At 57.0% G+C, this 57,030-nt stretch carries 62 protein-coding genes (2 of these 62 cut by a window edge); 10 read left to right on the plus strand and 52 right to left on the minus strand.

The features are described from left to right. Positions 1-253: the 5' portion of an NUDIX domain-containing protein gene (locus ACFSKT_RS08735; RefSeq protein WP_377722368.1), read on the minus strand. It extends 305 nt beyond the left edge of the window; 253 of the gene's 558 nt are visible here — the first part of the coding sequence; its start codon is at positions 251-253; its stop codon lies off the left edge, out of view. A gap of 169 nt (positions 254-422) precedes the next feature. On the opposite strand from ACFSKT_RS08735, the gene mciZ reads away from it, so the two are divergent. Beyond that, the gene (gene mciZ, locus ACFSKT_RS08740) at positions 423-563 is read left to right on the plus strand and encodes a Z-ring formation inhibitor MciZ (protein WP_377722369.1); all 141 of its coding nucleotides are present in this window, start codon (positions 423-425) and stop codon (positions 561-563) included. A 101-nt stretch (positions 564-664) separates the two neighbouring features. Here mciZ and ACFSKT_RS08745 read toward each other — a convergent pair whose 3' ends face one another. The 6 genes from ACFSKT_RS08745 to lpdA form a co-directional block, all read right to left on the minus strand. Beyond that, positions 665-1,798, minus strand: a complete 1,134-nt coding sequence (locus tag ACFSKT_RS08745; RefSeq protein ID WP_377722370.1) for a M20/M25/M40 family metallo-hydrolase — start codon at positions 1,796-1,798, stop codon at positions 665-667. 168 nt (positions 1,799-1,966) lie between these two features. Then, positions 1,967-2,689: a lipoyl(octanoyl) transferase LipB gene (gene lipB, locus ACFSKT_RS08750; protein WP_377722371.1), complete on the minus strand. Its 723-nt coding sequence runs from the start codon at positions 2,687-2,689 to the stop codon at positions 1,967-1,969. Between the two features lie 16 nt (positions 2,690-2,705). After that, complete coding sequence (locus ACFSKT_RS08755) at positions 2,706-4,070, minus strand: dihydrolipoamide acetyltransferase family protein (RefSeq protein WP_377722372.1); 1,365 nt, start codon at positions 4,068-4,070, stop codon at positions 2,706-2,708. A 125-nt stretch (positions 4,071-4,195) separates the two neighbouring features. Then, positions 4,196-5,179, minus strand: a complete 984-nt coding sequence (locus ACFSKT_RS08760) for an alpha-ketoacid dehydrogenase subunit beta (RefSeq protein ID WP_377722373.1) — start codon at positions 5,177-5,179, stop codon at positions 4,196-4,198. A gap of 1 nt (position 5,180) precedes the next feature. After that, on the minus strand, positions 5,181-6,212 hold the full coding sequence (locus ACFSKT_RS08765; RefSeq protein ID WP_377722374.1) for a thiamine pyrophosphate-dependent dehydrogenase E1 component subunit alpha: 1,032 nt from the start codon (positions 6,210-6,212) through the stop codon (positions 5,181-5,183). Between the two features lie 163 nt (positions 6,213-6,375). Next, positions 6,376-7,803 (minus strand): dihydrolipoyl dehydrogenase, encoded by a 1,428-nt coding sequence (gene lpdA, locus ACFSKT_RS08770; RefSeq protein WP_377722375.1) that lies wholly within the window; start codon positions 7,801-7,803, stop codon positions 6,376-6,378. 238 nt (positions 7,804-8,041) lie between these two features. On the opposite strand from lpdA, the gene ACFSKT_RS08775 reads away from it, so the two are divergent. Next, the gene (locus ACFSKT_RS08775; RefSeq protein ID WP_377722376.1) at positions 8,042-8,353 is read left to right on the plus strand and encodes a DUF2627 family protein; all 312 of its coding nucleotides are present in this window, start codon (positions 8,042-8,044) and stop codon (positions 8,351-8,353) included. Positions 8,354-8,476: 123 nt separating this feature from the next. Here ACFSKT_RS08775 and ACFSKT_RS08780 read toward each other — a convergent pair whose 3' ends face one another. From ACFSKT_RS08780 to ACFSKT_RS08920, 29 genes are all read right to left on the minus strand, one after another. Then, a complete protein-coding gene (locus tag ACFSKT_RS08780; protein ID WP_377722377.1) occupies positions 8,477-10,489 on the minus strand; it encodes a methyl-accepting chemotaxis protein in 2,013 nt (670 codons plus the stop codon). A gap of 79 nt (positions 10,490-10,568) precedes the next feature. Further along, positions 10,569-11,153, minus strand: coding sequence for an ATP-dependent Clp endopeptidase proteolytic subunit ClpP (gene clpP / locus ACFSKT_RS08785; protein ID WP_377722378.1), 585 nt, complete (start codon positions 11,151-11,153; stop codon positions 10,569-10,571). An 84-nt stretch (positions 11,154-11,237) separates the two neighbouring features. Continuing rightward, the gene (locus ACFSKT_RS08790) at positions 11,238-11,966 is read right to left on the minus strand and encodes an RNA polymerase sigma factor (RefSeq protein ID WP_377722379.1); all 729 of its coding nucleotides are present in this window, start codon (positions 11,964-11,966) and stop codon (positions 11,238-11,240) included. Between the two features lie 280 nt (positions 11,967-12,246). Continuing rightward, entirely contained in the window at positions 12,247-13,074 is an 828-nt protein-coding gene (gene spo0A, locus ACFSKT_RS08795; protein ID WP_377722380.1) for a sporulation transcription factor Spo0A, read from the minus strand. 230 nt (positions 13,075-13,304) lie between these two features. Then, complete coding sequence (gene spoIVB, locus ACFSKT_RS08800) at positions 13,305-14,630, minus strand: SpoIVB peptidase (RefSeq protein WP_377722381.1); 1,326 nt, start codon at positions 14,628-14,630, stop codon at positions 13,305-13,307. Between the two features lie 123 nt (positions 14,631-14,753). After that, the gene (recN, locus tag ACFSKT_RS08805) at positions 14,754-16,454 is read right to left on the minus strand and encodes a DNA repair protein RecN (RefSeq protein WP_377722382.1); all 1,701 of its coding nucleotides are present in this window, start codon (positions 16,452-16,454) and stop codon (positions 14,754-14,756) included. Positions 16,455-16,487: 33 nt separating this feature from the next. After that, positions 16,488-16,937 (minus strand): transcriptional regulator AhrC/ArgR, encoded by a 450-nt coding sequence (ahrC, locus tag ACFSKT_RS08810; RefSeq protein WP_377722383.1) that lies wholly within the window; start codon positions 16,935-16,937, stop codon positions 16,488-16,490. A 22-nt stretch (positions 16,938-16,959) separates the two neighbouring features. Continuing rightward, positions 16,960-17,427 (minus strand): hypothetical protein, encoded by a 468-nt coding sequence (locus ACFSKT_RS08815; protein WP_377722384.1) that lies wholly within the window; start codon positions 17,425-17,427, stop codon positions 16,960-16,962. A gap of 239 nt (positions 17,428-17,666) precedes the next feature. Next, on the minus strand, positions 17,667-18,485 hold the full coding sequence (locus tag ACFSKT_RS08820) for a TlyA family RNA methyltransferase (protein ID WP_377722385.1): 819 nt from the start codon (positions 18,483-18,485) through the stop codon (positions 17,667-17,669). Positions 18,486-18,500: 15 nt separating this feature from the next. Then, positions 18,501-20,405, minus strand: a complete 1,905-nt coding sequence (gene dxs / locus ACFSKT_RS08825; protein WP_377722386.1) for a 1-deoxy-D-xylulose-5-phosphate synthase — start codon at positions 20,403-20,405, stop codon at positions 18,501-18,503. Positions 20,406-20,510: 105 nt separating this feature from the next. Further along, complete coding sequence (locus tag ACFSKT_RS08830) at positions 20,511-21,422, minus strand: polyprenyl synthetase family protein (RefSeq protein ID WP_377722387.1); 912 nt, start codon at positions 21,420-21,422, stop codon at positions 20,511-20,513. 2 nt (positions 21,423-21,424) lie between these two features. Then, positions 21,425-21,670: an exodeoxyribonuclease VII small subunit gene (gene xseB / locus ACFSKT_RS08835; protein ID WP_148928348.1), complete on the minus strand. Its 246-nt coding sequence runs from the start codon at positions 21,668-21,670 to the stop codon at positions 21,425-21,427. Positions 21,671-21,674: 4 nt separating this feature from the next. Further along, positions 21,675-23,027 (minus strand): exodeoxyribonuclease VII large subunit, encoded by a 1,353-nt coding sequence (xseA, locus tag ACFSKT_RS08840; RefSeq protein ID WP_377722388.1) that lies wholly within the window; start codon positions 23,025-23,027, stop codon positions 21,675-21,677. Between the two features lie 7 nt (positions 23,028-23,034). Beyond that, entirely contained in the window at positions 23,035-23,895 is an 861-nt protein-coding gene (folD, locus tag ACFSKT_RS08845) for a bifunctional methylenetetrahydrofolate dehydrogenase/methenyltetrahydrofolate cyclohydrolase FolD (RefSeq protein WP_377722389.1), read from the minus strand. 73 nt (positions 23,896-23,968) lie between these two features. After that, positions 23,969-24,421, minus strand: a complete 453-nt coding sequence (nusB, locus tag ACFSKT_RS08850) for a transcription antitermination factor NusB (RefSeq protein WP_377722390.1) — start codon at positions 24,419-24,421, stop codon at positions 23,969-23,971. Between the two features lie 122 nt (positions 24,422-24,543). After that, complete coding sequence (locus ACFSKT_RS08855) at positions 24,544-24,774, minus strand: DUF2273 domain-containing protein (RefSeq protein WP_377722391.1); 231 nt, start codon at positions 24,772-24,774, stop codon at positions 24,544-24,546. A gap of 11 nt (positions 24,775-24,785) precedes the next feature. After that, positions 24,786-25,343 carry an alkaline shock response membrane anchor protein AmaP gene (amaP, locus tag ACFSKT_RS08860; RefSeq protein WP_377722392.1) on the minus strand — a complete coding sequence of 186 codons (558 nt, stop codon included), beginning with the start codon at positions 25,341-25,343 and terminating at the stop codon, positions 24,786-24,788. A gap of 103 nt (positions 25,344-25,446) precedes the next feature. Further along, positions 25,447-25,854, minus strand: a complete 408-nt coding sequence (locus tag ACFSKT_RS08865; protein ID WP_148928354.1) for an Asp23/Gls24 family envelope stress response protein — start codon at positions 25,852-25,854, stop codon at positions 25,447-25,449. Between the two features lie 246 nt (positions 25,855-26,100). Further along, the gene (gene accC / locus ACFSKT_RS08870; RefSeq protein WP_377722393.1) at positions 26,101-27,468 is read right to left on the minus strand and encodes an acetyl-CoA carboxylase biotin carboxylase subunit; all 1,368 of its coding nucleotides are present in this window, start codon (positions 27,466-27,468) and stop codon (positions 26,101-26,103) included. Positions 27,469-27,527: 59 nt separating this feature from the next. Next, complete coding sequence (gene accB / locus ACFSKT_RS08875; RefSeq protein WP_377722394.1) at positions 27,528-28,025, minus strand: acetyl-CoA carboxylase biotin carboxyl carrier protein; 498 nt, start codon at positions 28,023-28,025, stop codon at positions 27,528-27,530. 290 nt (positions 28,026-28,315) lie between these two features. Then, complete coding sequence (locus ACFSKT_RS08880; protein WP_377722395.1) at positions 28,316-28,975, minus strand: SpoIIIAH-like family protein; 660 nt, start codon at positions 28,973-28,975, stop codon at positions 28,316-28,318. Between the two features lie 45 nt (positions 28,976-29,020). Then, positions 29,021-29,674, minus strand: a complete 654-nt coding sequence (gene spoIIIAG / locus ACFSKT_RS08885) for a stage III sporulation protein AG (protein ID WP_377722396.1) — start codon at positions 29,672-29,674, stop codon at positions 29,021-29,023. Positions 29,675-29,715: 41 nt separating this feature from the next. Beyond that, positions 29,716-30,441: a stage III sporulation protein AF gene (gene spoIIIAF / locus ACFSKT_RS08890; RefSeq protein ID WP_377722397.1), complete on the minus strand. Its 726-nt coding sequence runs from the start codon at positions 30,439-30,441 to the stop codon at positions 29,716-29,718. 26 nt (positions 30,442-30,467) lie between these two features. After that, positions 30,468-31,697 (minus strand): stage III sporulation protein AE, encoded by a 1,230-nt coding sequence (spoIIIAE, locus tag ACFSKT_RS08895; protein WP_377722398.1) that lies wholly within the window; start codon positions 31,695-31,697, stop codon positions 30,468-30,470. Beyond that, positions 31,694-32,098 carry a stage III sporulation protein AD gene (spoIIIAD, locus tag ACFSKT_RS08900; protein ID WP_148928361.1) on the minus strand — a complete coding sequence of 135 codons (405 nt, stop codon included), beginning with the start codon at positions 32,096-32,098 and terminating at the stop codon, positions 31,694-31,696. Before spoIIIAD ends, spoIIIAE begins: the two co-directional genes overlap by 4 nt. Positions 32,099-32,129: 31 nt before the next feature. Next, complete coding sequence (spoIIIAC, locus tag ACFSKT_RS08905; RefSeq protein ID WP_110043494.1) at positions 32,130-32,333, minus strand: stage III sporulation protein AC; 204 nt, start codon at positions 32,331-32,333, stop codon at positions 32,130-32,132. A 15-nt stretch (positions 32,334-32,348) separates the two neighbouring features. Further along, positions 32,349-32,867, minus strand: coding sequence for a stage III sporulation protein SpoIIIAB (gene spoIIIAB, locus ACFSKT_RS08910; RefSeq protein WP_377722399.1), 519 nt, complete (start codon positions 32,865-32,867; stop codon positions 32,349-32,351). Next, entirely contained in the window at positions 32,860-33,867 is a 1,008-nt protein-coding gene (gene spoIIIAA, locus ACFSKT_RS08915; RefSeq protein WP_377722400.1) for a stage III sporulation protein AA, read from the minus strand. Before spoIIIAA ends, spoIIIAB begins: the two co-directional genes overlap by 8 nt. A gap of 152 nt (positions 33,868-34,019) precedes the next feature. After that, positions 34,020-34,286: a YqhV family protein gene (locus tag ACFSKT_RS08920; RefSeq protein ID WP_377722401.1), complete on the minus strand. Its 267-nt coding sequence runs from the start codon at positions 34,284-34,286 to the stop codon at positions 34,020-34,022. Between the two features lie 233 nt (positions 34,287-34,519). Between ACFSKT_RS08920 and comA the strand changes: the two genes are divergently transcribed. The 3 genes from comA to ACFSKT_RS08935 all read left to right on the plus strand — a co-directional run bounded on the left by comA (position 34,520) and on the right by ACFSKT_RS08935 (position 36,705). After that, on the plus strand, positions 34,520-35,386 hold the full coding sequence (gene comA / locus ACFSKT_RS08925) for a phosphosulfolactate synthase (protein WP_377722402.1): 867 nt from the start codon (positions 34,520-34,522) through the stop codon (positions 35,384-35,386). A 44-nt stretch (positions 35,387-35,430) separates the two neighbouring features. Next, positions 35,431-36,138 carry a 2-phosphosulfolactate phosphatase gene (locus ACFSKT_RS08930; RefSeq protein ID WP_377722403.1) on the plus strand — a complete coding sequence of 236 codons (708 nt, stop codon included), beginning with the start codon at positions 35,431-35,433 and terminating at the stop codon, positions 36,136-36,138. A gap of 105 nt (positions 36,139-36,243) precedes the next feature. Then, positions 36,244-36,705 (plus strand): DUF441 domain-containing protein, encoded by a 462-nt coding sequence (locus ACFSKT_RS08935; RefSeq protein ID WP_377722404.1) that lies wholly within the window; start codon positions 36,244-36,246, stop codon positions 36,703-36,705. A gap of 86 nt (positions 36,706-36,791) precedes the next feature. Here ACFSKT_RS08935 and ACFSKT_RS08940 read toward each other — a convergent pair whose 3' ends face one another. The 5 genes from ACFSKT_RS08940 to ACFSKT_RS08960 form a co-directional block, all read right to left on the minus strand. Then, positions 36,792-38,045, minus strand: a complete 1,254-nt coding sequence (locus ACFSKT_RS08940; RefSeq protein WP_377722405.1) for an aspartate kinase — start codon at positions 38,043-38,045, stop codon at positions 36,792-36,794. A 187-nt stretch (positions 38,046-38,232) separates the two neighbouring features. Continuing rightward, entirely contained in the window at positions 38,233-38,790 is a 558-nt protein-coding gene (gene efp, locus ACFSKT_RS08945; RefSeq protein WP_377722406.1) for an elongation factor P, read from the minus strand. A 34-nt stretch (positions 38,791-38,824) separates the two neighbouring features. Next, positions 38,825-39,898 (minus strand): M24 family metallopeptidase, encoded by a 1,074-nt coding sequence (locus ACFSKT_RS08950; protein WP_377722407.1) that lies wholly within the window; start codon positions 39,896-39,898, stop codon positions 38,825-38,827. A gap of 49 nt (positions 39,899-39,947) precedes the next feature. Further along, complete coding sequence (gene aroQ / locus ACFSKT_RS08955; RefSeq protein ID WP_377722408.1) at positions 39,948-40,400, minus strand: type II 3-dehydroquinate dehydratase; 453 nt, start codon at positions 40,398-40,400, stop codon at positions 39,948-39,950. A gap of 67 nt (positions 40,401-40,467) precedes the next feature. Continuing rightward, positions 40,468-40,992, minus strand: a complete 525-nt coding sequence (locus ACFSKT_RS08960) for a YqhR family membrane protein (protein WP_377722409.1) — start codon at positions 40,990-40,992, stop codon at positions 40,468-40,470. 161 nt (positions 40,993-41,153) lie between these two features. On the opposite strand from ACFSKT_RS08960, the gene ACFSKT_RS08965 reads away from it, so the two are divergent. Then, entirely contained in the window at positions 41,154-42,125 is a 972-nt protein-coding gene (locus tag ACFSKT_RS08965; protein ID WP_377722410.1) for a DUF1385 domain-containing protein, read from the plus strand. 36 nt (positions 42,126-42,161) lie between these two features. After that, complete coding sequence (locus ACFSKT_RS08970) at positions 42,162-42,452, plus strand: hypothetical protein (RefSeq protein WP_377722411.1); 291 nt, start codon at positions 42,162-42,164, stop codon at positions 42,450-42,452. Between the two features lie 6 nt (positions 42,453-42,458). On the opposite strand, the gene ACFSKT_RS08975 is transcribed toward ACFSKT_RS08970, so the two are convergent. Beyond that, the gene (locus ACFSKT_RS08975) at positions 42,459-43,394 is read right to left on the minus strand and encodes a patatin-like phospholipase family protein (protein ID WP_377722412.1); all 936 of its coding nucleotides are present in this window, start codon (positions 43,392-43,394) and stop codon (positions 42,459-42,461) included. Between the two features lie 173 nt (positions 43,395-43,567). Further along, entirely contained in the window at positions 43,568-43,990 is a 423-nt protein-coding gene (gene mntR, locus ACFSKT_RS08980; RefSeq protein ID WP_377722413.1) for a transcriptional regulator MntR, read from the minus strand. A gap of 244 nt (positions 43,991-44,234) precedes the next feature. Here mntR and splB point away from each other — a divergent pair, with 244 nt between their 5' ends. Continuing rightward, positions 44,235-45,305, plus strand: a complete 1,071-nt coding sequence (gene splB, locus ACFSKT_RS08985; RefSeq protein ID WP_377722414.1) for a spore photoproduct lyase — start codon at positions 44,235-44,237, stop codon at positions 45,303-45,305. Here splB and ACFSKT_RS08990 read toward each other — a convergent pair. From ACFSKT_RS08990 to ACFSKT_RS09025, 8 genes are all read right to left on the minus strand, one after another. Beyond that, complete coding sequence (locus tag ACFSKT_RS08990) at positions 45,302-46,015, minus strand: cytochrome c biogenesis CcdA family protein (protein WP_377722415.1); 714 nt, start codon at positions 46,013-46,015, stop codon at positions 45,302-45,304. The two genes, splB and ACFSKT_RS08990, sit on opposite strands and share 4 nt — an antisense overlap. A 22-nt stretch (positions 46,016-46,037) precedes the next feature. Beyond that, positions 46,038-46,838: a metal ABC transporter permease gene (locus ACFSKT_RS08995; RefSeq protein WP_377722416.1), complete on the minus strand. Its 801-nt coding sequence runs from the start codon at positions 46,836-46,838 to the stop codon at positions 46,038-46,040. Then, on the minus strand, positions 46,826-47,635 hold the full coding sequence (locus ACFSKT_RS09000) for a metal ABC transporter ATP-binding protein (RefSeq protein ID WP_377722417.1): 810 nt from the start codon (positions 47,633-47,635) through the stop codon (positions 46,826-46,828). Before ACFSKT_RS09000 ends, ACFSKT_RS08995 begins: the two co-directional genes overlap by 13 nt. 37 nt (positions 47,636-47,672) lie before the next feature. Next, positions 47,673-48,707 carry a metal ABC transporter solute-binding protein, Zn/Mn family gene (locus ACFSKT_RS09005; protein ID WP_377722418.1) on the minus strand — a complete coding sequence of 345 codons (1,035 nt, stop codon included), beginning with the start codon at positions 48,705-48,707 and terminating at the stop codon, positions 47,673-47,675. Between the two features lie 174 nt (positions 48,708-48,881). Continuing rightward, on the minus strand, positions 48,882-50,891 hold the full coding sequence (metG, locus tag ACFSKT_RS09010) for a methionine--tRNA ligase (protein ID WP_377722419.1): 2,010 nt from the start codon (positions 50,889-50,891) through the stop codon (positions 48,882-48,884). Positions 50,892-51,253: 362 nt separating this feature from the next. Then, positions 51,254-51,487, minus strand: coding sequence for a membrane protein insertion efficiency factor YidD (gene yidD, locus ACFSKT_RS09015; protein ID WP_377722420.1), 234 nt, complete (start codon positions 51,485-51,487; stop codon positions 51,254-51,256). Positions 51,488-51,644: 157 nt separating this feature from the next. Next, positions 51,645-53,606: a stalk domain-containing protein gene (locus ACFSKT_RS09020; protein ID WP_377776313.1), complete on the minus strand. Its 1,962-nt coding sequence runs from the start codon at positions 53,604-53,606 to the stop codon at positions 51,645-51,647. Positions 53,607-53,782: 176 nt separating this feature from the next. Beyond that, complete coding sequence (locus ACFSKT_RS09025; protein ID WP_377722422.1) at positions 53,783-54,001, minus strand: hypothetical protein; 219 nt, start codon at positions 53,999-54,001, stop codon at positions 53,783-53,785. A 117-nt stretch (positions 54,002-54,118) separates the two neighbouring features. Between ACFSKT_RS09025 and ACFSKT_RS09030 the strand changes: the two genes are divergently transcribed. Further along, on the plus strand, positions 54,119-54,676 hold the full coding sequence (locus tag ACFSKT_RS09030) for a PCYCGC motif-containing (lipo)protein (protein WP_377722423.1): 558 nt from the start codon (positions 54,119-54,121) through the stop codon (positions 54,674-54,676). 27 nt (positions 54,677-54,703) lie between these two features. Beyond that, positions 54,704-55,378: a YktB family protein gene (locus tag ACFSKT_RS09035; protein ID WP_377722424.1), complete on the plus strand. Its 675-nt coding sequence runs from the start codon at positions 54,704-54,706 to the stop codon at positions 55,376-55,378. Between the two features lie 123 nt (positions 55,379-55,501). Here ACFSKT_RS09035 and ACFSKT_RS09040 read toward each other — a convergent pair whose 3' ends face one another. Continuing rightward, on the minus strand, positions 55,502-57,030 hold the 3' portion of the coding sequence (locus ACFSKT_RS09040; protein ID WP_377722425.1) for an efflux RND transporter permease subunit. The gene runs 1,480 nt beyond the window's last position; 1,529 of the gene's 3,009 nt are visible here — the last part of the coding sequence; its start codon lies beyond the right edge, outside the window; its stop codon occupies positions 55,502-55,504.

Here is a 57,030-nt window from a genome sequence, read left to right on the forward strand (position 1 = left end):
CCGCATCCAGTTTGCCGGCCGGGATTTCGACCTGGAATTTCTCCATCGGCTTGCGGTATTGCTCCACGACCAGCATCTTATCGTCGAGGAGTGCCAGCACCGCGGCTGCGCCCGGATGCCGCACGATCTCCCGCGTCGCCGTGTTTCCGTCCGGCAGACGAACAGTATCCACCTGAAGCGAAATGATCTTTCCTTCGAATATCGGCTGCGTGCTTACTGTAGGCTCACGGAATTCTTCGGTATTCTTCAACATGTACAAGTTCCTCCTTTGATTAGGCCAATGCAGATAACAAGTCGTTCGATTAAACGACCGCTTGCCATGCATATCTTGTCCTGCCTGCGCATATTCTCCATTATATCAAAACAAAACTGCTTACAACGGGCCCATTTGGGATTAATACCATATTAAGGAGGGAATGAACATGAAACAATTTTCCGTCTCCAATCAACTGACCCTCGTCGGCAAGGCGTGGGAGATTCGCAGCCGGCTCCGCAGCTTGATCGCCGAAGGCCGCACGCTCGAGGAATATTTGGGGAAACACCAACCGGCAAGCACGCCATAACGATCCCTGTCGCTTCGTTACCTTGCGTATCGGACTGCCATCTCATTATATCGCTACAAAAAAAGAGCCGTACGTGGCGTCACGTACGGCTCTTGCCTGCTTTAGGCTTGCTTTTGCGCCGCCAGCTTAATAATTTCGAGCACGAGCTCGGTCGTTTTCACCAGATCCGCGACCTTGATCCGTTCTTTGGTCGTATGGATTTCCTCGTAGCCCACCGCGAGATTGACCGTCGGCACGCCGAGTCCGTTGAAAATATTCGCGTCGCTGCCGCCGCCGGAATGGAACAGTCTCGGCGTTCCGCCGATATTGCCAATCGCCGTCTTGGCGAGCTCCACGACCGGATCTCCCTCGCCGTATTGGTACGACGGATAGATCAGCTTGCTGACGAAATTCGCCTTCGCGCCGAACTCCGCCGCGACCGCTTCCGCCGCTTCCTTCATGGCCGCGACCTGCGCGTCCAGCTTCGGCTGCACGATGCTGCGCGCTTCCGCGTCGAGTTTCACGTAATCGCACACGATGTTCGTCGCGCCCCCGCCCTCGAACCGGCCGATATTCGCCGTCGTCTCGTGATCGATGCGACCGAGCGGCATGCGCGAGATCGCTTTGGCCGCCACTTGAATCGCGCTGATGCCCTTCTCCGGATTCACGCCGGCATGGGCCGACTTTCCGTAGAATTCGATCGTCACCTTCGCCTGGGACGGGGCCGCTACCGCGATGGAGCCGATCTCGCCATTGGAGTCGAGCGCGTAGCCGAATTTCGCTTCGATCTTCGACCGATCGAGCACGCTCGCGCCGACGAGGCCGGACTCTTCGCCGACCGTGATGATGAACTGAATCGGCCCGTGCGGGATTCCGTTCTCCTTCAACGCGCGGATCGCTTCGAACATCGCCGCTAGGCCGGCTTTATCGTCCGCGCCGAGGATCGTCGTGCCGTCGCTGCGAATATAGCCGTCCGCGTCCAGTTGCGGCTTGATGCCTTGGCCCGGCGTGACCGTATCCATATGGGACGTGAAGAAGATCGGCACGCCATTCTCCGCCCCGCTCGCGTTCAGCTTGCAAATCAAATTGCCCGCGCCGTGGCCCGTCTTCGCGGCCGCGTCATCCTCTTCGACGGTTAGCCCCAATTCCCGAAACTGCTTCGTCAGCACGTCGCAGATCTCGCGCTCGTTCTTCGTCTCGCTGTCCACCCGGACCAGCGACATAAAATGCTCCACCAACCGGTCTTGCGATACCATTGGCTTTCCTCCATCCGTATCTATCGTTTACAATGATACTAGTAAATCTAATCTATTCTGCAACTTCCTCTATCCCAGTATTGAAAGGAGACATCGATCATGCGCGTAAACCGGATAGCTAAAGTATTCGTTTGGTTCATCATTGTATCCATGCTGTTGTCGACGCTGCTATTCAGCATGGGCTGGCTGCTCGAGTAACGCATCTGGCGTCCGGGCTTCGAAACCGAACAAGCGGCCGAAATGCGGGATCAGCTCCTTCGCCGCCTGTTCGATCGGCATGGATGTGCCCGTAATATCCTCGAACGACGTCACGGCATACTCTTGGATGCCGCAAGGAATGATGCCTCTAAATCCTTCTTCCCCGATGCCTGCCCGCACGTTCAGCGCGAAGCCGTGGCTTGTGACGAAGCCGCGGCGGGCACGGCATTTGTTGAACTTCACGCCGATCGCCGCGATCTTCGCATCCCCGACCCATACGCCCGTATACTCGGGTTTCCGGCCGCCTTCGATGCCGTAATCCGCCAGCCAGTCGATGATGACTTGCTCTAGCTGACGCAAGTACGCATGCAGATCGAGACCGACCGCGTCCAAATAGATGAGCGGGTAGCCGACGAGCTGTCCGGGTCCGTGGTACGTGATATCGCCGCCCCGGTCGATCTGGAACAGCTCGATGCCGCGCTCCCGCAGCTCTTCCTCCGAATACAGCAGATGCTCCGGATGGCGCTGCGAGCCGACCGTATAGGTAGGCGGATGCTGGAGGAGCATCAGTTTCTCGATACGCCCCTCCTTATCGATCTCCTTCACGTACGCCTTCTGCAAATCCCAAGCTTCAGCATAGCCGATCAGCTTGTCATAGCTGACGTCGAGCGGTCTCGTGCTTGCCGTCGTCATGCTTCATCGCCTCGTTTCAGTACAATTTCGTCTCCGCGTCGAACGCTTCCAGCGTCTCCTTCACCTTCTGCAGGAACCGGCCGCAAATGACGCCGTCCAAGATCCGGTGATCCAGCGACAAGCAGACGTTCGCCATGGAACGGACGGCAAGCATGTCGTTAATGACGACCGGACGCTTCACGATCGATTCGAATGTAATAATGGCCGCTTGCGGATAGTTGATGATCGGCTGGGTCAGAATCGCGCCGAACGAGCCGGTATTGTTTACCGTGAACGTACCGCCTTGCACATCGTCCAGCTTGAGCTTGCCTTCGCGCGTCTTGCGGGCGAGCACGTCGATCTCCCGGGCCAGGCCCGAGATATTCTTCTGGTCGGCGTTCTTGATGACCGGCGTGATGACGGAGTCTTCCGTACCGACCGACAGCGAGATATTAATATCGCGCTTGACGATGATTTTGTCGACCGCCCACACCGAGTTGATGATCGGGTATTCCTTGATGGCGTTGACGACCGCCTTGATAAAGAACGCGAGGTACGTCAGGTTCACGCCTTCGCGCTTCATGAATTCGTCCTTCAGCTTGTTGCGCGCCACGACGAGGTTCGTCACGTCGACCTCGATCATCATCCAGCCGTGCGGAATTTCCGTCACGCTCTGGCGCATCTTCTGCGCGATCGTATTGCGGATCGGCGTTACGTCGATGAACGTCTCGCCGCGGCCCGGAATCGGCTGGCCTTCGACTTCCACCTGCGGTATGCGCGGCGTCTCGGACAAATGAAGCCCGCTCGAGCGCACCGCGACATGCGTCGTGTTTTCCGGCTGCGATGCCGCGGCGGTCGGAATCGACGATGGCTGCGTCTGAGACGCGTTAGCCTGCTGCCGTCCGCCTGCATTGCCGCCCGCGGCTACATATGCCAGCACGTCCTTGCGCGTAATGCGCCCGCCCAGTCCCGTTCCGGGAATGACAGTCAGATCCAGCTTGTGCTCTGCGGCCAGCTGCTGGACGGCCGGTGAATAGCGGCTGCGCATGGATTGGTCGCATTGCGCCTGGTCATGCGCAGCTCCGCTGCTTGTGGAGACAGCCGCCGTCGCCCCTGCGATTGCGCCGTTTGGCGACGATGCAGACGGTGCGTTATCGCTTACCGTTTCGATCAGGCAGATCGGCGCGCCGACCGGCACGGTCTCTCCGGCGCCCGCCAAAATTTTGACCACCGTTCCCCGCAGCGTCGACGGCAGCTCGGCCGTCACTTTGTCCGTAATGATTTCGGCGATCGGTTCGTACATCTCGACCGTGTCGCCCGGCTGCTTCAGCCATTTATCGATCGTAGCCGACACCAGCGATTCGGCCAGCTGCGGCATGATGACTTCCGTTACGGTTTTCATCGTATCAACTCCTGAACATTGTTCGCGCCCCGCCGGCTCTGCACGAGCCGCATTCGAGAAGAAGCCGCCTTTCGAAGACGGCAGCTTTCGTAAGACGCAAGAAACGGCCGTAGCCGTCTTCGCATTTAATATAGCGCCAGCTGGCGCATCGCTTCTTTGACTTTCTCTTTGTTGAGCATGAAAAACTTCTCGCTCGGCGGGTTGATCGGCATCGCCGGCACGTCCGGACCGCACAACCGCATGATCGGCGCATCCAGCTCGTAGAGCATTTCTTCCGCCAGAATCGCCGACACTTCGCCGCCGATGCCGCCGAATTTGTTATCTTCATGAATGATGAGGACTTTGCCGGTGCGGCGAGCCGCTTCCAAAATACCTTCCTTATCGAGCGGCTGCAGCGTGCGCAGGTCGAGAATATGCGCCGTGATGCCTTCCTGCGCCAGCTCCTCCGCCGCTTCGAGCGCGAAGTGCAGCGGCAGGCTGTAGCTGATGACCGTAATATCGTCACCTTCGCGCAGCACGTTGGCTTTGCCGATCGGCACGACGTAGTCCGTCTCCGGCACTTCGCCGGTAACCAGCTTATAGCACTTCTTGTTCTCGAAGAACAAGACCGGATCCGGGTCGCGCACGGCCGCCTTCAGCAGCCCTTTGGCGTCGTAAGCTGTATACGGCGCAACGATCTTTAAGCCCGGCGTGCCGAAGAACACCGATTCCGGACATTGCGAGTGGTACAGCCCTCCGAAGATCCCGCCGCCGATCGGCGCGCGGATGACGAGCGGACACGACCAGTCGTTATTGGAACGGTAGCGGATTTTGGCCGCCTCGCTGATAATCTGGTTTGTCGCCGGGAACATGAAGTCCGAATACTGCATCTCGGCGATCGGCTTCATGCCGTACATAGCCGCTCCGATCGCGGCACCCGCGATGGCCGATTCGGATAGCGGCGTATCCAGCACGCGCTCCTCGCCGAACTGCTCCTGCAATCCTTTGGTCGTGGTGAACACGCCGCCCTTGACGCCGACGTCCTCGCCGAGCACGAACACGTCCTCGTCACGCTCCATCTCTTCCTTCATCGCCAGGCGAATCGCGTCGATATATTCCATTCTGGCCAACTTAACGTCCCCCTTCGCGGTCGTCTTCCGCATATACGTGGCGCAGGACGCTCTCCGGCTGAGGGAACGGCGCGCGATCGCCGTATTCGGTCGCATCGTCGATGACCGCGCGGATCTTCTGCGCAAGCTCCGCGTCCTTCTCTTCATTCCAAATGCCGCAGTCGATCAAATATTGCTTGTAATGCAAAACGCCGTCCTTCGCCCGGTATTCGTCGACCTCTTCCTTCGTCCGATACGCCAAATCGTTATCCGACGTGGAATGCGGCGACAACCGGTACATCATCGCTTCGATCAGCGTCGGGCCTTCGCCGGCGACCGCGCGCTCGCGCGCTTCCTTCACGACACGGTAGACCTCGAGCGGATCGTTGCCATCCACGCGAATGCCAGGGAAGCCGTAGCCGATCGCGCGCTCGTAGATGTTGCCCGAGACCGATTTGTGCAGCGGCGTGGAAATCGCGTAGCGGTTGTTCTCGCACATGATGATCACGGGCAATTTATGAACGCCCGCGAAGTTACAGCCCTCGTGGAAATCGCCTTGATTGCTCGATCCTTCGCCGAAGGTGACGAACGACACGAACTTCTTGCGCTTCATCTTCGCGGCCAGCGCGATGCCGACCGCATGAGGAACCTGCGTCGTGACCGGACTCGAGCCCGTGACGATCCGCAGCTTCTTATGACCAAAGTGCCCCGGCATCTGGCGGCCGCCGCTATTCGGATCTTCCGCCTTGGCGAACACCGATAACATAAGCTCCCGCACCGTCATGCCGACGCCGAGCACGAAGCCGTAATCCCGGTAATAGGGAAGAAAATAGTCCTGCTCGCGATCGAGGGCAAACGCAGCCGCCACTTGCGCCGGCTCCTGTCCGATTCCCGATACGTGAAAGTTGATTTTGCCTGCGCGTTGAAGCAGCAAATTGCGCTCGTCGAATTTGCGAGCGGTTAGCATGGTGGCATACATATCGATAGCTTGATCATCCGTTAAGCCGAGCTCCGCATGTCTGGACGCTTGCTGGGTGGACCCAGTTGGTGTCATGTGGGAACCCCTCCTTTTAGCTACTCTTAAAACCTGGTACTAAGACTTGATTTCATTATACCCGAACAGCGCAAAAAAGGAAATGTCGTGCAGCGGCAAAACGCGTGCTCCGCCTACCGAATCGTGGGCAGTCGGCATGCTTGTCCGAGCTTGCTTGTCCCCGTTAGAACGCGATCGCTTTGCCGTCCACGGCGAGCATGGCTTCGCCGATCGCCTCCGACAAGGTAGGGTGCGGGTGGATGACCGCTCCCACTTCCCATGGCGCGGCGTTCAGCAGCATGGCAAGCGACGCTTCCGAGATCAGATCGGTCGCATGCGCGCCAATCAGATGAACGCCCAGAATATCGTGGGTGTTCGCGTCCGCGACCACTTTGGCGAAACCTTCCGGGTCGCCCAGCACGAGCGCTTTGCCGATCGCCTGGAACGGGATGCGACCGACTTTGACCTGATGCCCCCGCTTGCGCGCTTCTTCCTCCGTAATGCCGACCGAGGCGATCTCCGGATGCGAATAGATGCACCGCGGCACGAGGCTTGCCTCGCCGGCGCTCTCCTTGCCGCCGAGGATATGATCCACCGCGATCAGCGCTTCGTGCGCGGCCGCATGGGCAAGCTGGAGCCCGCCGTTCACGTCGCCGACCGCATAGATGTGAGGCTCCGTCGTCTGGAAGTATCCGTTGACCTTTATCGAGCCTTTAATGATCTGCACATCCGTATTTTCGAGCCCGATGCCTTCCGTGTTCGCCTGGCGACCGACGGACACCAGGATGCGCTCTGCCTGAAGACGAACCGTCTCCTCGCCGTTAACCGCCTCGATGGTAACTTGTCCTTCCTCATATGTATACGTCTCCGGCTTCAGGCTAATACCCGTCAGCACCTGGACGCCGCGCCGCTTTAGCTGCTTGGTCAGCTCCGCCGATATGTCCGGATCTTCGCCCGCAAGCAGGCGCGGCGCCGACTCGGCAAGCGTCACCTGTACGCCAAAGTCCGCCAGCATGGATGCCCATTCCACGCCGATAACGCCGCCGCCGACGATGATGATCGAGCGTGGCAGTTGTTCCATCCGCAGCGCATCGTCGCTCGTCATCACGCGTTCGCCGTCATGCGTGAGACCTGGAAGCGTACGCGGACGCGAGCCCGTCGCGATAATCAAATTGGCCGATACGACTGTTTCCATCTCCCCGTCCGCCAACTCGACGGCCACGCTGCCGCTTCTCGGCGAGAAGATCGACGGTCCGATCACTCGTCCGCTGCCGCTCACCACTTCGATGCCGTTCTTCTTCATGAGATGCTGCAGACCGCGGTACAACTGATCGACCGTCTGCTCCTTGCGTGCCTGCACCCCGCCGAAATCGACCGTCACGGCATCATCCGCGATCCGGATTCCGAAGTGATCCGCTTTCTTCAACGTGGCGAATACTTCCGCGCTGCGCAGCAGCGCTTTACTTGGGATACAGCCTTTGTGCAAACACGTGCCGCCCAGCTTCTCCTTCTCGATCAACACAACCTTCTTGCCCGCTTGCGCCGCACGTATGGCCGCCGTATATCCCGCAATGCCGCCCCCAAGGACCGCAATATCGCATTGTATTGTCATTTTCGTTAAAGCTCCTTACGCCGATTTTTGCCTTCCCGCCTTCTATTGTACCTTTTTTCATCCCTCGGGAAAACCACGCGCCATTCAAATAGACAACCCCGCGCTCAACAGAGTATGATAGGGAATAAGGTGAAACAGCTTCCGCACTGTCGTGCCGAATCGCGCTTTCATTCCGAATCATTTAGATTCAAGCTGTACACCAGACCTATAGATTACGCCAGGAGGCTCTACCCCGAACATGAAACCAGTTATTGCCCGTTTCATCGCGATTTTATTGCTCGTTATCCCCGGCATCGGCGCCACTTACGGTTTTCTGTTGATGAAGGATGCCGTTTTCCATTACTTCTCCTCGTTCGGCCATGAAGAAACCGCCGCGCGCAGCTTCGAATTCGGCCGCTTTATCGCAGGTTTTCTGCTCTTCGGGATCGGCGTTGGCTTTATCGGCGGCTGGACGTTCTTCCGCGACCGCAAACGCAATTACGTCGCTCCCCGCTTCCGTCAAAAACGACCTCGGCCGCCTCGGCCCGGCGCAGGACAATCCGGCTCCTAATCAGGATAAGCCTAATCCCGATCGAATAGACCAAGTGAAACATGCTTCGCCGTCTATGCCGGCAAGTGTATGGATTCTTAACATTAAAAAAAGGAGACCGCGCGCTGCGCGGTCTCCTTTGCTTCAGGCTTCTTTTGTTTTGAACTTCGATGCCGCTTCCTGCAGATCAACCGCCATTTGGCTAAGCGCCTCGGAAGAACCGCTGATTTCTTTCATCGCTTGAACCTGATCGCTCATATGCTTGGCAACGTTCACTAAGCGGGTCGACGTATCCTGTGCGATGCCGAATACTTCGGTGGCGGATGCCGCCACTTCCTCGGTGCCTGCGGATATTTGCTGCGCCGCCGCCGATACTTCCTGGATTTGATCATTCACGCCTTGGACCGAGCGCAGAATCGTATCGAACGTCTCGCCGACGCGAAGGACGAGCGCTTCGCCCTGCGACACTTCGTTCAAGCCGACGTGCATCGTCTGATCCGCCGAGGCGACCGCGGACAGCATATCCGAAATGATGCCTTCAATCTCGACGGCCGAGCGGCTCGTTTGGTCCGCCAGCTTCTTGACCTCGCCTGCGACAACCGCGAAGCCCCGTCCATGTTCGCCTGCACGCGCCGCTTCGATCGAAGCGTTCAGCGCCAGCATGTTCGTCTGCGACGAAATCTCCGAAATCACGCCCACAATTTGTTTGATGTGCATCGATTTTTGCTGCAGCGTGTTGACGGTTTGCGCCGAAGCTTCGACCGAGTGGCTGGCGGCCTGGATTTGGCCGATCGCCTGCATGACGCCTTCGCGCCCGCGCTTCACTTCCGACGTTACGCCGTGTGCGGATTCCGCGACGTCTGAAGAAGAATGCGCGATTCTCGTCACGCCTGCCGCCATCTCTTCCGTGGCCGTGGACGTTTGACCTGCCGACTCCAGCTGCGTCCGCGAGCCCGCCGTAACGCGCTCTACTTCAGCGTTTACATGATTCGCCGCTTCGGACGATTGCACCGCCGTCGCGCTAAGCTGTTCCGATGAAGCCGCTACGATTTCGATCGAATTTTTCATCCGCTCCAATATTTCGCTGAACGAGTTCAGCATAAAATTGACGTTCTTACGCAGGACGCCGAATTCATCGGTGCCTTTCTCCGTTAAACGATGCGTCAAATCGCCTGTCGCCGTCTTCTTCATGATCTCGGATAGCGCCAGAATCGGCATGAGAATCCAACGCGCGACGAGCAGCGCGATCACGGCAACCAGTACGATCGATAGCGCGATCATCATGAACACCATGCGCTTCAACGCGTTCGCATCTGCATATACTTCGCTCTCTGGCGCGCTTACGAGCACGCGCCATCCCGTGCTTTCTACCGCCGCATAAGCGGTAGAATGAACGACGCCCTCGGTATCCGTTACCGTTGCCACCGCGTGGGACGTGCTTGCAAGCGTCGCTTTGGCCGATTCTCTCGTTTCTTCCGCATAGCTGTCGAACAGATTTTGTCCGATCTGCGCTTTGTCCGCAGCCGCGATAACCGCGCCCTCCGGCGTAACCAGGATGCCATAGCCGCTCGTCTCGAAATGGATCCGGGAAACGACGGTGCTGATCAACTCCGGGTCGAGAACCGATTGGATCAACCCGACGAAATTGCTGCTGGCATCCAAGATCGGAACGTCGATAATGACGATATCCTTGCCGGTGATCGAGTCTTTCATGATGCTCGATATATTGATTTTCTTCGTCTCTTTCACACTATTAAAATTGGCGAACTTGGACGCATCCTTCATTTCGCCCAACGTATTGCGCAGCACGCCGTCCTTGTCGATGAACGATGCCTTGATGATGTCGGCATCACTGGCGTCCAACGTTTGAAGATGCGCTACAATATCGGAAGCGTTCCCATCCGCAAGGTCAGGCTTCTCCTTCACTAACGTTTCCAGCATCCCGATCTTCGTCTTCATCCAGTTGTTCATAATAATCGCGTTTAGCTCGGCGCGCTGCGTCAAGCCATCCACCGTTTTCTTGTTCAACGCGTCTATGGAACGGTCATATTGAACCGCGCTGACCGTGGCCAGCGGAACGAGCGAAACAAGAAGCAGGAGTCCGGCAATTTTCACGCGCAGCGAGTTTAATCTAGTAAGTCCAATCCCAATCCCCATCTGTCATTCCTCCTTACTATAACTTTCGTCACAATAAGAGATGAAATGAACTGGGAATTGTCGGGGACCCCGCCCTCGATTATGCTTTCAGAATAATCGCGTCCACAAGCCCGTATGCCTTGGCATCCTCTGCGCTCATAAACCGGTCTCGGTCGGAATCCTGCTCGATTTGGGCGATGGACTGACCGGTATGGTCTGCGAGCAGTTCATTGATTTTGGCGCGCGTCCGAATGATCCAGTTGGCATGAATTTGAATATCGCTCGCCTGTCCCCTCGCGCCGCCAAGCGGCTGATGAATCATAATCTCGCTGTTGGGCAGCGCGTAGCGCTTGCCCTTCGCGCCTCCCGCAAGCAGGATCGCCCCGAAGCTGGCCGCGAATCCCGTGCAGATCGTCGAAACATCCGGTTTGATGTACTGCATCGTATCGTAGATCGAGAACCCGGCCGTCACGGAGCCGCCGGGCGAATTGATATACATCTGAATATCCTTGTCAGGATCGTCGCCGGCCAAAAATAGCAGCTGCGCCACGATCGCATTCGCCATATTGTCTTCGATCTCTCCGCTTACCATAATAATGCGGTCCTTCAGCAGCCGGGAATAGATGTCATAGCTGCGTTCTCCGCCGCGCCCCGTCTGCTCGACAACATAAGGAATCAATGTCATGATCGTGCCTCCTTGAATATTGGTATGAAAAAAAGCAGTACCGGCGCCTCTGTAGCAAGGCCGTACTGCTCTCGTTCGATATCTTTAAGCCGCCCGCAATGCCATAACGTCGGAACCGGCGCGTGCTTGAACCAAGCCGCTGTTTGCCTGATGCATCGCAAAGCCGGGCATCCCGACGGCCACCGTTGTTTCCGAAGACTGAATTTGCGTTAACGCGAGCGCTACCAGCGCACCCGTATCCGCGTTCTGGAATGCCTCGGTATAGGCGCGAACTAATAACCGTTCTCGCTCGGAGCGCTGTTCTTCGGTCCCGTCATCCGCGATGAACTGATGTCGGTGTCGCGTTAAGCTTCGCCTAGCTCGAAACAATGCGGCTTTCACGGCGCCCTCGGATGTGTGGAGCAAGGCCGCCGTTTCGACAGCCGTGTATTGAAAAACATCCCTTAGCAAAAAAATCGTCAGTTGGAGCGGACTTAGCGAACGGTTCAACGCGCCCAAAAGCCGTTCAGTCTCCATGCCATTCAGCGGGATACCGCCCACAGCCTCTCTGCAGACGTTCAACTGCTCGTTCAAGATCGCCTTCAGTTTACGCTGCCGGCGGCATTGATCGATCCAAATATTTTTGGCCGTACGCAGCAGAAACGCTTGCAAATTTGGATGCTTCCGCTCGCCGGTCAAATAAGGAAGTGCGCGCAAGCTTGTTTCTTGGACCAAGTCTTCGGCCTCCCATTCGGACGTCGTTAGCCGGATACAATACCGGTACAGGTCTTGGCGCCAATGGACCAATGAAGCCGCCTGATCGCTAGTCGACATGTGGAGCTCCTCCTTCCTTTGTTACTTATAGTGTAAACGAACGGGGGGCGCCATAGGATACGGTCGGAAAATTTTTTCGGGCTTCCATCATTTTCGGCCTCTTGTCGTGCAGCATGGCTCACGCGATTATCCTGCACGTCTTACCGTTCCAGGGGGTCGTCCTTTGATCATATTCGCCCGATGCACGTGGAGGAGAACTGTATCCTGCACGGCTTAACAAGCCATATAAAAACCGCCGAACATTCCGTTCGGCGGTTTAATGTTATTCATCCTTATGGTGTTACGATACCTTGTGCTCGATCCGCAGCTTGTCGGCGACCATCGCGATGAATTCGGAGTTCGTTGGCTTCGACTTGCTGATGTTGATCGTATAGCCGAACAGATGGCTGATGCTGTCGATGTTGCCGCGCGTCCAAGCGACTTCAATCGCATGGCGAATGGCGCGTTCAACGCGGGATGGCGTTGTTTTGAACTTCTCGGCGATCGCCGGGTACAGTGTCTTCGTAATTGCGCCGAGAATCTCGATATTGTTGTACACCATCGTAATCGCTTCGCGCAAATATTGATATCCTTTAATATGCGCAGGTACGCCGATTTCATGAATGATGCTCGTTATGTTCGCGTCCAAATTTTTGCCTTTTGCAAGCGGCACGACATTGGAGGACGATTTCAAAATCGAGGAATTGCTGCTGAACGCGCTTACGCCCGATCCGGATACAACCGTCGTGTTGCCGACCAATTGGCGGATACGGTTCGCCAGAATCTCCATATCGAATGGCTTCAGTATGTAGTACGAAGCCCCAAGCTGTACGGCTTTCTGCGTGATGTTCTCTTGACCGAATGCCGTCAGCATGATGATCTTCGGCATTGGGGACAGATTCAGCTCTCTTAAGCGCTCGAGCACGCCCAAGCCGTCGAGATGAGGCATAATAATATCCAGGATGAGTACGTCCGGCGCTTTGCGCGTTTCTTCCAGCAAGCGTAGGACTTCCTCGCCGTTATAAGCAATTCCGGTCACGACCATGTCGCTTTGTTCCGAAATGTATTCAGACAGTAAGTTTGTAAACTCCCGGTTATCGTCAGCTAGCAGAACTTCGATTCTTTGCAAGGTAATATCCTCCTTAGTGTTAATAGCGGTATATACTCAATCAGTATCCAAGTTCATTTCTTCTCTGCTGACTTAAGGTTTTCGACACTTTGAAGTAAATTCCTTCTGTCGAATAATATTTTTGTTTATTTTTATTTTCGGATGAATTATAATGGAAAATTTGCAACAAGATTATTCTTTTTTCGTTCACATTCGACAAAACCAATACAAACAAAACAAATCCTAAGGGGCTAAGCCGCCTTAAGATTTGCCCCTTCCGTCTTGAGCAGTACGCCCGCATCCTGCAGCATCCACTCGATAAAACAGCCATATCCTGAAGTCGGATCGTTGACGAATACATGCGTCACCGCGCCGATCAATTTTCCGTTCTGAATAATCGGACTGCCCGACATCCCTTGCACAATACCGCCCGTCTGTTCAATTAGCCGAGGGTCCGTGATCTTAATGACCATCCCTTTCGTTGCCGGGGATGCTTGCTTGGTGACATGCACGATCTCTACGTTGAAGCGTTCCACCTTCTGACCGTTGACGACGGTAAGCAGCTGCGCGGGACCTTCTTTGACCTCTTCCGCGAAAGCAACCGGAAGCGCCTGCGAATCATAGCTATGCGTGGGCAGTTCGTTCATCTTGCCGAAGATTCCGAATGGCGTGTTCCGTTCGATATTGCCAAGCACCTTGCCCTCCTTCACGAAGGTGGCGCGTTTCTCGCCTGGTTCGCCGTTCTGGCTCTTGTTAATCGAAGTGACATGCGACTGAAGGATTTGACCTTCACCTACTTCAATCGGCGTCTGCGTATCCATGTCGGTGATGACATGACCGAGTGCGCCGTATACGCCTTGATCGGGTGCATAGAAGGTTAGCGTGCCGACGCCCGCTGCAGAATCCCGAATATAAAGTCCAAGCCTCCAAGCCTGATCCTCCGCATCGAATATGGGGTCGAGCTTGGTGTCAAACGTCCGCTCGCCGCGTTTTATCGTGAGGTGCAGCGGTTTCTTCGCTTTGCCCGCTTGCTCGGCGAGATCGGCGACAAGCTTTACTTCATGGACGGACTTTCCATCAATATGCGTAATGAGATCACCTAGCTGCAAGTTGGCGGTTTCGCCGGGTGAAACCTTCATGCCTTTCGAGGTTACCACTTGATGATGGCCTACGATCATAATGCCGGCAGACTTTACTTTGACGCCAATGGTTTGGCCGCCCGGAATGACGCGAAGATCGGGCACGACGTTTACTTTAACGGTTTTGAATGGTATTTTGCCGAATAATTTCAGCTTCATCGTGGTTTCGCCGCTATGTTCCGTCTGCAACGACAAGGGCTTGTTCAAATCCACCGACAAGGACTTGCCTTTCGAGCCGTTGACATGAAGAATCGACGGATCGACAGTTACTTGTGCATGAACGGGCATGCCGTAGTCTAACTGCTTCAACTGGCCGGAGAACAAACGTAGTTCGTTCGGAAATGCGGCAAAATGTTGAAAGGGGGAGGAAAGACCAAGCACGCAAACGAAGAATACGAGAACAAGACCGAGCCACCGCTTACGCTGATTGGCATTCAATGACTTCACGCTCCCTGTGCATACTTTCGCTTGACGAGAAAGGCGTTCGCCATTTGCGTACTTATAAGGTAACCCTGCCCCTAATGTTTTATGTCGATAAAAACATTCCCTGAAAGCCTTTCACTACGCGCCTTTCTGTTGTTTGGCCAAGTCGAGCATTTCTTGCGCGTGGTGCCTTGTTTTCTCTGTGACCTCCACGCCGCCGAGCATGCGGGCGAGCTCTTCGACGCGCGTAACGATCTCCAGCTCCGTTACGTTCGTCGATGTGCGCTCGGCGACAATCGACTTGCGGATTTCGTAATGATGGTCGGCCATGCATGCCACTTGCGGCAAATGCGTAATCGAGAACACTTGGCATTGACGCGACAAACGCGACATTTTCTCTGCGATCGCTTGGGCTGCCCGTCCGCTAACTCCTGTATCGACCTCGTCGAAAATAAGCGTCGGTACTTGATCGATCGAAGCGAAAATCGTTTTGAGGGCCAGCATTATACGCGACATCTCGCCGCCTGAAGCGATTTTGTTAAGCGGCTTGAGCGGTTCGCCCGGATTCGGCGCAATTAGGAATACCGCTTCATCGATCCCGTTGTGAAGCAGCTTGTACTTATCGCCGACCTTATGCATGAGCAACTCGACCCGGAACGTCGTCCGTTCCATCTGCAGCTGGCGAAGCTCCGATTCGATAGCCGCCGCAAGCTTATGGGCTGCTCCGCGACGCAGCTCGGACAAAGACAGCCCGAAGCGTACCGCTTCCTCGTATAAAAGCTCCTCTTCCTTGCGTAGACGTTCGATATGCTCGTCCCGGTTCTCCATTTTGTCGGCCTCATGCTGAATCCGCTTCAAGTAGGCCAGAATATCCGGAATGGTCTCGCCGTACTTGCGCTTCAAGCTGTGGATGAGGTCAAGTCGATCGTCGATCTCCGCAAGCCGCTCCGGATCGGATTCCACGCCGTCGCGGTAGTCGCGCAGCTGGAATGCGGCATCCTCAAGCTGATAAAAGGCCGACTGAACCTGTTCCAGCAAAGGGTTCAGTACTTCGGGATCGTAGTCCCGTATATCTTCAAGCCGCGAAATCGAGCGGCTAATCGCATCAAGTCCCTTGTTTCCATACAACAGCGCATACGCTTCTGACGCGGAATCTCTGCGCTTCACGGCATACATTAGTTTTTGCTTTTCTTCCTGAAGCGATTCATCCTCCCCCGGCTTCAGCTTCGCACCCGAGATTTCTTCGATTTGAAATCTGTAGAGATCGAGCATTTGCATGTTCTGCCGGGAGGAGTCTTCGAGCTCCTTGAGCTTGTGACGCGCGTCATCATATTTGCGATGGGTTTCCTTGTAGCGCGCGATAAGGCCTTCAACGCGTTCGCCGGCATATAAGTCGAGCCAATCCAAATGACGTTCAGTCTTGAAGAGCGACTGATGTTCGTGTTGACCGTGAATGTTAACGAGGAATTCGCCGACTTCGCGAAGCATGGACATCGTGACGATCCGGCCGTTAATTCGGCTCACGTTCTTCCCTTGGGCGGAAAGTTCGCGCCTAACGACTAAACCTTCTTCGGGCGATGCTTCAATGCCGAACCCGTGGAGCGTCGTCCATACGGGATGGATGGCTGGCAGCTCGAACATCGCTTCGATCTCAGCTTTATCGCAGCCGTATCGGACCATATCCGACGAGCCTCTGCCTCCGACAATAAGGGATAGCGCATCGATAAGGATCGACTTTCCCGCGCCGGTCTCCCCGGTCAGAACATGAAACCCATCGTGAAACCGGACCGATACCGATTCAATAACCGCCAAATTACGAATAGATAATTCGCGAAGCATGCAGAATTCCTCCTTGTTAACGGTGCCTGATAATTAGTTCATGTAAGCGAGCATACGCTCGATAACTTCTCCGCCTTGCTCCTTGGAGCGACAAATGATCAATATGGTATCATCCCCGCAGATCGTGCCCATGACTTCGGTCCATTCCATGTTATCGATCATGGCGCCGATGGCGTTCGCCGTTCCGGGCAAGCACTTCATGACGACCAGATTCTCCGTTGAGTCGATATGCAGAAAATGATCTGCCAGCGCCCGCTTCAGCTTGTGTACCGGGTTCATGCGCTGCTCCTGCGGAAGCGAGTAACGGTAGCGTCCGTCTTCCGCAGGCACCTTAATGAGTTGAAGCTCCTTAATATCTCGCGATACCGTAGCCTGCGTCACTTGAAGACCAGCTTCGCGCAGCGCGTCAACCAGCTCCTCTTGGGTTTCGACGATACCGCCGGTAATAATCTCGCGTATTTTCATATGGCGTACACTCTTCATGGAATCCTCCTAATATTCGCGCCTACTCGTCAGGGAACTGAAACGTTATGACTCGCACCGTTCGTTCGCGCGCATTCACGTAAACCACGCCTGAAGCCTCTGGAAGCAGCAGAGCATAAATCATTAGCTTGTCTCTCAAACCGCTGCCCGTCCATTCTAACGGCATGCGCTCCCTTGCCGTCTTTACTATGTAATGCTTCCCGTCTTTCTCCGCGATCATGTCAATGAACAACCGGCTCTGCAGCTGTTCGCCTGTATCGATCTGTATATGAATCGGAACTTTATATCGTCCGTATGTAACCTCGAATCCGTCTTCTTCCAGCAGCTTCACATGTTCATCGTCGTCATCTACCTCTTCGGCCCGGCTGAGCAGCACTTCGGAATGCATGGAAGGCGGTTCATGCAGCCACCGATAGAAGAGCCGATAAATTAACAGGATAAGTAGCGCAGCTGCGACCAGCATCACGAGCCAGTCTCCGTATTTCCCCAAGCGGATCCCTCCGTTCGCTCATCTCCTGCCAGAACTGCTTCGAAATCGATTGCCCGCATGGCCGTAACTTGATGTCGAATAAGTAAGGTAGGAGCCGGAGCGAACAATACGCCTGTAATTACGAACGCTTGTTTGCTTTTTTAGTTTAACAAAAATTCGCTTCCATGCAAAGGGGAACAAGACGAAAAAAGTCCCTTAAGCTATGCATCGCTCAAGAGACTCCTTCAGACACCACTATCTTATTTGAACGTCGAACCGGCTTCGGCCACGACCGCAGCGATTTGCTCATCGCCGGGCACTTCCGCAACAGGGGCACCACGCCATAGCCAATGCGCCAAAAACTCGACGTTGCCTTCGCCGCCCGTAATCGGCGAGAAGGTCAAATGACGCAGCTCGTAACCAGCGGCGGCGGCAAAGTCGATAATCGTGCGCAGCACCTCGCGATGAACGGCCGGTTCGCGAACAACGCCCGACTTTCCGACTTTCTCCCGTCCCGCTTCAAACTGCGGTTTGATCAATGCCATAACGCCCGATCCCGGCGCGAATAACGTGCCGAGCGTAGGCAGGATGAGTTTGAGCGAAATAAAGGAGACGTCGATCGTCGCGAACGAAGGTACCGGCCCCTTCAGATCTTCCGGGGTCATATAACGGAAATTCGTCCGCTCCATCACGTTGACCCGTTCATCCTGACGCAAGGACCAATCCAACTGATTGTAACCAACGTCGATCGCGTACACATAGGTTGCGCCGTTCTGGAGCGCGCAGTCGGTAAAACCGCCGGTAGACGCCCCGATGTCCAGCATGACAACCCCGTTCATATCCAGCTCGAAGACGCGGATCGCCTTCTCCAGCTTCAAACCGCCGCGGCTGACGTATGGATGAGGCGCCCCTTTGACCGTAATCGAAGCGGCGCGCGGCACTTTCATGCCGCCCTTCTCCACACGTTCCCCATCCACGAGGACAAGGCCAGCCATAAGCGCGGCCTTCGCCTTCTCGCGGCTTTCGTAAAATCCTTGCTCCACCAATAATAGATCAATTCGTTCTTTACCTGAGGTCATGCTTCTCTCCCGCTCTTATGCCGTTCCGTTCGCCCGCTGGCGCAGTACCGGCTTCAAGGCGCGCAGCTCATTGCATACGCGCTCTGCCGTAAGCCCCGTCTCCTGGCGTTGTTCTTTGATCGAGCCGTGTTCGACGAATACGTCCGGAACGCCGATAATCCGGATATTCAGGCCGCTAATTCCGCGCTGCGAGTAGAATTCGAGAATCGCGCTGCCGAGACCGCCTTGCTCGGAGCCCTCTTCGAGCACGATCACGCTCAGGCCTTCTTTCGCCAGCTGCAGAAGCATAGCTTCGTCAAGCGGCTTCACGAATCTCGCGTTCACGATCCGCACGCTCTGCCCTTCTCGCTTCAGCTGTTCTGCCGCTTCTTCCGCGACCGCCACCATCGGGCCTATTGCCAAGATGACCGAGGAATCGCCCTCGCGGACCGTTTCCCACGAGCCGATCGGAATCGGAACCATCTCTTTTTCGATCTCTACGCCGACGCCGTTCACGCGCGGATAACGGATCGCGATCGGACCGTCGTTGTAGTCGACCGCCGTCTTCATCATGCGGCGCAGTTCGTTCTCGTCCTTCGGCATCATGAGCACCATGTTCGGCACGTGGCGCAGGTAAGCGATGTCGTAGACGCCATGATGCGTCTCGCCGTCCGGACCGACGAAACCGGCGCGGTCGATCGCGAAGATCACGTTCAGGTTCTGGCGGCAAATATCGTGCACGACTTGGTCGTACGCGCGCTGAAGGAAGGTCGAGTACACCGCGTACACCGGCTTCAAGCCTTCCATCGCCATCGCGGCGCACAGCGTCGCCGCATGCTGCTCGGCAATGCCGACGTCGATCATTCGGCCTGGGAACAATTCCGCGAACTTCAGCAAGCCCGACCCGCCCGGCATGGCTGGCGTAACGGCGACAATCCGATTGTCTTCCTTCGCCAGATCGATCAGCGCTTCGCTGAATACTTCGGTGTACATCGGCGGGCCGACCGCTTTCAGCACCTGTCCGGATTCGATCTTATATGGTGAAATCCCGTGCCACTTATGCGAATCCGCTTCCGCGGGGGAATAACCTTTGCCCTTGGTCGTGACGACATGGACCATGACCGGTCCTGCCGCGTTCTTCGCTTGCTCCAGCACTTCCAGCAGTTGCGGAATATCGTGTCCGTCAACCGGTCCGAAATACGTAAAGCCGAACTGTTCGAACAAAATGCCGCTAACGAGCAAATATTTCACGCTGTCCTTCAGCCGTTCCGCGGTTTTGGACAGTTTCCCGCCGATAGCCGGTATTTTCTTAAGGAACTGGTTCAGCTCTTCTTTGGCCTTCTGATAATGGCGGTCGGTGCGAATCTTGGACAAGTAATGATGCAGCGCGCCGACGTTCGGGGCAATGGACATCTCGTTATCGTTCAGAATGACCATGAGATTCTTCTTCTCGTGCCCGATATGGTTGAGCGCCTCCAGCGCCATGCCGCCCGTAAGCGCGCCGTCGCCGATCACGGCAACGACTTTGTTCGTCTCGCCCTTCAGATCGCGCGCCAGCGCCATGCCCATCGCGGCCGAGAGCGACGTGCTGCTGTGTCCCGCTTCCCACACGTCATGCTCGCTTTCGGAACGCTTGACGAATCCGCAAAGTCCTTTGTACTGGCGTAACGTATCGAATTGGTCTTTCCGGCCTGTCAATATTTTATGGACATACGACTGATGTCCGACATCATAGATGAATTTATCGGTCGGGCTGTCAAACAAATAATGCATCGCAAGCGTTAACTCGACGACACCCAGATTTGGCGCAAGGTGACCACCCGTAACGGAGAGCTTCTCGATCAAAAATGAGCGTATTTCAGCAGCGAGCTCATCCAGCTGCGGAACTGTTAAGGTTTTCAAATCTTTAGGCCCGTTGATATGTTCGAGCAACACATTCATTTCCTCGCTTTCATTGCAGGCGGCTACCGATTCACGATTACCTCTGACTTTGTGACATATTATATCACAATGTTACAAAATCCCCAATATGTTAGCCGCTAGCAGTTAGTGGTCTCGCCGCATCAAGTAGTCCGCAATGTCAATTAGCCGCTCCGGTGCGGCCAGATTGGCTCTCGCCAGCGCGTCTTTTGCTTCTTGCGTCAACCGCCGCACGAGCGTCGCGCTCTCTTCAAGCCCGATCAAGTAAGGATAGGTGACTTTTTGCTGATCGACGTCGCTGTTGACAGGTTTGCCTAATTTCGCTTCATCGCCCGTGACGTCCAGAATATCGTCTTGGACTTGGAACGCGAGTCCCAGCTTGCGGGCAAATTCGCCCACGGCCGCCAGCTGCGGCTGCGATGCCCCGCCAACTCTTGCCCCAGCGGTCACGGAGAACACCATCAGGTCGCTCGTCTTGCGAAGGTGAATATATTCCAGCTCCGCAAGCGACGTAATGCCTTGCTCGCCTAGAATGTCCGCCGCTTGCCCCCCTACCATGCCCGGCGCACCCGCGAGCAATGCCAGATCCGACGAAATCGCCAGCACCGTCTCGGCCGGCACGCCAAGTTTCGCCGCCTGGGCAACCGCATAGAATGCGTGCGTCAGCAAACCGTCGCCTGCCAGAATCGCCATTGCTTCGCCGAAAACCTTGTGATTCGTCGGCTTGCCGCGGCGGAAATCGTCGTTGTCCATCGCCGGCAAATCATCGTGGATCAAGGAGTACGTATGAATCATCTCGACGGCGCACGCGACCGGCATCGCCGCTTGGCGAAGCGGCTTGCTGCCGTGCACCGCTTCCGCCGCGCTAAGCAGCAGGGCAGGACGAAGCCGCTTCCCGCCGGCCTCCAGTGAATACATCATCGCGTCGCGTAGGGTGGCCGGCACGCCGAGTTCGGCCGGAAACGTACCGCGAAGCGACTCTTCCACCTCAGCGGTCACGAGTTTCAAATATTCCTTGATCGAAATCGAAACGCTCACGTCTATTCCCCTCTATCTTCGTTTGCAGGCGCAAACGGTTTTTTCTGAAGACCGCTTTCGCCCTCAATCAGCACCTCGATCTTGCGTTCTACTTCTTCGAGCTTCGAGCCGCATAATTGGGAAAGCTTCATCCCTTCCTGAAACAGCTCGATCGCGGTTTCAAGCGGGACGTCGCCGTTCTCCAGCCGTCCTACTATTAATTCTAACCGTTCCATCGCTTCTTCAAAGCTTAATTGCTGTTCTTCCATCTGCTCACGCTTCCCCTTTCATCGACCATACTTGGCAATCCAGCTGACCATCGGCCAACTTGACTTTCACGATATCGCCTGGCTGCACGTCCTTGATCGACTTCAACAGCCGCTTCTCCGCTTCATCGTAGACGAGACTGTAGCCGCGCGACATGACCTTGAGCGGACTTAAGGCGTCCAACTGCTTCATCGCCGACACCAGCATCATCTGACGTTCTTTCATCGCCCCGCTCATGGCGCTTTCCATTCGGCGGGTCAACGTCTCGACTCTTTTGGCTTCAATCGCCACGCGTTCGCCCGGATGGGCCGAGGCAAGCCTGGCCTGAATCCTTAGCCAACGTTCCCTACCTCTCTCCGCTCGGCGAACCGTCCGGTCTTCCAGCCGCTCCTTCAGCCGGTCGAGCCGTTCGGCCTGCTGCAGCAAGTAACGGCGAGGGTTAACGAAAACCGGCGACCGTCTTAGCCTTGCAAGCCGATCACCACGCGTTCTGACCGCGGATTTCAATGCCTGCGCAAGTCTTGCGTTCGTTTGCGCGAGCTGCGCTCTTAATTCCTGCACGTTCTGCACGGCGAGTTCCGCCGCCGCGGTCGGCGTAGCTGCCCGAAGATCCGCGACGAAATCGGCGATGGTGAAATCCGTCTCATGACCGACCGCGGAAATGACCGGGATGGCCGAAGCCGCGATGCTGCGGGCTACGCGCTCATCGTTGAACGCCCATAGCTCCTCCAACGATCCGCCGCCGCGCCCTACGATTAATACGTCGACTTCCGCTAATCGGTTCATCGTTTCGATCGCCTTGACGATCGCCGGCGCCGCGCCCGTCCCTTGGACCAGGACAGGAAAAAGCAGCACCGGCACGGAAGGGTGGCGGCGCTGCAGCGTGATGATAATATCGCGGACGGCTGCGCCGGTCGGAGAAGTAATGATGCCCACGGCTTTCGGAAACTTCGGAATCGCCCTTTTGCGCGATGCGGCGAACAGTCCTTCGTCTTCGAGCTTCCGCTTCAGCTGTTCGTAAGCCAAATACAAGCTGCCAATGCCGTCTGGCTGCATCTGCATCACGTAGAACTGATAATTGCCGTCGCGCTCATAGACCGAAAAGTTGCCGCGCGCCAGTACCTTCGCGCCTTCCTTCGGTTTGAAAGGAAGACGCTGGTTATGGGAAGCGAACATGATGCATTTTAGCCGGCTGTCGGGATCCTTCAGCGTAAAATACATATGGCCGCTGGAATGGTGCGTAAAGTTGGAAATTTCGCCGCGCACCCACACGTCGCCCAGCACGTGATCGGACTCGAGCTTCATCTTGATGTAGCGCGTAATTTCCTTAATCGAAAATACTTTGGCATCTTGTTTCATGGCCGAATCACGCCTTGCGCGCCGCCGAAGCCTTCGCCGCTTTCAGCGTGTTCGCGAGCAGCATCGTAATCGTCATCGGACCGACGCCTCCCGGTACCGGCGTGATGTATCCGGCCACTTCTTGGGCCGCTGCGAAATCCACGTCGCCCACGAGCCGGTTATCCGCCAAACGGTTGATGCCGACGTCGATCACGATCGCTCCCGGCTTGACGTAACTTGCGCCGATCGCCTCCGGTTTGCCGATTGCTACAACCAGGATATCGGCCGTACGCGCGATCGCTTCCATGTCCGCGGTGCGCGAATGGCAGATCGTGACGGTTGCGTTCTCCCGCAGCAGCAGCATCGAGACCGGCTTGCCGACGATATTGCTGCGACCGATCACGACTGCATGCTTGCCCGCGATCGTATTGCCGCTCCGTTTAATCAATTCGATTACGCCGGCCGGCGTGCAAGGAAGAAGACTGTCGTCGCCGATGACCATATTGCCGACGCTGACCGGATGGAATCCGTCGACGTCCTTCTCGACGCTAATGGCATCAATGACCGCTTTCTCTTCAATATGCGACGGAAGCGGCAGCTGTACCAGAATGCCGTGGATCGTGGACTGACGGTTTAACGTATCGATCAGCGCCAGCAGGTCCGCCTCCGAAGTATCGCCGCTTAGACGGTGCACTTCCGAGTAGAAGCCGAGCTGCTCGCACGCCTTCGCCTTGTTGGAGACGTAGACTTGCGATGCTTTGTCTTCGCCTACAAGAATAACCGCTAGTCCGGGGATGATCCCGTCTGCCGCCAATCTAGCTGCTTCCACCTTCAGTTCCGAGCGAATTTCATCCGAAATTACTTTCCCTTCAATACGCTGTGCCGTCACGTTGTTCCCTCTCCCTTATCCTTTTATGTACGTTTACTAAACGCATGTCAAACCGAAAGCGTAAGGGCTCCCCTTACGCTTTCGGTTTCAACTCATCAAGCGCCTGCAGCAGCTTGCCCAGTACGCCGTTTACGAATTTGCCTGATTCGTCCGTACCGAAATGCTTGGCCAGCTCGATCGCCTCGTTAATCGCCGCTTTCGGCGGCACGTCGGTCCGGAATACCATCTCGTAGGCGGCGAGCCGCAAAATTTGCCGGTCGACCCGCGAGAGCCGGTCTACTTGCCAGCCCGTCAGGTAGGTTTGAAGTATATCGTCGATCGCTTGTTTATGTTCAATGACACCGTGTACCAATTCGCGCACGTACACATCGATCGCGGTCATGTCCGACGCGGATGCGCCGATCTCGTTCTCGTCGTTGCGGGCTTCGTCCGCCAGCATATTCACCGCGTCCGCGGCCGTAACCTCGTTCATTTCCATATGGTACAAGCTCTGTACCGCAATTTCCCGTGCAAGCCTTCGTTTCATAGGTCCTCCCTAACAATGGTCTATCATGGCGAGCCTGTCACGCTCTTCATAAAAATATGATCTCCTCCCTGCCCCGAACGTCATACAAGCCGAACGTCCGGAGTACGGAGGAGATCATACCGCTATTTAAATGGTCTCCATCGCTGCATAAGCCATTCCGTCACCCGATCCCAAGGAATGAACGGCCCACTGCCTTCGTCCTTGCTCTTGCCGACCGTGTAGCCGATGCACAGCAGGAGCGCGAAGAACAGCATGTCCCAAAATCCGACGATAAAGTAGAGTATGCCAAGTATGATGCCGGTGGCAACGCCCGTTATCCGTCCCCCGTAGGTTTCCCAAATCTCTCTCCGCATCGAATACCCTCCTATTCCACGCGGGGCTTCACGCTGGACGACTGGATGATGTTCGCAACGAATACGGATACGTCCGCAACCGGTATCCCCGTAATCTCTTCGACATGGGTTTTGACGGATCGTTGGATCTCTTCGGTCATGGTAGGAATCGAGCTTTCGCCGTCCACGATCGCGCGAATCGTAACGTCAACGCCGGCATCCGTCAACCGGATCCGGACGCGCAAATCCTTCACGCCGCGTTGGCGCCCAGCAGCCTTCAGCACGAGATTCTCGACCGTCTCGATCGAAATGCGAATATCGCCGAATTCGGTGCGCTGATCGATCGACATCGCCGAGGCGGCGCCCCGCTTGAGCGAAACATAGAAAAAGCGCAGGCTGATGAGAAACACGATTGCCGAAACGATGATGACAGTAGCTTGAATCGCTTCATTCCGAAACAGCTCGTCTACGCCGTCGCTGAGCCATTCCTTGGGCAGCCATTTGAAACCGGCGCAAAAGGCAAGGACGGCGATCGTACCGACCGCAAGGCTGTAAATAAATAACAGCAGCTTGTCCAACATTCTTATCACGAGCAGAATCCTCCTTGTGGCCGGACTGAATAAAAACCCCCTGGCGCCGAGCGGCAAGCCCATCCACAGGGGGTTTACAATCAAATTGGTCCAAAATACCGGCTTACTTCACGCGATGTGCCGTATCTTCCTCTTCCGGTTTCTCCGCCGTCTTAAAGTGAACGTCATGGATATGTACGTTGACTTCGACAACGTGCAGTCCCGTCATCATCTCGATGGAACGTTTGACGTTGCGCTGGATATCCGAAGCAATCTCGGGGATGCGGTTCCCGTATTCGATAATGATCGAGACGTCGACGGCCGCTTCGCGCTGACCGACTTCGACCTTCACGCCTTTCGCCAGGTTCTTGCGTCCAAGCAATTCGGTAATGCCACCGGCAAAACCGCCGCTCATGCCCGCTACGCCAGGAACTTCGATCGTGGCCAAGCCAGCGATCACTTCAATGACTTCGGGTGCAATTTGAATCGTGCCCATGTCTGTCTTCTCATAATCTGCCGCAAGTGTGCTCATGGTCTTCTTACACCTCCCGTAAAGTAGCGTACCAACCAGCCCGCAGCCGGCAGGGCTCATCCGCTTCCTATTCTTATACTATAGCATCCGGCGGGAATTATGACAAACCTTCGGGGACAAAGGGAATCCGCTCTCTGGACGCGTGAGAACTCGCCTTATATTCCGCTCGCGACAAGAGGGAGCAAGGACGCTCCCTCCGTTCGTTAGCTTTCCCTCTCCGGAGCGTCTCAGGCCGCGCCTGCTTGTTTACGCTTCGTCCGAGACGGGATTATTGACATCATGTTCTTCCAAGAACTTGATGTCGAAATTCCCCTTCAGAAATTTCGGATGATTGAGCAGCTTCAGATGGAACGGAATCGTGGTCCGGATGCCGTCGATCGCGAATTCGGACAGCGCCCGCTTCATCCGCGAGATTGCGTCATCGCGCGTCTCTCCCCATACGATCAGCTTCGCGATCATCGAATCGTAATGCGGCGAGATCGTGTAGCCCGGATAGGCGGCACTGTCGACGCGTACGCCGAGTCCGCCCGGCGGCAGATAGAAGTCGATTTTGCCTGGGGACGGCATGAAGTTGCGATCCGAATCTTCGGCGTTAATCCGGCACTCGATCGCCCATCCGTTGATGTGAAGATCCTCTTGCTTGAACGAAAGCGGATTGCCTTCGGCGACGGAAATCATTTCTTTGATCAAGTCTACGTTCGTGATCATTTCCGTTACGGGATGTTCGACCTGGATGCGCGTATTCATCTCCATGAAGTAGAAGTTGCCATCCGGGCCGAGAAGGAACTCCAGCGTGCCCGCTCCCGCGTAATTAACGGCTTGCGCCGCGCGCACGGCCGCTTGTCCCATCCGCTCGCGAAGCGCCGGGGAGAGCACCGGGCAAGGCGCTTCTTCGACGAGCTTCTGGCGTCTGCGCTGCACCGAGCAATCGCGTTCGAACAGATGCACCGCGTTGCCGTGCTTGTCGGCCATGATCTGGATCTCAACGTGCTTCATGCCCGTCAAATATTTCTCCAGGTACACGCCGGCGTTGCCGAATGCCTTCTGGGCTTCCTGCTGGGCGGTCGTAATTTGCGATACGAGCGCCTCCTCGTTCTCGGCGATGCGAATGCCTTTGCCGCCGCCGCCCGCCGTCGCTTTGATAATGACCGGATATCCGATCTCGCGCGCGACGCGAACCGCCTCTTCCATATCCTCGACAAGTCCGTCGGAGCCCGGAATGACCGGCACGTCCGCTTCTTTCATCGTTTGCTTCGCAACCGCTTTGTCGCCCATCTTCGTGATGGCTTGCGGGGAAGGGCCGATGAACGTGACGTTGCACGATTCGCAAATTTCCGCGAAATCGGCGTTCTCCGCCAAGAACCCGTAACCCGGGTGAATCGCGTCGCAGTCCGTTAACGTCGCGACGCTCATAATGTTCGTCAGATTCAAATAGCTGTCCTTGGAAGCCGTGGGTCCGATACAGTACGCCTCATCCGCCAGTCGGACGTGGAGCGACTCCCTGTCCGCCTCCGAATAAACGGCGACCGTGCCAATGCCAAGCTCGCGGCAGGCGCGGATAATCCGCACGGCGATCTCGCCGCGGTTGGCGATTAAGATTTTATTGAATTTCACGTAGTAGTGCTCCTTTCGCGCGCTTTGTTCCGGCTTCGGCCATCTTGCGCCCTGCCTGCCTATTCCGGTCTGACAAGGAACAAAGGCTGCCCGAATTCGATAAGCTGTCCGTTCTCGACGAGCACTTCGACGATCTCGCCTTTCACTTCCGCTTCCAGCTCGTTCATCAGTTTCATCGCTTCCAAAATACAGACGACCGTCTTCTCGTTCACGCGGTCGCCGACGCTAACGAACGGCGGGTTGTCCGGCGAGGAAGCGCGGTAGAACGTGCCGACCATCGGCGACAAGATCCGGTGAAGGTTGTCCGCCTGCGGCGCCGAGGGAGCCGTGGAAGGCTGTGCGGCAGGCGCTGCTTGCGGCGCGGCAGCCGCGGGCGCCGCGACGGCCACGTGAGGCTGCGTATATGTAGGTACTGGGGCCGCTTGCACGTTCACCACTTCGGTTTTGCCCGGCTTGCGGATGAGCAGGCGCGTACCCTCGTTTTCGATTTCCAGCTCGTGTACGGACGTTTGATCGACCAATTTGATCAATTCTTTAATCTCGTTCAGCTTAAACATGACTTCACTCCTAAAAGGTTTCTGTGCTGCCTGACGGTGTCCCTACATCGGGAAACCGGTTTCGAAAGCATCCACGCGAAAAACGCCGCAGGGCCGAAGAACGAAGCCTTACGCCCCGAAGGTTGACAGCCGGCCGTTCCGATTTGGATGCCAAAAGTTGCACATAACAGAGTTATTATAGCATAAACCCTTCTGAACACGAACTGAAATATTTACATGCTCGAAATGCAAGAAGCCCCCTGGACGGATCGACCGCGGCAGAGGGCTTGCCCGCGCCAAGCGCGGATGTATTATTGCACGAACTGCACCGAGACCTGCTCGGCCTTCAAATTTAGCGCGCCGACCACCTTCACGAGGATGTCGTCCGCTTGGCTTCTGTCGACTTTTTCGCTTTGCACGACGACTTTGTATTTGTCGCCCTCCTGCGGCGTGATAATGACCGATTTGTAGGTTTTCGCGAGTTCTTCCTCGAGGCTTGTCACTTTGGTGTTCTTCTCTTCCAACTGAGAGAGTTCCTCCATCGCCTGCAGCGCGTTGTCCGTATTCTGCTTCGTATCGCCAAGCGCCGCCATGAGGCGCGATTCTTCCTCGGCGTTCTCTTGGCTGCGCTTAAGCTGCAGCTCGTCGAACACATTACTGGCCATCCCCTGCTCTTCCACTTGCTGCAGCGCCTTGGCATCCGCTTCGGCCGCCGCTTTCGCCGCATCGCCCGTCAGCGCGCCTTCCGCCGCGCCTTCCTGCGTCACTTCGTTCACGACGACCTCGCCGTTCTTCGCGCCGCTGCCGGCCGTCACTTCCGTCGCGCCGTCTACCGGCTGCTCCTGCTTCGTCCCCTCCGTCAGCAAATCCGGAGACGTGCTGACATCCTCCGTGAACAGATAATAAGCGGACAGAATAACCATTAAGCTGAGCATCGACACAAGCCATACCGTTTGCCTCTTCGTATTCATGAACCATAGCCTCCCTTATACTTGTCCTTGTTTACTTGTCCTATCTTATGACGCATGTTTGCGAGGAATGACAGAAATATTGTTTTGCGGCACATCGAGCCCTTTCTGGACCGCATCAAGGAGCAGCCGCCTGACAGTCAGGTTCTCCGCCCCTTTGGCCACGATCATGACCCCGCGAATACGCGGCTTAATCGTCTTCACGATAAAGGGCTTCTTCCCCTCTTCCGTCTCATAGATGACGATCGTCCCATCCCTCGTGATCGAGGTAATATTCCGGCTGCCGCCGTTCTTGTCTTTCTCGCTCGTGACGTCCTGCGATTCGCTTTCGTCCCGCCCGGGAACGCTCTCTTCGGTCGAATCCACCGTGACGAACACGTCGACGACGCCGACGCCCACGATTTTCTCCAAAATCTCTTTCAGCCGGCTCTCGAGCCGGCTCTCGATCACGTCGAAAGGCGTCTCCTCGCTGCCACCCCCGCCGAGAAAAGCCGCCTGGTCCCCGCCTCCGGGCGCCGCCTGGGTCGTCGGCGCTGCCTCTGTCGTCGTATCCACCGTGCGGACGGTCAGGAACGAGTTGAACAGGACCAGACCGATTCCGATTGCGCCGATCAGCAGCAGCCACCGCATCGTTCTCACGCGTTTCTCCCCTCCCGGTCCGCCGCCGACGAGCTTCTCGAATCCTTCCAGCCATTTGGCCACCGTAATCACTCCTTCCCGCTTCCTTCCGCCTTGACTCGCCGTCAGCTTCGCGCAGGTTCGAAGCCGCTGATGCTGACGATCGATGGATGCACGCCGAATGCGTCGCTCAGCGCCTGCCGGACGGCTTCCGCACGGCGCTGGTCAACGGGCGAGAACGCTTCGACGGCCTCCTGCCTGGCGGTTCCGCCCTCGTCGCCGTCGTCGCCGGTTGCGCGCGCGCCATTCACGTCGATCTCGACTGGCTGCACGGCGCCGACCTCGCCGATCGGCCGTTCGCCGCTTACGTCAGCGCTCGACGTCTCTTCAGGCGGGATTAGCGCCACCGCAACCGACGCAAGCTTCGCTTCGCTCGCCGAGCCGCTCCGTTCCAAGGTCACTTTCACGCGTTCGACGGCAAGCCCCGTCTTCTTCGTAATTTCTTCGGCCATCGCCGCCGCCAGATTTTTCTCAGCCAGCGCCGCAGCGGCATCCTCCTGCTTTCGCTTCATCTGCTCGGCGTCCCGCTGAATATCCTGAAGCGTCGGCATCTTGTATTGCTTGTCCGGCGCGCTGGTCAGCCAAGCGTCGAAGCTCTCGTGCAGCTTCGTGCCAAAATCCCCCTGCAGCACGCCCATGATCGGGGAGAGGATCGTCAGCAGGATAATCAAGCCGGCGACCAGCCGCACGTATCGCTGCATCGCCTTGTTCGGCAGCAGCAAATCGACGATGCCGGCCAGCAGCACGACCGCGATGATCTGCCTTAGCCAGCCGGCCAGCCAGTCCATCATGACGATCCCCCCTATCCCGAATGCGGTCACCGCATCATAATCGCCGCATTGCCGGCAGTCAGAATGATCGTGACGGCCAGAAAGAACATCAGTCCCACCGCCGCCAGCGCCGCAAAGACGTAGATGAGCGTTTTGCCGATTGTTTGCAGACAGCCGACGATCGGGCTGTCGCCGAGCGGCTGCATGACCGCTGCCGAAACATTGTAGATCAAGGCCAGCGTCAAAATTTTGATCGCCGGAAACGCGCACAACAGAATGAGAATGATGACGCCGGCCAGTCCGATGGCGTTCTTCACGAGCAGGGAAGCCGACATGACCGTATCCGCCGCATCCGAGAATGTTCGGCCCACGACCGGCACGAAGTTGCCGGCGACGAATTTGGCCGTCCGCATCGTCACGCCATCCGTCACCGAGCCTGTTGCGCCCTGAACGGAGATGACGCCGAGGAATATCGTCAGCATAATGCCCATGAGCCCGACCGCGAAATTCCGCAGCACGTTGGCCAGCTGCGTCACCTTGAACTTGTCCGTCACGGCGCTGGCGATGTGGAGCACGGCCGAGAAGAAGAGCAGCGGGAAGACGATCGTATAGATGACGGTTCCGACGGCATGTATCATGAAGATGATGAGCGGATGCATCACCGTGACCGTGACGACGTTCCCCATGCTGGCGAGCAGAGCCAGCAGCAGCGGAATCATCGCCATCATGAACTGAATCATCCCGCTGATGGCGTCCTTCGCATAGCCGATCGCCACGTTGAAGCTGTTCACCGCGATGACGATCATCACCATATAGGTGATGCTGTACGCCACTTTACTGACCGTATTTCGCTCGAAGGCCGTCTGCAGCGTTTCCAGGATCATGCTGAAGACCGTGAGCAGCACGATCGTCACGAGCAGCTTTCCGTTATACAGCACCTCGTGCAGCACGTATTCCAACAACCCCCGCAGCACTGTCGTCAGCTTGAGACCTTCGCCCCCCGGGATGATCATTTCCATGAAGCTCGGCACTTCGCGGTCCGGGAACAGCCCCCCGTATTCGGCCATCAGCTTGTTCCAATACGATTCGACCGCGGCCGTATCGATGCCGTGGAGCTCTTCCTCCGACAGCTCTTGCGGTCCGATCTCCCGGGCCGCCGCGTCCGGAACCTGTCCGGGCGAAGCCGCCTCCGGCGCTCCCCAGGCGACGGGGACGAAGCAAGTGAATAGCGCGAGCAGCAGGACGAATCCGGCGATGATGCGAACGAAGCGAATCATCCTTGACCACTCCCCGCCGGCAGCAGGCCGATAACCGTTTCGACGATAACGCCGATAATCGGCACGGCCATGACCAAGATCAGCACCTTGCCCGCGAACTCGATCTTGGACGCCACGCTTTCCTGCCCCGCGTCCCGGACGATCTGGGCGCCGAATTCCGCGATATAGGCGATGCCGATGATTTTCAGAATCGTCTTCAAATAGATCGAAGGAATGCCGGAGCGCTCGGCGAGCGATTCCAACACCGTGATGACCGCTTCGATCTTGCCGATCATGTACAAGAAGATGAATAGTCCGGTAAATGCGGCCAGGAGAAAGGCAAACATCGGCTTTTGTTCCCGAACGACGAGAATGAGCACGGCCGCAATCAAACCGAGTCCGACAATTTGAATGATTTCCATCCGGGTTCACCGCCTCGTCTGCCATTATCCGTTATTGGAACAAAAAGATCGTCTTGATCTCCTGAAACAGATCATTCAGCAGCCGGACGACCATGAACAGCACGACGACGAAACCGATCAGCGTTACCCAATGCGCCATATCTTCTTTGCCCATCTGCTTGAGCACCGTATGAATCATCGCAATGATGATGCCGATGCCCGCGATTTGGAAAATGGCGCTAACATCAATGTTCATCCCTGCGGCACCCCACTAAACGATCAAAATGACGACAAGCGCGGCAACCAGGACGCCGAGGCTCTTGCTCATCTTCTCGTACCGCGCTTGATCGTCTCTCGCCGCCTCCTCTTCCGCCTGCAGCTGCTGAACCGCAAGCCGCAAATGTTTGATTTGGTCATCTCGGTCGCTAATGCCAAGCGAAGATCCGAGACGTATGAAGGAGGCGCGCTCCGGCGCCTTCATCGCGGTGCGCGGCCAATGAGAGGCGGCCGCTTGCTCCCAGCACTCCCGGAAACTGCATTCCTTGTCCGACTGGAGCGTATCACCGACCGATTGAAACATGGCGCGCATTGCGCCCTGCATATGTTCGGCCGTGCGCTCGATGGCTTCGGGCAGCGGCGTGTAGCCGTATCCGATCTCCGTTTCCAACCGCTGCAGCGCATGGATCAACTGCCGAATATGACGCGGCCGCATCGCGAAACGAGCCGCCTGCTGGAAACCGATCATCGTGCCGGCGAATAGAATGAGCACCGCGCCGATCATCTTAACCATGCCCGTTCCCTCCCGCCGGCGTCCGCTCCAAGGCCGACGGACTTCGCGCCGCCGGCAAGGCGCGCACGACGCGTCCGGACAATCCGTCCGCGTTCTTGCGCAGCTCGACGCACACGTCGAACGCCCCTGCCGCAAGCAGCCGTTCGATCGCCGGTCTGCCTCGGGCTTCTTCCAGATCTTTGGCATGCGCGGTCGCGATCACCGCAATGCCCGCATGACTCGCGTCCAGAATCGCCTCGGCATCCTCCGGTCGGCCGATCTCGTCGACGATCAGCACGTCCGGCGACATCGAGCGCAGCATCATCATCATGCCTTCGGCTTTGGGGCACGCGTCCATCACGTCTGTGCGCGGGCCGATATCGAAGGTCGGCACGCCGCGTACGCAAGCGGCAATCTCGGAACGTTCGTCCACGATCCCGACTTTGCGCCCTTCCCAGCCCGCCGCCGCGGCATGTCCCCACTGTCCGGCGCTGACCGCTCGCGCGATATCCCGCACGAGCGTCGTCTTCCCCTGCTGCGGAGGCGCTACGATGAGCGCCGGGATAACCGAGCGGCGGTTGAAATCAAGCAGCTTGGGGAGCAGCTTGGCCGATGCGCCGATCACTTCCCGGGCAATTCGGATATTGAAGGCGCCGACATCCCGGATGCCCCGGACATGGCCGCCATCGAGAACCGTTCGCCCGGCGATACCGATTCTGTGGCCGCCCGCGACGGTGATATAGCCTCTGCGCAATTCTTCCTCCATGGCGTAAAGCGAATGGTTCGTCACCCGCTCCAAAAGCTTCCGGCAAAGGTCCCCGGATGGCCGGAATGCGCCGTGGGGCTGCGACATCGGCGTGCCATCGGGCGCGATGTACCGGAAACCTCCAGCGAACCCGATCTCCAGCGCGCGGCTTTCCCGGATGCGAATCTCCTCCAGCTTGTCCTTCACTTGATCCGGCATTCGCTCCAGCACAGCCGCAAGCTCCGCCGGCAGCAGATGCACGACACGTGTCAGCATTTCTCGTCCCTCCCGATCCCATCTAGCCGCAATGCGCGAGACGCATGCCAGCTTTTGACGCTAAACCATCGTATGCGGACAACCTGCCGATTATGCCGTTCGCCCTTCCACCTGCTTGCTAGCTGCAACTGGACGCTTATGAATGCGCGCAGCTATTTTTTGAGAATGCCGATCATTAAGCAGGTGATGCCCGCCCCTATCCATGCCAGCTTGGACAATGACAGTTTGTCGGACATCCCGACCAACCCGATCGTCGTCGTCGCGATGAGAATAAGCGGTCCGACGAACGCAAGCGACGAATTGACGACGAGCGCCTTATCGATCTGGTTCAGTCGCAGCATGAGCAGCGCGGCGCAGATTTCAATCGAGCCCGAAATAATTCGGAGCGTCGCCATGCTGAGCACGATTTTATTAATCAAAGCCGGATTCCTCCTTTCCTAGCGATCGTATCTACCAATCTGTCAACCCCGTTTCGGATAACGACGTTTCTATGAGATTGTATGCATGCTTGTCTGCTCTTCATGCCGATTTTTGTCCTGGTTCGCTCGTTCGATTGATCACCAAGCCGGGCACACGCCCGGTAGACGATGCATAAGATGCTCATGTTATCGGAGCAGTTGGAAGATAGTCTTGAAGGCGAGGAGAATGCTGCATGAAGGAGTTAACGCGGAGCATATGGCCGCCCGCGCTGGCGGACCCGAGCGGGCTTCGCGCATCTGGCGCGCTTGCCGCGAACACGAGCGGAGCGGACCGTGCGCACGGACGCGGACAGACGATGATTATCGACAAGGGACTCGGACGTTATGCGTTCGCGGATTTGATGGAGACGGCCGGCGATTATGTGGATTGCGTCAAAATCGGCTTCGGCACGGCGCCGCTCTCGAAGACGGAGCTGCTCCTGTTCAAAATCGAGCAAGCGAAGCTCCGCGGTCTGCTGATCATGCCGGGGGGGACGCTGCTCGAGGCCGCGATCCGACAAGAGCTCGTGACGGAGTTTTTCGACTCGGTCTGCAAATTAGGTTTCAACGCCATCGAAGTGTCCGACGGCACGATTGAATTGAACCGCGGGTTGCGGACGGCGCTCATCCAAGAAGGGATTCGAAACGGCCTGCAGGTCGTGACCGAATATGGCAAGAAGCTGACCGGCTCGCTGGTCGATGCCTCGGAGCTGGCCGATACGGCGGAGACCGACCTTGCCGCCGGGGCGAAGTACGTCACGGTGGAGGCTAGAGAATCGGGCGTCGGCGTCGGCCTGTTCGACGACAAGGGCAACTGCCGGGAAGATATGCTCGATGGCATCTGTCGCTTCGTCCCCGACCCTGGCCGGCTGATGTGGGAAGCACCGCTGAAGCACCAGCAGGTGCTGCTGCTGCAAACGTTCGGTCCCGGCGTCCATCTGGGCAACATTCCGCCCGGCGATGCGCTGGCGCTCGAGACGATGCGGCGCGGACTTCGTTCAGATACGTTCGGGTTCGGTCATGCTGCCGACCATCGAAAGCAGATCGAATATATGATTTAGAGGCCCGTGAAGCGGGCGATAGAGGAAGGCGGTCTAAGAAGGTTATGCATATTGAAGTCGTATCTTCCGTAAACGAGGCAAGAGAGGCGCGGCTGACGCAGCGGACGGCAATCGTCATCGACGTGCTGCGGGCCACGAGCACGATCGTGACCGCGTTGGAAGCCGGCGCATCCGGCATCGTGCCGGTCGAGACGGTGCTGGAAGCCCGCGCGCTTCAACGCCCTGGCGACGTCATGGCAGGCGAACGGTTCTGCCGCAAAATCGCAGGCTTCGACCTTGGCAATTCCCCGTTCGAATTCACGCCCGAGGCGGTGAGGGATCGGCGCGTCGTCTTCACGACCACGAACGGAACACGGGCCCTGCACAAGGCGCTCCGCGCCGATTATGTGCTGGCGGGTTCGCTGCTCAACGCTTCGGCATGCGCGAAGGCGGCCGCCGAGCTTCGACGGGATGTCGTCATTCTCTGCGCGGGGAGCCATGACGAGTTCGCGATCGAGGATGGCTTGTGTGCGGGACTGATCATCGACCGCCTGCAGGCGCTCGGCATCACGACGGAAACGAATGATTTCGGCGCGTCGATGCGCGGCTTCTACCGGGATTCCCGGCCGTTCCTGACCGAGACGATGCTGCAAGGCGTCACCGGCAAGCGGCTCGTCAAGCTGGGCTGCGCGCGGGAGATCGAGCGCTGCGCGCAGGTGGATGCCAGCGAGGCGGTACCGCGTCTGCAGGGCGATACCCTGGTGCTGGGCTGACATATCCGCATGGCTTGTTCCATACACTCTATTAACGCACGACGCTTATGCCCTGCTCGCATGCGGCGGCGGACAGCGACACTCGTAGCCAAGGAGCGGACAGCCATGAACGGTCAAGTCATTCTCGTTATCCTGATCATTATCGGCTTGATCGGCCGGTCGCCGATCATCTCGACGGCAGCTTGCGTGCTGCTGATCGTGAAGTTGATTCATTTGGAACGCTACTTACCGACCATCGAGCGGCGGGGACTCGAGCTTGGGCTGCTGTTTCTCACGTTCAGCGTACTCGTCCCCTTCGCTTCCGGCCGGATTTCTACGAAGGATATCACAGCCGCGTTGACTTCATGGCCCGGCATTCTAGCCCTGACCGGCGGCGCGCTTGCCACTTACGTGAACGGCAAAGGACTCGAAATGCTCAAATTCGACCCTCAGCTGGTTGTCGGTCTCGTCGTCGGCTCCATCATCGGCATCGTGTTTTTCCGCGGCATTCCGGTCGGCCCGCTGATGGCGGCTGGCATTACCGCCATTTTGTTCAAGCTGTTCAGCCTCATTGGGGGACGATTCTAGCTCGGCGGACGGCAAAAAGCCAGCCTACTCCTTTCGCAAATGCGAAAGAGGTGGCTGGCTTCGTGCTGCCATGCGAATGAATGGAATTAACGACGGTCTTGCGGTCCGCCGACGAATACTTGCTCCGCCGTGTCCAAGCCATAGGCCGTATGCAAGCCGCGAATAACATCCTGCACGCCTTCGGCGGCGATCACGCAGGACACTTTGATTTCGGATGTGCTGACCATTTTGATGCTGACGCCGAGCTTCGAGATCACGTCGAACATTTTGGCCGCAACGCCCGGGTTGCTAACCATGCCGGCGCCGACGATCGATACTTTCACGAGGTCGACTTCGGACGTCACTTCACGGTAAGGAACGGAAGCCCGGATGCTCTCCACGACTTGCGTCGCTTTCTCCTGGTCGTCTTTCGAGACCGTGAAGGAGAAGTCCGCTTTGCCGCCGAGCACGCCGCTCTGCACGATAATGTCGACGTCGATGCCGCCCTCCGCAAGCGCGCCGAACACCTTAGCCAGAACGCCAGGCTCATCCTCCACGCCCAAGATGCTGATTCTTGCTACATTCTTGTCAAACGCGATGCCGCGCACGACGACTCCCTGTTCCATGACCGCTTCCTCCTTCACCGTCGTTCCTTCATTCTGAGTAAAGCTCGAACGCACGACGAGCCGCACGTTGTAATGTTTCGCATATTCAACCGCACGCGGATGCAGAACCGCCGCGCCGAGATTGGCCAGCTCCAGCATCTCGTCGTACGAGATTTCGTCTAGTTTGCGCGCGCACTTCACGACGCGCGGGTCGGTCGAGTAGACCCCGTCGACGTCGGTATAGATTTCGCACACGTCCGCTTGGATCGCCGCTGCCAGCGCTACCGCTGTCGTATCGGAACCGCCGCGGCCGAGCGTCGTAATCTCGCCGTCGTCCGTCATGCCTTGGAAACCCGCCACGATAACGGCGTTCCCGGCGTCAAGCGCTTCGAAAATACGATTCGGCGTAATGTCCGAGATTCTCGCTTTGCCATGAACCGCTTCGGTGCGGATGCCTGCCTGCCAGCCCGTGAACGATACCGCGCGATGACCTATCGCGTGAATCGCCATCGACAGCAAGGCGACCGAAATTTGCTCCCCCGTCGTCAGCAGCATATCCATCTCGCGCGCCGGCGGATTCGGGTTCAACTGTTTCGACTGGTCAATCAGATCGTCCGTCGTGTCACCCATTGCGGATACGACCACGACGACCCGGTGACCCGCTTCTTTATAATCGGCAATCCGTTTGGCGACACGCTGCATCCGTTCAGTCGTGCCGACGGAGCTGCCGCCGAACTTCATCACAATCAACGACACCGCTGATCCACTCCCCAACGATTACTTTAACTCTTTAACGTTATACAAGGTCAGATTATAGCACAATTATTCCTATTTGGGTATACGGAAATCGACATAAACCGCCATACTGCGCCTGTTGCGGGGATTATGCCCGTACATAGAACGAAGCCGCCCGGGTTCTACCCGGACGGCTGCTTATGCATAATTATGCACGGGAGATGTATTTACCTTCGCGCGTATCGATCAGCAGCACGTCGCCTTCGTTAATGAAAAGCGGCACCTGCACGTTCAGGCCAGTCTCGACCGTTGCGTTCTTCGTTGCGCCTTGCGCCGTGTTGCCTTTCACGCCCGGCTCGGTCTCGATGACCTTCAGGTCGACACTGTTCGGCATGTTGATGCCGATGATCTCGCCTTGGTAGCTCGTGATGTTAACCGTCATGTTCTCTTTCAAGAAATTGACTTCCCACTCGAGCTGCTTCTTCTCCAGCGTAAACTGGTCGAACGTCTCGTTATCCATGAACGAATATTCATTGCCGGAGTTGTACAGGTATTGCACGGCGCGGTTCTCGATGATCGCGCGGCCGATGTTCTCGCCTGCGCGGAACGTGCGCTCGACGGTATTGCCGTTACGAAGGTTCTTCAGCTTGGAGCGGACGAATGCCGCGCCTTTGCCTGGCTTAACGTGTTGGAAATCAATGACTGTAAAGATGTCGCCGTCCACTTCGACGGTCAGGCCTGTTTTGAAATCGTTGACTGAAATCACTGCAAATTCCCTCCTAAAGGTAGTAAACCTGGTCTTACGCTAACGTATGTAGTTCCTTCGGCGAAGCCGTCAAGCGCTCGTTGCCGCCAGCGGTAATGACGATGTCGTCTTCGATGCGGACGCCGCCGAAGCCCGGCAAATAAATGCCCGGTTCGACCGTGACGGTCATCCCCGGCTCCAGAACGGTATCGCTCATCTTCGACAGTCGCGGCGACTCGTGAATCTCCATGCCCAGCCCGTGTCCGGTGCCATGGCCGAAATGATCCCCGTATCCGTAACGCGCGATGACATCGCGTGCAAGTGCATCCGCTTCGCGTCCTGTCATGCCGGGTTTGATGCCGGCAAGCGCGGTCATCTGCGCTTCAAGCACGATCGCGTATATTTCGCGGTGCTTCTCGGAAGGCTTGCCCACCACGACGGTGCGCGTCAAATCTGAACAGTAGCCATTGTAGTACGCCCCGAAATCCAGCTTCACGAATTCGTTGTCGCCGATTATTCGGTTGCTGGCTACGCCGTGCGGCAGCGCGGAACGTTCGCCGGAAGCCACGATCGTCTCGAATGAAGGGCCGGACGCGCCGCCTTTGCGCATGAACGTCTCCATCTCCAACGCGACGTCGCTCTCCCGAAGGCCTGGCTTGATCACGCCGAGAATATGCTGGTATGTCGCATCGGCCAGCGCACAAGCTTCGCGCATAACGGCAAGCTCGGCGTCATCCTTGAACATCCGGAGCTTCTCGATCACACCGGACACCGGGACGAGCTCAACGCCGGCCAATCCATCCTTCCAGCCGATATACTCGGAGAAGACAACATGATCCTGCTCGAAGCCCAGCCGCTTCACGCCGGCGGCGTTCGCCAGCTCCGCAACCGTGTCCAGCAGCTTGATGCCGTGCTCGACGACCGTGAACGCAGGCGCCTGCTCTGGTGCTTGGGTCCGGTAACGGAAGTCGGTCACAAGATAATTCTGCGTCCCGGTCAGCAGAAGCACACCCGCCGATCCGGTAAATCCGCTTACATAACGCCGGTTCACCGCGCTTGTCACCAACAGGGCGTCAAGGCCCAGCTCGCTTAAGCGCGCACGAATGCCGGCAACGCGATTGGTCGTCATATCCTTCACCCTTTCCATGGCTTTCGCGCATCTGCCCGCCATGCGGGGATTAGCCTTTCGCGCCAGCCTTCTCCAGATGACGGACAAGGCCGGTAAGGCCAAGCACGTAGCTTTGGGCGCCGAAGCCGGCAATCTGACCAACCGCCAATTCGGCCGTTACGGAAACATGCCGGAACGGCTCGCGTTTGTGGATATTGGAGAGATGTACTTCGACGAACGGAATCGCCACCGTGCCGAGCGCGTCGCGCAGCGCGTAGCTGTAATGCGTCAGCGCGCCAGGGTTGATGACGATCCCGTCTACGTTGCCGTAAGCCTCGTGAATCCGGTCAATGAGATAACCTTCATGATTCGATTGGTAAAACGACAGCGTCGCGCCAAGGCTCGCCGCGGTCTCCCGCAGCAGCGACTCGATGTCGCTCAGCGTGGACGTGCCGTAAACACCGGGCTCGCGAACGCCGAGCATGTTCAGGTTCGGTCCGTTTAATACGAGTATGGATAGCATCAGGTACCTCCCCGGCGCATAGATCAATTGCCATTTTACCACAATGACCCTTGCTTTGAGAAGTAGCTTATCTCGCTCCCGCCCGACCGGCTCCGGTCATCATCGGCTCCCTCGAAGCCTCGTCATGATATTCGAAGGCATGGGTGAAGCCGATGAACACGCCCCAAATCGAGAACACCGCCAGCTCGGATGCGAGCGTATTATATCCGATCTCGCGAACCGGCTCCACAATGCCGATCAGCGGACCGAGCGCGAGGAACAGAATGCCCCACCATATTACGCCGTACGCGATGCCGGCCCATGGCCCCCTGAACCTGCCGAGCACAAACATATACAGAAACGTGGCGACGATCGAAAACACGATAAAACTCGCGATGCCGATCAGCTGCCCCCAGCCCGACCTCAAGAAGGAAGCCAGAAAAAACGAGTCCACCATGAATCCCGGCAGCGCGTTCGTAAAATTCATGTTGTACAGCAGCCAGCGCAGCGTGCCCCAAATCAAGCCCGCAAAAAAACCTAGGTTAAGTCCGAACATGAACGGATTCGTTCTGTGCCGACGCCTGCGCAAGGCGTGTCTATGCGTGATTCGCACACGATTCGACCTCCTGTTGGTAATAGACGGTATTCGTTTGCTACCGGATTAGTATGGCGCATTTTCCACTCCACTAAACGAACTTTGCGGGGCGAGGCGCGGTAACGGATGCCGCTCGCAATCGTTCCGCGAATCAAGTACAATAGAAAGAGATTTTGATCATGAAGGATGGTGATTCGCCCTTGTCGCAGGAACCGCGCAATATCTATGGGGGGCAAGCCGTCATCGAAGGCGTCATGTTTGCGGGCAAGCATGTCAATGTCACGGCGGTTAGGCGCAAAAATAACGAGATCATGTTTTACGAAGTTCCACGCACCTCGCAGCCCTTCTTGCAGAAACTAAAAAAAATCCCGCTCATTCGAGGCATAGTCGGCATCCTCGAATCCAGCGCGAAGGGCTCCCAGCATCTGAATTTCTCGATGGAAGCTTACGCGGAGGACGAAACGCAAAGCGAGGACGCGCCGCCGGCCAAAACGGACAAGCCGGAGAAAAGCGGCTGGAGCCTCAGCATGATCGTCGGCGTCACGGTCGCCGGCATCTTGTCCTTCATCGCCGGCAAGCTCGTATTCACGGTCGTTCCCGCGGTCGTGGAAGAGTTGCTCTTTGGACAAACGTTCTCGAATAGAATAGTACACAACCTGATTGAAGGTCTTATTAAGATTTTGTTCCTCCTTACCTATTTGTACATCATCTCTTTGACGCCGATCGTCAAAAGGCTGTTCCAGTACCATGGCGCGGAGCATAAAGTGATCAGCGCCTACGAAGCAGGCGTGCCGCTCACCGTCGCGAACGTGCAGCGCTTCACCCGCCTGCACTACCGGTGCGGCAGCAGCTTCATCGTCTTCTCCGTGCTGGTCGGGGTTATCATCTACTCCTTCTTTACGTGGGATTCGATGTGGGAGCGGGTCTACATTCGCATTCTCCTGCTGCCGGTCGTGCTGGGCGTGTCCTATGAGACGCTGCGATTCACGAACGCGCTCCGCGATGTCCCCGTTCTGCGTTTCTTGGGCTTCCCGGGCCTCTGGCTCCAAAAGCTGACGACCAAGGAACCGAACGACGAACAGGTTGCCGTATCGATCGCCTCGTTCGAGCGAATGCTGGAGATTGACCGCCAAATGGGTAAAACCGCTTAACCGTTCCGCTTAACATCGGGAGAAAGGGTGAGTTTCATGCCGCGAAAAATGAGTCCTCTGTTCGTCGCCGTTTTAGTTCTCGCCGGATTAGGTCTTGTCTATCAGCTGATTTTTTTCCCCGGACGACTGGTGCTTCCGGTCATCGTGCTCGGCGCGATCTTCGCCGCGTACTTCTACCAGATGCGCGGCCGTCGCGCCAAGCAGAAGGCCAAACCCCATATGCGGGCGCAGCAGCCGACGCCAAGCAAGCCGAAGACGCGGAAGACAATGCCGTTCCGCGTCATCGAAGGCGGCAAGGACGACGACAACCTGCCGAAGTATCATTGATTCCTATTAAGGGATAAAGACGCGACAGCCCGGCTTGGCGAAATACGCCCGGGCCGAATCGTATCCCGACTTGTATAAAGCATCGCTTTCTTCCTGCGTAAGGTCGAAATCGGTTGACCGCATGCCGAGCGTCGGAATCTTGATGGCGCGCTCTCGGTTCTGCTTCTCGATGTACCGCTCGTCGTGCGCTTGCAGCATCGTTTCGAACATCGCTTGAAACATTGTAACCGGACCTCGGATGACGCGGGGTTCGGTTTCGTTTTTTCCGACGAGTTGATAGCCGACGACCGGCGTCCTTCCTCCTGCCGCGCCCTGTTCCGGATCGAACAGCCAGAGCGGAAAATTGCTTAACAGTCCACCGTCGACGATATACGCCCACATTCGTCTGGCGCTCTTATCTCCCCCCTGCTGGCGCGGCTGTCTCAGCCGAACCGGATCGAAGAAATACGGAATGCTCGCGCTCATCCGCACGGCCGCGGCTACCGGCATGCGGCCGGGATCGAGTTGATAATTCGCGATATCGTCCGGAAGGACCAGCAGTTTGCCGTTCGTGATATCAGAAGCGACGATCTTGAGCTTCCCCGCTGGCAAATCGTCGAACGTCCGGATCCCCTTGGCCGCGAGCAAACTCGTAATCCAATACGTTAATCCTTCGCCGCTGTATAAGCCCCCTTTAATGAACAACCGCGCTGCCGGACCGACCAGCTTCATCCGATACAGACCTCCCCGGGTTAAAAACGACCGGAACGGGGTACCTTCCACGATTCTCCTCAGCTCTTCTGCCGTATACCCCGCTGCTAGCAATGCGGCGATGATCGATCCCGACGAAGTTCCCGCTACCCGTCCGAACGCGACCCCCTTCTCTTCCGTCGCTTTGATCGCGCCTACCAACCCGATCCCTTTCACGCCTCCGCCCTCGAAGACGGCATTGATGATCGTCATCGCTTCCCTCCTGCCTCTGCAGCGCGTCCCGGCGCCGAACATCGGCGCTTCGCGCTGAAGCGTCAGGTCATGTATATGCATGCGATGCTTGGCACTGGTCGTGCCCGGGCAAGCCTGCGGCAACAAAAAAACCGCCCCTCCCTAATCAGGGCGGGCGGCTGAAGCCAAACGCGCTATTCGTTATCCAGCTCGGCGCGAAGCGAGCGCAAATCTTCCAACCGCTGCGGATCGCGCCGGAAATATTCGACGAGCGTCTCGATGCACGTGATGGAATCCCAGCTTAAGTGGTGCTCGATTCCTTCCACGTCTGCGTAAATATTGGCTTCCTGAACGCCGATCATCGTCAAGAACGATTCCAGCAGCTGATGCCGGTCGACCAGCCGCTTGCCCATTTTCTTGCCTTTGTTCGTCAGAACAAGCCCACGGTATTTCTCATAAATCAAATAATCGTCCTTGTCGAGCTTCTGAATCATCTTCGTCACGGAGGAGGGATGCACTTCCAATCCTTCCGCTATATCGGATACGCGCGCGTAACCTTTCTCGTCAATAAGCTTATAAATGCGCTCCAAGTAGTCTTCCATGCTTGGCGTCGGCATTAAAGAACCCCCATTCAACCATCGTCCTTACGCTGCGCCGAGGCCGCGCGCTTCTGCCGCGTCCTCATCTCTCCGGGGCGTACGGCTTGTCCATCTCAAGCGGGTCAGCCGCTTTTTCACTCTATGTATCATACAATGCCGCGGACGCCGGAAGCAACCTCGAGCGGAACTTTCCATGTTTGCCCCATCCATCCGCGGCGCAAACTAGCTGCAGGTACAGAATCTGCCCGAGGAGGGAGCCGCAATGAGTACGACCACGCTGGAGCGTCCCGCATCCGCGCGCAAGACCGCATCGTCATTCGTGCCGGAGCTGGTGTTTTTCGAGCCGGCCGCTCTGGATTATCCAAAGGGAAAACGCATTATGGAATGGGTACAGCAATCCGGTATTCCCTACCGGATGACGACGTCCCACAACCGGATCACCAATCTGCCCGGCGATTCCGAGCTGGAACAATACAAAATCGCCAAGCGCACGCTTGTCGTCGGCCTTCGCAAAACGCTCAAATTCGATACGTCCAAGCCGTCCGCCGAATATGCGATTCCAATCGCGACCGGCTGCATGGGTCATTGCCATTACTGTTATCTGCAGACGACGCTCGGGGCTAAGCCGTATATCCGGGTCTACGTCAATACGGACGACATCATCGAGGCGGCACGCGGCTACATTGCCGAACGCGAGCCGGAGATCACCCGCTTCGAGGCCGCCTGTACGTCGGACCCCGTGGGGCTGGAACCGATTACGGGCAGCCTGGCCGAGCTGATCGAGTTCATGGCGGACCAGGAGCATGGCAGACTGCGATTCGTCACGAAATTCCACCATGTCGATTCGCTGCTCGATCTGCGCCATAACGGCCATACGCGCATTCGGTTCAGCGTGAACGATAAATACGTCATCAAACACTTTGAACCGTCCACGTCCCGGTTCGAGGACCGGATCGAAGCGGCGGCGAAAGTCGCGCGCGCCGGCTATCCGCTCGGCTTCATCGTCGCGCCGATCATCTGGCACGAAGGCTGGGAAGAAGGCTATGCCGAGCTGTTCGCTTCGCTTGCGGAGGCGCTGCCCAAGGACGCGCATGCCGGCTTGACGTTCGAGCTCATCCAACATCGGTTCACGAAGACGGCGAAAGGCGTCATCGAGAAGCGTTACCCGAAGACAAAGCTGGAGATGGATATCGAGAAGCGCAAGTATAAATGGGGCCGCTGGGGTCAGGGCAAATACGTTTACCCCGATGAACAAGCAGATGCGCTCCGCATGTTCATCTCGGAGCGCATCTTTGATCATTTTCCCGATGCTACGATCGATTATTTCACCTAGAATTTCAGCCATTCCGGCGTAATGCCGTTCAGGTAAATCGTAATTTGCGTCATCTGGTCCGTGAAGAGCAGGAAGCCCATCAGAATCATGACAGCGCCGCCGACCTTCATCATAATCGCGGAGTACTTCACGATCCACCGCGCCGTCCCGATGAAGAAAGCCAGGACGAAGAACGGGATCGCGAACCCAAGCGAATAGGCGGTCGTCAATTGGAACCACGTTCCCGGCTCCGACGCGGCGAGTGCCAGAATGGCGGCGAGAATCGGTCCCGTGCAGGGCGACCAGCCCGCGGAGAAGCCGATGCCGAAGATCAGCGAGGCGAAGTAGCCGGACTTCTTCATCCGTATATCGAGCTTGCGTTCCTTTAGCAGGACACGAGGTTGAATGAGTCCGGTTAGAATAAGTCCCATAAGAATGATCAGAACCGCCGATAGTTGACGAATGAGCGACTGATACTCGGCAAACAAATCGGCAAAAGCGTTCGTGCCGTAGCCTAACGTGTAATACACGATGGAAAAGCCCAGTATGAAAAACAGCGTATGGGTCATCGTTTTGATCCGGATACTGGCCCCGGGTTTTTCGCTCTTGAGGTCCGTCACGGATACGCCGGTTATGTACGATAGATACGAGGGGTACAGCGGCAAGCAGCATGGCGAGATGAACGAGGCGAAGCCCGCCCCGAACGCCATCCAAATATTTACGTCAGACATGTGTATCCACTCCCACCTGGCATTAAGCTTTGCGTCTTCGGAAGGTCAGCAGCAGCAGCAGCATCGCGATGAGCAGCATGACGATCGTGCCGCCCGGCGCCAAGTTCCATACGCCCGCGAGGATTAGACCGGCAATGACGGCGATCTCCGCGATCACGACCACCGTCACGACCGACTGCTTGAAGCTGCGGGCGAACACGAGGCTGCAAGCCGCCGGAATCGTAAGCAGGGCCGATACGAGCAGGGCGCCGACGATCTTAATCGAGACGCTGATGACGAGCGCGGTCAGCACGCTAATCATCATATTGAAGTATTTCGTGGGCAAGCCGCTCACCGCGGCCGCATCTTCGTCGAACGAAATGAGAAACAGTTCTTTGGCATGGAGCGCGATCGCGACCAGCACGACAAGCGTCACGATGCCGATCAGCATGAGATCCAGATCGTCCAACGTGTAAATGCTGCCGAACAAATACCCCTCCACGTTGATGCCCGGACCCGTCTCAAGCGAGAACAGCAGCGAGGCCAGCGCCACGCCGCCCGACATGATGATCGCGATCGACAGTTCCGCGTAGGACTTGTACGCTTTGCGAAGCTTCTCGATCGCGAAGGTGGCCGCAAGCGCGAATATGAGTCCGACCGCGAGCGGGTAAATGCCGATGATAAATCCGAGCGCCACACCGGCAATAGAGACATGCGAGAGCGTATCGCCGATCATCGATAGCCTGCGCAGCACGAGGAACAACCCCATTAACGGGGCTGTCACGCCGATCAGAATGCCGCCGATCAGCGCTCTTTGAAAAAATTCGCTAGTTAAGATCTCCAACTGGACACGCTCGCTTTCCCGTTCTCCGACCGCTGCCGCAGCTCCCGGAGACTGTGCGTCAGGTTCGTCTCGCGGCAATCCTCCAAGTCATGGGAGTGTTTCACGTACAGCTTGATCTTCCCGCTCTCTTGTTTCGGATGCTCCCCGATGTACGAACGAACCCAATCCATGTCGTGGGACACGAGAAGAAACGTGATGTTATGATGTTGATGCATATGCTTGATCAAGTGAAAAAATCCTTGCTGTGTCTCCGCGTCGATTCCGACGGTAGGCTCGTCCAGAATGAGCAGCGCCGGATTGTTAATCAGCGCGCGCGCCAGAAAAGCCCGCTGCTGCTGGCCCCCGGACAGCTCGCCGATCCGCTTGGACGCCAAATCCTCGATGTTCATCGCGTGAAGCGCCTCGTCGCACTTCAGCTGATCCGCTTTGGTCACCCGCTTGAACAGCTTATTCTTATTGTAAAGCCCGGACAGCACGACCTCGCGCACTGTCGCCGGAAACAGCGGGTTAAAGCTGTTCTTCTGCGGCACGTAGCCGATACGGTTCCAGCCGCGGAAGCGCTCGATCGGCTCGCCGAACAGCTTGATGCTGCCGCTATCGGGCTTGAGCAGGCCGACGATCATCTTAAGCAGCGTCGTCTTGCCCGCCCCGTTCGAACCGATCAGCCCGACGAAATCGCGCTCCTGCACCGCGAAGCTTAAGTTCGACAATACGGGCTTCTGCTGATACGCGAACGACAGATCGTTCACTTCAATAATGTTCTGATGGCAAAACGGCTGTTGGATCACATTTAGCATCGGCCGCCGCCTCCTTGTCTGACCTATTATGTCGATGTTATTGGAGCGCCTTGACCAGGTTCTCCAGATTACGTTCCATGAGCGTGACGTAATCGTCGCCCGCGCTCTCTTGTTCTTTCGTCAATCCCTCGGCCGGATTCAGCACCAGCGTCTCGGCGCCGGTCTCTCTGGCGAGCGTCTGGGCAAGCTCAGCCGATACGAGCTCCTCGAAGAAAATATGGGTAATCCCCTTCTCCTTCACGAACTTCGCGATCACCAGCAAATCCTGCGCCTTCGGCTCCGCGTCCGGCGACAGGCCCATGATCGCCACCTGATTCAACCCGTAATCGCGGGCAAGGTAACCGAACGCCTGGTGCGTCGTGACGATGTCCTTCTTCTTCGCCGCGCCGAGCTTGGCGGAGAAGTCCGCATCCAGCTTCGTCAGACGTTCCTTGAGCGCTTTATAATTCGTTTCGAAATCCGCTTGATTCGCCGCGTCGGCTTCGCTCAGCGCCTTCAGCACGTTATCCGCCATGACGAGCATCGAACGTGGGCTCACCCATGTATGGGGGTCGTGCTCGCCGGCATGTTCATGCGCATGCTCTTCCTCTTCATGAGCTGCCTTCTCCTCGGCCGCATGGTCTTCCTCGGCGTGTTCATCCGCTGCGTGTTCCTCTTCCCCGTGGGCCTCGCCTTCGTGCTCGGCGTGCTCTTCCTCGGTCGCCTCGATGAGGGCGATGCCGTCGCTGACCGCCTTTGTCTTGAGCGCGCTGTCCTTCGGCAAACCCTGAAGAAAATCCTCCACCCAAGTTTCAAGCCCTGCACCATTATACAACAAAAGCTGCGCTTTGGATGCCGTGTTCAAATCTTGGCTCTTCGGCGTCCAATCGTGCGGCTCCACCCCGGCCGGAATCAGGTTCACGACGTTGACCGCCTCGCCGCCGATCGACTTCGCCAGGAAATACACGGGATAGAAACTCGTCACGACATTCATCTGGTCATCCTTCAATTCCGCTGCTGCTTCATTCTTGCCGCAGCCCGCCATAACAAACAATAAAGCGACCAGCACGGCCGCCGTCAACATCTTGCTCATACCTCTTCTTCTCACTTCACTTGCACCTCGTATCGTAGATAAAATGAACAATACCTTAGTATAACCAAAAACGTTAATCGTAAGACTTACGTTTCACATTATATCGGCCGTCGTTCGCCTTGTCAACGAAACGAAAGGCTGCACGCATGCGTGCAGCCTCCGGGAGCATTCCTTTTACTTCACAATTGCGCCATTAGGCATATCGTCCGGCACCGTAGCCAGCGTCAGCTGATCGCCATGCGACGCCGCGAGGATCATCCCTTGCGACAGCTCGCCTCTGAGCGTCACCGGCTTCAGATTCACGACGCAAATGACTTTGCGGCCGACCATCTGCTCCGGCGTGTAAAACTTCGCGATGCCCGACACCACTTGACGCTGTTCGTAGCCAAGATCGAGCTGGAGTTTCAGCAGCTTATCCGCCTTCTTCACCGGTTCGGCGGCGATGACCTGCGCCACGCGAAGCTCGACTTTGGCGAAATCGTCGATACCGATCTCATCTTTATGCTCGATGGGCTCAGCTGCCCCCGATGGCTGGATCGAAGCCGGCGCACTTGCGGACGAAGCAGCATCATCGGATTCCGTAGTCGCTGATCCACCCTTCATCGCGTTTGCAATATATGCGATCTCTTCCTCCGCGTCCAACCGCGGGAAGATCGGCTCGGCTTTCGCCACGCGCGTACCCCCCGGAATCAAGCCGAACGTCTTGACGCTCTCCCAACGGGCGAGCTGCGCTTCTTCCGGCAGTCCCAGCTGTTCGCGGATACGTCCCGGCGTGCTCGTCAAGAACGGCTGCAGCAGCACAGAGATGATCCGAAGCGATTCCGCCAGATGGTACATGACGGAAGCAAGCTCGCCCCGCTTCGCGTCATCCTTCGCGAGCGTCCATGGCTGCGTCTCGTCGATGTATTTGTTCGTGCGGCTGACCAGCTGCCAAATTTGCGTCAGCGCCACCGAGAACTCCATGTTGTCCATCGCCGCTTCGACTTGGGCCGCCGTGCTTGTCGCAAGCTCGGCGAGCGGCGCGTCGAATGCCGTTACGCTGCCGTCGTAAGCCGGAATTTCGCCTTCGAAATATTTGCCGATCATCGCGATCGTCCGGTTCAGCAGGTTGCCGAGGTCGTTCGCAAGGTCGAAATTGACCCGTTCCACGAAGCTCTCCGGCGTGAACAAGCCGTCGGAGCCGAACGGCACTTCGCGAAGCAGGAAATAACGAAGCGCGTCGAGGCCGTAACGGTCGATCAGCGTCACCGGATCGACGACATTGCCTTTAGACTTGGACATTTTGCCGTCCTTCATCAAAATCCAGCCGTGCGCGAATACCTTCTTCGGCAGCGGCAGGTCCAGCGCCATCAGCATAATCGGCCAGTAGATCGTATGGAAACGGACGATTTCTTTGCCGACCAGATGCACGTCCGCCGGCCAGAACTTGTTATATTGGCTAGGGTCGGCCGAATCGTAGCCGAGCGCCGTGATGTAGTTGCAAAGCGCGTCGATCCAGACATAGATGACATGCTTCGGATCGCCTTCCACTTTAACGCCCCAGTCGTACGTCGTGCGCGATACTGCCAAATCTTCGAGACCCGGCTTGATGAAATTGTTGATCATCTCGTTCTTGCGCGATTCCGGCTGAATAAACGACGGATTCTCCTCATAGAATTGAAGCAATCTGTCCGCATATTTGCTCATCCGGAAGAAATAGCTCTCTTCCTTGACAAGCTCGACCGGGCGGCCGCAGTCCGGACACTTATTGCCGTCGACCAGCTGGCGCTCCAGGAAGAACGACTCGCACGGCGTACAGTACCAGCCTTCGTATTCGCCTTTGTAGATATCGTCCTGCTTCAGCAGACGATCGAAAATTTTGGCGACCGCTTCCTTATGGCGCACTTCCGTCGTCCGAATGAAATCATCATTGGAGATGTCCAGCTTGCGCCACAGGTCCTGGATCCCGACGACGATATCGTCGACGAATTGCTGCGAAGACTTCCCGCTCTCCTTCGCCTTGCGCTCGATCTTCTGCCCATGCTCGTCCGTGCCAGTCAAATACCAGACGTCGTACCCGCGCAGCCGCTTATAGCGGGCCATCGCGTCGCCAGCCACGGTCGTATAGGCATGACCGATGTGAAGCTTGTCGCTCGGATAATAAATCGGGGTCGTAATATAGAATGTGTTCTTGTTGTCGCTCATGGCTAATGCGCCTCCTCTGATTAATGGGCAAAATAAAAAGCTTCCATCCCGTATGGGACGAAAGCTTGTAAGCTCACGCGGTACCACCCAAATTCCCTCCGCCCCTGAAGGGCGAAAGCTCCTGAATCGCTCGGCCTTGCGAAGGACGAGCGGAAGACCTGTAACGCGGCCGAAACGCCGCTCCCTAGCCGCCTGTCGCGGATCGAAAGCGGATTCTCCCGGACCATCTTCCACAAGCGGGCCTTGCCGGTTCGCAGCTGCCCCGGCTCTCTGAGAAGGACCTAACCCGTGTACTTATCCGTTCATCGAAAATGGTATCGAAACCTCTTATTCCAAATCATACCGAATCGGACAAACCAATGTCAAGCGCGCCGCTTCTCGGGCGCCGGCGGCACGTAATCGAGCCCGCCGGGATGGAACGGATGGCAGCGGCAGATCCGCTTCACGGCCAGCCACGACCCCTTCGCCGCCCCGTGCTTCTCGATCGCTTCCAGCGCGTAAGCGGAGCAAGTCGGATAGAACCGGCAGGTCGGCGGCTTGAGCGGCGAGATAAATTTCCGGTAGAAATGAATCGGTCCCTGGATCACTTTGCGCATGAATGCGTCCTCTCCCCAAGCAGTGTGCGTACGATAATTGTAAACCATTATTACGGCGAAAGCACGTCAGCCCGGCCGACTGTCATCGCCAAGAAAAAGCCCGCCATCTCGAGGATGGCGGGCTCCGTTATATAAGAGAAATGAGTGCTGTTATCGATTAATATCTGACTTCCGGCATCGGCAGGAAGAGCATCGCCAGCGGCAGGAAACTGCCCGAGGCGAGCGTGAATTTGATCTCGACCGTCTCCTCGGCGCTGCCTGTCCGGTATAGAACGGCTGCTTCGCTATTGTTCAGGAGCACGGATTTGTTCGTGACCGTCACGAGCTGTCCGTTCACGAGGAACGCGCCCGTATAGACGCCGCCGCGCGGATTGAGCGCGATTACCGTGTTCGGCGCGACATGGTTCAGCTTCATCGTGTACATGACGCCGAAATTACCGACGTTCAGCTCGTTGACGCCGCTTGTATAGTCGTAGCCGAACAAATAGGAGTCCATCGTGCGGTCGCCGAGCGTAATCCGTTTCGGTTCATAACCGAGCCGATCATCGATCTCGATCGTCCGGTTCGCGTTATTAAACGTCCCGCGGACATGTTTGCCGTCGCGCGGCATGACGGACAGCCAAGGCAGATAGGCGATCGGGTCTTTGTCCGCGGCCACGACGACGACGTCGTAGACCAGCTCCTGGTCCGAATACAGATCCGCGTAGGCGGAGTAAATCTGATTCGCCTTAATCGGCACTTTGCTTAGTTCCGGCAGCAGCACGACCGTCTGCCCCGGTTTGACCGCCGTCCAATTCGGCGACGCATTGTTCGCAATCGATTGGAGGTAGCGGACAACCGACAGCTTGCCGGTATTCTCCACGTAAGCATCCGGCCCGCCGATGCCGAACGAGCTCGTATTGACATTGGCCGTCGTGCCATTCCGGTTCGTCGCCAGCAAATACATACGTACCGGGTAGCCGATCTGGTTGTAGTTGTGGAACAAGAATCGGACGGGACCCGTGAGCTGATCTTCGTAAGCAATGCCTTCGCTGATGAGCGTCTCCGGACTATTGCTCCGCACCAGCTGCGCCGTATCCGATTGAATCGCATATTTGATCGAAGGGTATTGTAATACGGCAGCGCCGTTCACCGTGAACTTATCGCCTACGTTCGCGAATAGACGGCCGAATTCTTCCTTCGTATATAGCACTTCTTCCGTCACCGTAATCGTCTTCGTCACGGTGCCTGTCAGCCCGTGGCTATCCGTTACTTCCAGCGTGACCGATTTCTCGCCCGGTTCGAAATACGCGTCGCCTTCCGGCCGTCCGGTATATTTCGTTTTGACGATCGCGTTCTCGTCATCCATGCTGAGGTCGGTGAATAGAATCTTCTCCCCAATCCGATACGTCTCGCGCTCCACCTTGAAATCCGCCACCGGCGGCTGGTTCGGCGGCAGCACCTCTATCGTGACCGAATACGGATCGCTCCATTCGCCCGCAGCATCCTGGACCTGCCGAGTAATCGTATGGATGCCTGCCTCGTAGAAAATCTCTTCTTTGCCCGTCCAATGCTCGTTCACGAAAGGCCGCCCCGTCTGATTCGTCGACCGGTCGACGTACGTCACGATCGTTTGGCCCGCGTATATTTTGGACGTCGCCACTTCGAAATTCGCCGTCGGCTTCGTGCTCCAGGCGAGGGTAATCGTCGACCCCGTCAAATTCAGGCGGCTGTCCGTCATATTGGACCATGTGCGAATCGGCACCATCATCGAGCCGTTCAGCGCGAACGGCGCAAGCGGCGCCACGACCGCCTTCCCGTCACGCGTAATCGTCTTCCGGTCCGCCTTGAAGCGAAACTCGTGCAGCGGATTCTTCACGACCGATTCCCTTGTCTTCGCATCATACGAGATGGTATAGCCATATTGAGCGGCTACTGACTTGAGCGGAATGAAAGACGTGCCGTTCTTGGCTGTAACCGGTTGGGCCGACATCGAACTGACGCCGTTCTTGATCATGATCTTGCTGTTCAGCTTCAAGATCAGCTGATTCGCCCCTTGGGCCGCTGAAACCGAAGCGCCGGCGACACCGATTGGTGCGGCCAACAGCGACAAACTCAGCAACCATTTCAAAGATTTCATGACTTGTCTCCTTCTTCTGCTAGTTGAACACTGATGTTCGTGATTGGCGAAGGCGATTGCCGTCCGCTGGTCAAACCTACGCCAACTTAAACGTCAAAAAGAGCGAAATAGTTTCGCTCTTTTGTCGAATAGACACCATATGGACACAATTCTCAGATATGGATGCGGATCTGCCTTCAACCGTTCACGCGCATATTGATCAGAAAGCTGGCGGCCATGCAGACAAACGCGACCGCCGTCAGAATGCCTGCGATATTCCGCGTAAGGATCGCTTTGCGAAGCGGCTCCGGCTGTCCTTCCAGCCGCCTCGTCGCGACCGTGCGGTGCGCGAACATATAGAAAATCAGCAGCGCGACAAAGGCCAGGTTAACAAGAAACCAAATTTGCTGCCACACGTATAATCAACCTCCAATTGGACAAAGCGTAACGCTTCAACTAGACTAGACTGTATCGGATAACGCGGAGGATTGCAACCACGATTTAGGCAGATTGCAATCGGAAGGAAGTGACCTATGAAAACGAATCAGGCCATGCTCAATTTACGCCGAACCTTTATATACGGGACATGCGCTGCTGCGCTGGCGATCTCGCTAAGCGGGTGCGCGGGAGGTAAAGCGGAAAAGAACGTTGCCGACGCCGTCGCCGTCGCCAGCGCGCATGCCGGCCATGCGGATACGCACCTGCCGAATGGCGATCTGCGTCAAACGACGGCTGGCGTCGAGACGCTGCCGGCTTTCCTGACCGACGCCCACGGCGTGATTGTCCAGGCTTATCAAGCAGCGGCTACTGCCCAGGACGTCCTCGCCTACATTCCGTGTTACTGCGGGTGCGGCGATTCGGCCGGCCATCGCAGCAATCTGGAATGCTTCATCCATGAGACGAAGCCGGACGGCTCGGTGACATGGGACGATCACGGCACCCGCTGCGGCACATGCATGGAGATCGCGGTCCAAGCCGCCGTCATGAAACAAGAAGGCAAGAGCGTCTCGGACATTCGCAGCGCGATCGAGACCAAGTACAGCTCGCAAGCCCAATACGCGACGGATACCCCGCCGCCGCCGGCTTCCTAATACCAACATAGAGAGGAATACGCACCCATGACGATTGCAAACGAACCCCTTTCATCCCTATCGGCGGGCATGCCGCAAGCGCCGTTCGCCGGCTTCAACCAAGACGATTTCGATGTATTCGCCGTACCGGGCCTTGAAGCTCGCATGTCGCTGCTTATCGAGCGGATTCGGCCCAAGCTGTTCGAGCTTGGCGACCGTCTAGCCCCGGCGCTAACCGAGCTATGCGGCGAGACGATATACCCGCACGTCGCCAAGCACGCGCGCCGTACGATCAATCCGCCGAACGATACATGGGTCGCTTATGCGCCGAACAAGCGCGGTTACAAGGCTTTCCCCCATTTTCAGATCGGCCTGTTCGGCTCCCACGTGTTCGTCCAGTTCGCGATAATCTATGAATCGGACAAGAAGACCGTCTTCGCCGAGCATGCGCTGAAGCAAATCGACGATATCCTGACGCAAATCCCCTCGCACTTCGTGTGGTCGGGCGATCACATGGTGCCGGGCGGCGACCTGCAGGGCGCTCTCGGCGAGGAAGGGCTGCGGGCGCTGCTGGAACGGTTGAAGAAAGTGAAAGCTTCCGAGGCGCTCTGCGGCATTATCATCGACCGCCAAGACCCGCTGCTGCAAGACGGGGAAGCCTTCGTCGCCAAAGCGTTGGAGACGTTCCGCACCGTGCTGCCGCTGTATAAAATGTCCTGGTAAATCGCGAATCGCACCGGACTCGTCCCATACATCCGTCCACTGTGTCATAGACAAAAGCACCGTCCCTAGAAGGGCGGTGCTTTTTGGATTTGTTCGTTTATCGCACGCTGCAAGCGCAATCCGCTACGCCGCATGCTCGATACGGCCGGCCGCGCGGCGTTCTCTTCTCGATTTGCGGAAGAAGAACAGCTCGTAGACGACTGGTACGATGACAAGCGTGAGGACGGTTGCGGCGGTCAGACCGCCAATAACCACGATCGCGAGGCTCTGGGAGACGATGCTTCCGCTCTCGGAGGAACCGAACACAAGCGGGAGCATGGCGCAGATTGTCGCGACAGCCGTCATGAGAATCGGACGCATCCGCGTGGATGCGGCTTCGACGAGCGCATCGCGCACCGTCATCGTCTCCTCGTTCTGCTTCACCCGGTCGATCAGCACGATCGCGTTCGTGACGACGATACCGACCAGCATGAGCGCGCCGAACATCGCCGTGAAGTCCGGCGAGATGCCGGAGACGAGCAGCCCGACGATCGCGCCGATCGCCGCCAGCGGCAGCGAGAACATGATCGCAAGCGGCGCGCGCAGCGTCCTGAACGTGATGACCATAATCAGATACACGATTCCGATCGAGATGAGCGCGGTCATGCCGAGATCCGCGAAATCGTTCGCTTGTTGGGCGGATGCGCCGCCAATGACGTACTCCACGCCTTCCGGCGCCTTGAGAGCGTCGATCTTCTTCGTGATCTCTGCGCCGACCACCGACAGCCGGCTTGGCTCGACGTCGGCCGTCACCCGAATATACAGCTTACCATCCTTATGGTAGAACGTCGTCGCTTCTTCGGCTTGCGTCAGCTTCGCGACCGAAGACACCTTTACCGGTCCGCTGTCTGTCATGACTGTCAAGCCGTTCAGGTCGGCCTCCGTCCCCGGGTTGACCGATGGCTGCAGGATGACCGGCGTCTGGCGACCTTCGAGGTCAATAGCGCCGACCGGGATCGGATTAAGCAGCGCCTGCAGCTGGGACGCGACTTCGGCGCCCTTGGCTTTGACCGGGTCCAACGCGAACGTGTAGACCGATTTTTTCTCTTCTTGGTTCGATTTGACCTTCAGGACATCTTGCACCGGCTTGATCGCGGCCATAACCTGCGCTGCGCCATCCTCCAGCGCTTTGACGTCGTCGCCGACGATATCGATGGTAACGCTGGTCGAACCGCCGCCTCCCATCATGCTGGCAGCCGAGGCGTTCAGTTCGGCCCCCGCATAGTTCGTGCGCTCGGCTTTGACAGCCTCGATCACTTTTTCGGCATCCGCGTCGTCCTTCATTTGCACCATATAGGTTACGAGCGTCGGAGAAGACACTTGGCCGAACTTCGCGTTGTCGGCGCTGTTGCCGTTCATGAGAAGCACCCACTCCACGTCGTCGCGACCGTTAAGCGTCGTCTCGAGCTTCCGTCCGTTCTCCAGCACTTGCGCATGCGGCGTCTTGGACGGATACTCCAGCGTGACGTTCACGCTCTCGGCGCTTGACGAATCCAAAGCCGCCTTCGGCATCGTAAAATAAGCGCCGATAGAGCCAAAGAACAGCAAGCCGCCAATAAGGAGCGGAACCCATTTGTGCTTCAAGTTCCATGTCAAGAAACGGGAGAAGCGTT

The sequence above is a fragment of the Paenibacillus xanthanilyticus genome (assembly GCF_042682185.1).
In the GTDB taxonomy this organism is placed as follows: Bacteria; Bacillota; Bacilli; order Paenibacillales; family Paenibacillaceae; genus Paenibacillus_Z; species Paenibacillus_Z xanthanilyticus.

Coding starts and splice junctions, on each gene's coding strand:
- ACFSKT_RS08930 (WP_377722403.1), top strand. CDS start 35,431: ATGCATATTGAAGTCGTATCTTCCGTAAACGAGGCAAGAGAGGCGCGG.
- ACFSKT_RS08780 (WP_377722377.1), bottom strand. CDS start 10,489: ATGGGGATTGGGATTGGACTTACTAGATTAAACTCGCTGCGCGTGAAA.
- mciZ (WP_377722369.1), top strand. CDS start 423: ATGAAACAATTTTCCGTCTCCAATCAACTGACCCTCGTCGGCAAGGCG.
- lipB (WP_377722371.1), bottom strand. CDS start 2,689: ATGACGACGGCAAGCACGAGACCGCTCGACGTCAGCTATGACAAGCTG.
- spoIIIAD (WP_148928361.1), bottom strand. CDS start 32,098: ATGGAAATCATTCAAATTGTCGGACTCGGTTTGATTGCGGCCGTGCTC.
- ACFSKT_RS08765 (WP_377722374.1), bottom strand. CDS start 6,212: ATGACACCAACTGGGTCCACCCAGCAAGCGTCCAGACATGCGGAGCTC.
- ACFSKT_RS08865 (WP_148928354.1), bottom strand. CDS start 25,854: ATGAGCACACTTGCGGCAGATTATGAGAAGACAGACATGGGCACGATT.
- ACFSKT_RS08950 (WP_377722407.1), bottom strand. CDS start 39,898: ATGACGACCAATCGCGTTGCCGGCATTCGTGCGCGCTTAAGCGAGCTG.
- comA (WP_377722402.1), top strand. CDS start 34,520: ATGAAGGAGTTAACGCGGAGCATATGGCCGCCCGCGCTGGCGGACCCG.
- ACFSKT_RS08970 (WP_377722411.1), top strand. CDS start 42,162: ATGCCGCGAAAAATGAGTCCTCTGTTCGTCGCCGTTTTAGTTCTCGCC.
- mntR (WP_377722413.1), bottom strand. CDS start 43,990: ATGCCGACGCCAAGCATGGAAGACTACTTGGAGCGCATTTATAAGCTT.
- ACFSKT_RS09035 (WP_377722424.1), top strand. CDS start 54,704: ATGACGATTGCAAACGAACCCCTTTCATCCCTATCGGCGGGCATGCCG.
- ACFSKT_RS08775 (WP_377722376.1), top strand. CDS start 8,042: ATGAAACCAGTTATTGCCCGTTTCATCGCGATTTTATTGCTCGTTATC.
- recN (WP_377722382.1), bottom strand. CDS start 16,454: ATGCTTCGCGAATTATCTATTCGTAATTTGGCGGTTATTGAATCGGTA.
- ACFSKT_RS08975 (WP_377722412.1), bottom strand. CDS start 43,394: ATGACGATCATCAATGCCGTCTTCGAGGGCGGAGGCGTGAAAGGGATC.
- ACFSKT_RS08990 (WP_377722415.1), bottom strand. CDS start 46,015: ATGTCTGACGTAAATATTTGGATGGCGTTCGGGGCGGGCTTCGCCTCG.
- xseB (WP_148928348.1), bottom strand. CDS start 21,670: ATGGAAGAACAGCAATTAAGCTTTGAAGAAGCGATGGAACGGTTAGAA.
- yidD (WP_377722420.1), bottom strand. CDS start 51,487: ATGCGCAAAGTGATCCAGGGACCGATTCATTTCTACCGGAAATTTATC.
- ACFSKT_RS08745 (WP_377722370.1), bottom strand. CDS start 1,798: ATGGTATCGCAAGACCGGTTGGTGGAGCATTTTATGTCGCTGGTCCGG.
- splB (WP_377722414.1), top strand. CDS start 44,235: ATGAGTACGACCACGCTGGAGCGTCCCGCATCCGCGCGCAAGACCGCA.
- clpP (WP_377722378.1), bottom strand. CDS start 11,153: ATGACATTGATTCCTTATGTTGTCGAGCAGACGGGGCGCGGCGGAGAA.
- ACFSKT_RS09020 (WP_377776313.1), bottom strand. CDS start 53,606: ATGAAATCTTTGAAATGGTTGCTGAGTTTGTCGCTGTTGGCCGCACCA.
- dxs (WP_377722386.1), bottom strand. CDS start 20,405: ATGAATGTGTTGCTCGAACATATCAACGGGCCTAAAGATTTGAAAACC.
- ACFSKT_RS08820 (WP_377722385.1), bottom strand. CDS start 18,485: ATGACCTCAGGTAAAGAACGAATTGATCTATTATTGGTGGAGCAAGGA.
- spoIIIAB (WP_377722399.1), bottom strand. CDS start 32,867: ATGGTTAAGATGATCGGCGCGGTGCTCATTCTATTCGCCGGCACGATG.
- spoIIIAE (WP_377722398.1), bottom strand. CDS start 31,697: ATGATTCGCTTCGTTCGCATCATCGCCGGATTCGTCCTGCTGCTCGCG.
- spoIIIAA (WP_377722400.1), bottom strand. CDS start 33,867: ATGCTGACACGTGTCGTGCATCTGCTGCCGGCGGAGCTTGCGGCTGTG.
- ACFSKT_RS09030 (WP_377722423.1), top strand. CDS start 54,119: ATGAAAACGAATCAGGCCATGCTCAATTTACGCCGAACCTTTATATAC.
- metG (WP_377722419.1), bottom strand. CDS start 50,891: ATGAGCGACAACAAGAACACATTCTATATTACGACCCCGATTTATTAT.
- accB (WP_377722394.1), bottom strand. CDS start 28,025: ATGTTTAAGCTGAACGAGATTAAAGAATTGATCAAATTGGTCGATCAA.
- xseA (WP_377722388.1), bottom strand. CDS start 23,027: ATGAAACAAGATGCCAAAGTATTTTCGATTAAGGAAATTACGCGCTAC.
- lpdA (WP_377722375.1), bottom strand. CDS start 7,803: ATGACAATACAATGCGATATTGCGGTCCTTGGGGGCGGCATTGCGGGA.
- spoIIIAC (WP_110043494.1), bottom strand. CDS start 32,333: ATGAACATTGATGTTAGCGCCATTTTCCAAATCGCGGGCATCGGCATC.
- spoIIIAF (WP_377722397.1), bottom strand. CDS start 30,441: ATGATGGACTGGCTGGCCGGCTGGCTAAGGCAGATCATCGCGGTCGTG.
- ahrC (WP_377722383.1), bottom strand. CDS start 16,937: ATGAAGAGTGTACGCCATATGAAAATACGCGAGATTATTACCGGCGGT.
- ACFSKT_RS08880 (WP_377722395.1), bottom strand. CDS start 28,975: ATGAATACGAAGAGGCAAACGGTATGGCTTGTGTCGATGCTCAGCTTA.
- ACFSKT_RS09000 (WP_377722417.1), bottom strand. CDS start 47,635: ATGCTAAATGTGATCCAACAGCCGTTTTGCCATCAGAACATTATTGAA.
- aroQ (WP_377722408.1), bottom strand. CDS start 40,400: ATGCTATCCATACTCGTATTAAACGGACCGAACCTGAACATGCTCGGC.
- ACFSKT_RS08935 (WP_377722404.1), top strand. CDS start 36,244: ATGAACGGTCAAGTCATTCTCGTTATCCTGATCATTATCGGCTTGATC.
- ACFSKT_RS08755 (WP_377722372.1), bottom strand. CDS start 4,070: ATGAAAACCGTAACGGAAGTCATCATGCCGCAGCTGGCCGAATCGCTG.
- ACFSKT_RS08965 (WP_377722410.1), top strand. CDS start 41,154: ATGAAGGATGGTGATTCGCCCTTGTCGCAGGAACCGCGCAATATCTAT.
- ACFSKT_RS09005 (WP_377722418.1), bottom strand. CDS start 48,707: ATGAGCAAGATGTTGACGGCGGCCGTGCTGGTCGCTTTATTGTTTGTT.
- ACFSKT_RS08790 (WP_377722379.1), bottom strand. CDS start 11,966: ATGTCGACTAGCGATCAGGCGGCTTCATTGGTCCATTGGCGCCAAGAC.
- ACFSKT_RS08855 (WP_377722391.1), bottom strand. CDS start 24,774: ATGCGGAGAGAGATTTGGGAAACCTACGGGGGACGGATAACGGGCGTT.
- nusB (WP_377722390.1), bottom strand. CDS start 24,421: ATGAAACGAAGGCTTGCACGGGAAATTGCGGTACAGAGCTTGTACCAT.